This is a genomic window from Kribbella alba, from assembly GCF_039529635.1.
In the GTDB taxonomy this organism is placed as follows: Bacteria; Actinomycetota; Actinomycetes; order Propionibacteriales; family Kribbellaceae; genus Kribbella; species Kribbella alba.
The window spans coordinates 280,589-338,259 of the sequence record NZ_BAAANE010000002.1; the positions used below are offsets into that span (position 1 = coordinate 280,589).

Genomic DNA, 57,671 nt, shown 5'->3' on the forward strand with positions numbered 1-57,671 from the left:
GGAACACCCGGACCGGCCGACGCTGTTTCTCAGGGCAGCACGGCGCCTGATGCGGGCACGCCAGCGCGAGCGCGCAGCGGCGGACGCGGAGGACGCGGAGGCGTTCGCGGCCCCTACGGCTAACTGCCGTCGTATGCCGCCTTGTAATAGACGTAACCGTCCAGTCCGGTGAGGATGGCATATATGCTGTTGTAAATTACCGAGAGTCCGACCGAGTAGACAGTCTGCCAGCCGGCCGAGTCCTGGCTCCAGTTGCCCGTAGGTTGCCCAGCCGCATTGTATGTCCGGAAATTGGTACGGTAGTTGTTTTGATCCACATAACTCACCAGCATCTGCCCATTGTTGCCGGCGGCCACTGTGGGCGAGTCGTAGGTATTGCCGCCCTGCGCCGTCCAGTTGCCCCAATTATTCCCGGTGCCGCTGTATGAACGAGCCATCCAGACCTGGTTGTCTTCACCTCGCGCCACGGCCCAAAGTCCGGTGTACCTGTTATAGGTCACGCTGGGAGCCGCGGGTGTCAGTACCCCGGGTAAGGTTTGGCCAGGAACCCAATCCCATCCGTTCCAGTAGCTGCCCAATACGCGGTCGTCAGTCGAGCTGTGGTACACCATGTACAGCGCAGTTAACCCTGCGCCGACCTGTGTGACGGACACAGCCATATTAGTGCGCTGCCCCCACGAAACGGCCGTCCACGATCCAACCCAGGACCCATCGGAGTTGACTTGGGCGTAATAGATGCGACCGTCGGTGCCGGTATGGAAGACCATGAAGGAGTTTGTCCCGTAGGGAACCACCGTGGGGCTGAAATAGGTTTGTGTCGATGATCCGTCGGGATTGGTGTACTGGAACGCATTACCGTTGTTGAAGGACAGCCACACTATGTTATTGGTTTCCCCCCTCCATACCTGAAGTAGGGTTCCATTGTTTCTGGCTTCGCTCATGGTGCCGCGCGCAGCGAGAGATTGGTTGCCTACATGTTCTTCGACCCAGGTCCCCCACTCGCCCGGCTCCGCGGCGAACGCCGAGTTGGCGAAAGTCGCCGAAAGCGCGAAGGCGGTCAGCATGGCAATGAGCGCCAGCCGCCATCGCTTCCAAGAAGTATGCATAACGAACTCCTTACGTAGTGCGGCCCCTAAAGGGACACAGTGAACGTCGGCGCACGTGTTCCGCGGCACCTGACAGGGAGCCGGGAAATGGTTGCCGCTCGACAGGGCATCGTTGCCCCAGATGACCTGCGGGCTCCAAGAGTCCACCGGTTGGGGGACGTAGGGCGTCCTCTCTGTCGCCGGAGGGAACGCGGCAGGCTAACGCTTCTGCTCGTCTCGTGGTTGAAGATCACTGACACTCATCGTTCCGCCTACATGATCAAACCGGCATTGTTGCCAACGGCCATGTCGTCCCCCGGCTAGCCGGAACCATCGAATTCCGGCTAGCCGTAGCAGCCAGTTCTGGACACAGCGCTTCTGCGCCCACAGACGCGCGCTCGCGACCATCCACTGACCGGGGCGTGTCAGAACGGAACACAGTCCATCGAGATTGGGGCGGACTGGTATCTGACCAAAGGGATCGCGCGCCACGAGGATGGGACCGGCTTGAGCCGCTTTTGCCACCTTCACGGGGGCCACCTGTTTCGCCAGTTATGGGACCACCGGCGTGTCGTGCGTCGGAATGGTCGTAGCCTGCGGCTAGCCCGAATCTTTCAGCGCGCCGTTGTTGATCACGGATGCGACGGAGTTTGGCCGGTCCTCTTCTCCGGTCAGGTCACGGTGGGCCTCCGTTACCGGGTCCTCGGTCCAGGTCTTGGCGGTGGGCCCGGAGCGTGCCGTAGGCGCGGTGCAGGACCTCGCCGCGGAAGGTGAACTCCTCACCGGCATCGACCGCCTTGGCGGCGATCAGGCGTTCGGCCCTGGCCGGCAATGCAACTGGTGCATGTCCGGTTCCGAGACCACCAAGAGTTCGGCGGCATCCAGGTGATCGGGTGCGGGGTTTGGGATTGTGAAGTACCGTCGATGGTTTCCACATTTTGACCGAAGGGCCTCCGCCGCAACGGCGCACGGATGGTGTCCGGACGGTAGTTCAGAGGGGGCTCTGGATGTTCATGCGGCGAGGGCAACGCGGCGGCGACCACAGCACGCCGATCGGGGTGATTCACCAGCTCGTGCTGCGCTGGGGCGATGCGGAGTGCGCCACCACGCGGAGGTCGGTTCAACGGTGGTTGGACGGTGTCGCGTTCGTTGATGTGCAGGCACGGACTTTCGCCGACTTCTGGCAGGCGCAGAACAAGGCCGCACTCGTGGCCGAAGGTCCGCTCTGGGTGGTTCTCGGAGATTCGACGGCCCAGGGGGTCGGGGCGTCGTCACCGCTCCACGGTTATGTCGGCCAGGTGCTGGCGGGGCTGGCGCCCCGGAGTACGCGTCCCTGGCGGGTCCTCAACCTGTCCCGCTCCGGCGCACAGGCAAGAGAAGTGCTGACCCGGCAGCTACCTCTGCTCCACGAGCTCGACCAGGAGCCGGACCTGGTGACCTGTGGCGTCGGCAGCAACGACATCCTTGGGACCCTGCCGAGAAGGTTTCACTCCACGTTGCGCCAGTTGATCGAGCGGCTGCCACGCTCGTCGGTAGTCCTCGATCTGCCGTTGCCGGATGGGCTCTGGACGATCGGGGGCCTCTGCAGTCCGTACGTCGCCGGTGTGAACAGGACCATTCACACCGCGGCGGCAAGGCGAGGGCTGCCGGTGGCCGAGGTGTCCCGTCACTTCGCGCGGCCTTGGCGCGGGCAGTTCGCTGCTGACCGATTCCACCCCAACGACGTCGGCTACCGGCACCAGGCCGACGCCGTACTCGCCGCGCTTCCCCGGACGGCCCTCCAGGATCAATGACTTCACTTTGCCCCAGGGGCAGGGTGTTGACTGGCGGGCATGAACCAGGTGGGCGAGCTGACGATCAGCGAGTTCGGGAGGCGATCCGGCCTTTCGCACAAGGCATTGCGGCTGTACGAAGTGTCTGGGTTGCTGCCGCCGGCGCGCGTTGACCCTTTGAACGGGTACCGCCTGTACGGCGAGGAGCAGCTCGAGCGGGCTCGGCGGATCAGCGTGTTGCGGCAGCTCGACATGCCCCTCGGCACGGTTGCCGAAGTGTTGGCCGGGACGGACGAGGAGGCGCTGATCCGGCTCGACCGTTGGTGGGCCGCGCAGGAGGCAACCACTGCGGCGCGCAGGGCGACGCTGGAGTACCTGCGCGACCGGCTCATCCGCTCCGGCTCGCCAGGATTGGCGCCGCGCCCGGTGCTGACCCGCGAAGTACCGGAGACGAAGGTCGCCTCGATCAGGACGGACGCCGATCAGCAGACCCTGATCGGCGTGATCGTGACGTCCACCGACGAGATCCGCGCGCACCTGCTCGCCGCCGGAGCCACCCTGTCCGGTGGTTCCTGGGTCATCTACCACGGCGCCGTCACGCCCGAGAGCGAGGCGACGGTCGAGATCTGCGTGCCGTTCACCGGCCTGGTCGACCCAGCCGGGCCGATCGCGATCCGGGTCGAGCCGCCGCACACCCAGGCCTACTGCACGATCACCAAGGACGAGTGCGCCTATCCGCGCATCATGCTCGCCTACGACTTGCTCCAGGACTGGGTCCGGCGGTCCGGACGGCCGACCACCGGCTCGGTCCGCGAGATCTACTTCCACGACTTCCGCATCATCGCCGGAGACGAGCCGGCCGTCGACATCGCCCAGCCGATCGAAGGAACCACACCATGAGGACAGACCTCACCGATTACGCCAGCCAGTCCGCATTCAGCGACCCAGGCATTCACGCCGGCCTGTACGACGCGTTGCCGACCGACGTCCACGAGCTGACCGCGGTGGTCCGCAACCTGCTGGTCCACTACCGCGCCGGCGGCATCGAATTCAGCGGTGAGCGGCTGGACGAGATCAACCACCGCTGGATCGAGGCCGCCCTCACGACCGACCAGAAGCGCAACGGTACGCCGCTCGCGACGCCGCGGGAGCCCGCCGATCGCATCGTCGGCTGCTGCCGGGACTACACCTTGCTGACGGTCTCCGCCCTGCGCCACCAGGGGATACCGGCGCGCAGCCGGATCGGCTTCGCGGTGTACTTCGCCGAGGGGTTCAACTGCGACCACGTCGTCGCGGAGTACTGGAACGGGGACCGCTGGGTGATGGTCGACGCGCAACTGGATCCCGCGGACGCAAAGGTGTTCGACAGCCTCGACATGCCGACCGGCCCATTCCTCTCGGCCGCCGAGGTCTGGCAGCGGATCCGCGCGGGCGAGGTGGACGCCGACGACTTCGGCGTCGACCCCGGGCTGCCGATCCGGGGCAGCTGGTTCGTTCGCAACTATGTGTTCCTGCAACTGGCCCATCTGCAGCGCGACGAGGTCCTGCTGTGGGACGGCTGGGGTGCGATGGGCGGACCGGATGAGCCCGCCGATCTCGACCTCAGCGACGAGATCGCCACCCTGCTGATCGCCTCCGACGCCGGCGACGAGTCCGCCACCGAGGAACTGGCGACCCGCTATGCCAAGGACCCGAACCTGCGCCCCGACAACCGCGTCCAAATGCACTCCCCCACCGGCGCGGCCCCGGTCTGGATCGACCTCACCACCCGCCAGCCGATCGATGCCCAAGGCAACTAGTTACGCGGAGGGTCCAATGGCAGGTTTTTCGGCCGATAGCGGCAAATAAGGGCGCTATCGGCCTAAGAACCCGCTATCGGGCCGACATAGGGACAGCGCGGACCCCGCCTGATGAGCTGGCGGGGTCCGCGGCGGATCGGCGACTGTCAGAACTCAGAACCAGCGGGCAGGTCCGGAGTCTCCGGGTCGTCCGGGTCGGACGGTGCCGCGGCGAGACCCAGTTCGGCGGGGCTGGCCAGCATCGGGTGCTTCGGCAGCACACGGACCGTGTAGCCGAACGGGCCGGTGCGGTCGAGCTTGAGCTCACCCTCGTACCGATGCCGGTTGCCTTCGTAGGTCTCGGCCAGCGAGATCGACACCCGCACCGGATCGGTGATCTCGTCGTTCGAGTCCACCCGGCCGTGCAGCGCCTCCACGTCGATGTCCGCGGGAGTCAGCTCGCCGAGACTGACGTAGGCGCGGATGCCGACCGTAGTACCGAGCTGCGGCACGTCGCCGAGACCCTGCAGCTCGACGTGGTCGACCCGGACCTGCGGCCAGGCGGCCCTGACCCGCTTCTTCCACGCGGCCAGTTCGCGCGCGCCCTCGAACGTCGAGTTGAGCTGACGCGAGGAGTGCGCGGCCGGTACGTACAGCCGCTCGACGTAGTCGCGGACCATCCGGGTGGCCAGCACCTTCGGGCCGAGCTCCTTGATCGTGTGCCGGAGCATCTCGATCCAGCGGCCGGGCACGTCACCGTCGTAGAAGCGCGGCGCGACCTGCTTCTCGATGATGTCGTACAGCGCGTGCGCCTCGAGGTCGTCGCGCCGGTCGGTGTCCTCGATGCCCTCGGCGGACGGGATCGCCCAGCCGAACTCGTCGTCGTACCACTCGTCCCACCAGCCGTCGCGGATGGACAGGTTGAGCGCACCGTTCAGCGCCGCCTTCATGCCGGACGTGCCGCAGGCCTCGTACGGCCGGAGCGGGTTGTTCAGCCAGACGTCGCAGCCCGGGTACATCGGCTGCGCCAGCGCGATGTCGTAGTCGGGCACGAAGACGATGCGGTGCCGGACCTCGGGGTCGTCGGCGAACCGGACCATCTCCTGGATCAGCTTCTTGCCACCCTCGTCGGCCGGGTGCGCCTTACCCGCGATGACGATCTGGATCGGCCGGTACGGGTGCAGCAGCAGGGCCTTCAGCCGCTCCGGGTCACGCAGCATCAGCGTGAGTCGCTTGTACGACGGGACGCGGCGGGCGAATCCCATCGTCAGCACGTCCGGGTCGAGGATCGAGTCGACCCAGCCGAGCTCGGCCTCGCTCGCGCCCCGGTTCACCCAGGAGTCGTGCACCCGGCGGCGGGTGTCGTCGATGAAGCGCTGCCGCAGGATCCGCTTCGTCTCCCACAACTGCGCGTCGGTGGTCTTGTCCAGACCCTCGAACATGCCCTCCGAGTCGCCTTGGTCGGCGTTCGCATAGGTCAGCCCGGCGATCTCGCGCGCGACCCAGGTGGGGGCGTGCACGCCGTTGGTGATCGAGGTGATCGGCACGTCGGACGGGTCGAAGCTCGGCCAGAGACCCGCGAACATGCCCCGGCTGACCACGCCGTGCAGCTTGGAGACGCCGTTCGCGCGCTGCGCCAGCCGCAGTCCCATGATCGCCATGTTGAAGACGCTCGGGTCGCCGTTCTCGAAGTCCTCGGCGCCCAGGGCGAGGATCCGGTCGATCGGCACACCCTCGCCGAAGGTGTCCGGAGAGAAGTGCTGCTGGATCAGCTCGACCGGAAAGCGGTCGATACCGGCCGGAACCGGGGTGTGGGTGGTGAACACGGTGCCGCCGCGGGCCACCTCGAGCGCGGTGTCGAAGTCGAGGCCCTCCGCGGCCAGCTCGCGGATCCGCTCGATGCCGAGGAATCCCGCGTGGCCCTCGTTGGTGTGGAACACCTCGGGCGCGGCGTGACCGGTGATCCGGCAGTAGGTCCGTACTGCGCGCACGCCACCTACGCCGAGCAGGAGTTCCTGCAGCAGCCGGTGTTCCGTCGTACCGCCGTACAGGCGGTCGGTGACCTCACGCTCGGCGGGCTCGTTCTCCTCGATGTCGGAGTCGAGCATCAGTAAGGGGACGCGGCCGACCTGGGCGATCCAGACCTGCGCGTGCAGCTCGCGGCCGCCCGGCAGCGTCACCGTGACCAGGGCAGGCGCGTTGCTGCTGTCACGGCCGTCGCGGAGCAGGCTGATCGGCAGACCGTCCGGGTCCACCAGCGGGTAGCGCTCCTGCTGCCAGCCTTCGCTGTTCAGGGACTGGACGAAATAGCCGTGCCGGTAGAGCAGGCCGACCCCGATCAGCGGGACACCGAGATCGCTCGCCGCCTTGAGGTGGTCGCCGGCAAGGATGCCGAGGCCACCGGAGTACTGCGGCAGCACGTGGGTGATGCCGAACTCCGGGGAGAAGTAGGCCACCGAGTTCACCGGCGTACCGGCCTCGGACTGGAACCACCGGTCGTCGGTCACGTAGCCGGTCAGGTCGGCCACAGCCAGCTCTAGCCGGCGCAGGAATGCATGGTCGTTCGCCAGCTCGTCGAGCCGGGCCGCCGGTACCTCAGCGAGGAGCCGGACCGGGTCACCGCCGGTGCTGCGCCAAAGCTGGGCGTCGACAGCCTCGAAGACATCTTGCGTCTCGGGGTGCCAGGCCCAGCGAAGGTTGTTCACCAGGGTGCCGAGACCGGTCAGCGGCTCGGGCAGGACAGGGCGGACGGAGAATCGTCGTATCGCTCGCACCGAGACACCGTACCGGCCCGGGCCAGCGACAGCACCCTCGGCATGCATCGATCTTGCAACGCGAGCAAGATCTTGCAGGACCAGACCACTACACCCACAGGACCGGCCCGACCCCAAGTTCCGTAGTGTGGACCGCGGCTGGCCCGGACGATGGACCGAGCTGCGACCGCTCCCCCAGACTGGTGTCGGTGGGCCGGGGACGGTGTACAGGTGACCGGCGCGGTTGGGCGGGGACGGTGTGTGCACGGTGTGTGCATGGCGCGGCGCAGCCTTGGGAACCGATAACGTCAGTGCTGTACTCACTTGTCCCCGCTAGTCGGAAAGCGAAGGTTCGTTTACTCCATGACTGGGCGCATCCCGATCACCGAGGTCACCCCGACCGTCGACGCCGGCGCGTATCCGGCCAAGGCGTCGGTGGGCGAGACGTTCACCATCGCGGCCACGGTGTTCCGCGAGGGACACGACGCGGTGAACGCGAACGTCGTACTGACGTCGCCGAAGGGTCAGACCAGACGGATGCTGATGACCCCGGTCGGGCAGGGCACGGACCGCTGGACCGTCGACGTCACCTTGCAGGAGCAGGGCGCGTGGACCTTCGCGGTCGAGGGCTGGAGCGACCCGTACGGGACGTGGCGGCACAACGCGGAGATCAAGATCCCGGCCGGCATCGACGTCGACCTGATGTTCGCCGAGGGAGCCGCCTTCTTCGACCGCGCCGCGGCCGGAGTACCGCCGGCGGTCCGGGTGGATCGCAGTACGTTGAGCGATGCCGCCCAGGCCCTGGCGAACGGCGCGTTGCCGCCCGAGGCGCGACTGGCCGCGGGGATCTCGCCGCAGGTCCGCTCGGCGCTGGGCCGGTACCCGGTGCGCGAGCTGATCACCTCCTCCGAGACGTTCCCGGTGTGGGTGGACCGGGAGCTCGCGTTGTTCGGCAGCTGGTACGAGTTCTTCCCGCGCTCCGAGGGTGCGACGTACGACGAAAGCACGGGGCAGTGGACCTCCGGCACCTTCCGTACTGCGGCGAAGCGGCTGGATGCCGTTGCGGGCATGGGGTTCGACGTGCTTTATGTGCCGCCGGTCCACCCGATCGGCAGGTCGTTCCGCAAGGGCCCGAACAACACGCTCGACCCGAAGCCGGGTGATCCCGGGTCGCCGTGGGCGATCGGTTCGGCCGAGGGCGGCCACGACGCGATCCACCCGGAGCTGGGCACCTTCGAGGACTTCGACTACTTCGTCGGCCGCGCCCGCGAGGTCGGCCTCGAGGTGGCGATCGACCTGGCCCTGCAGGCCTCGCCGGACCACCCCTGGGTGACCGAGCACCCGAAGTGGTTCAACGTCCGCGCCGACGGCTCGATCGCGTACGCCGAGAACCCGCCGAAGAAGTACCAGGACATCTACCCGATCAACTTCGACAACGATCCCGAAGGCATCTACGCCGAGGTGCTGCGGATCGTGAAGCTGTGGATCTCCCACGGCGTCACCGTGTTCCGGGTCGACAACCCGCACACCAAGCCGGTGAACTTCTGGGAATGGTTGCTCGGCGAGGTCCGCAAGACCGACCCGGACGTGGTGTTCCTGTCCGAGGCGTTCACCCGGCGGCCGATGATGCGCGAGCTCGCGAAGGTCGGGTTCCACCAGTCGTACACGTACTTCACCTGGCGCAACGAGAAGTGGGAGCTGGAGGAATACCTGCAGGAGCTGACCAAGGAGACCGGGCACTACCTGCGGCCGAACTTCTTCGTGAACACGCCGGACATCCTGACGGCGTACCTGCAGTACGGCGGGCCGGGCGCGTTCAAGATCCGCGCCGCGATCGCCGCCACCGCCTCACCTGCCTGGGGTGTCTACGCGGGGTACGAGTTGTTCGAGCACGTCGCGCTGAGGCCGGGATCCGAGGAGTACCTGGACACGGAGAAGTTCCAGCTCCGCCCGCGCGAATGGGATGCAGCCGCCGCCGAGGGACGCACCCTCGCGCCGTACCTGACCCTGCTGAACAACATCCGTCGCCGGCACCCCGCCCTGCAGCAGTTGCGCAACCTCACCCTGCATTCGGTCGACGACGAGGCGATCAGCTGCTACTCGAAGCGGGTCACCGGACCCGACGGCCACAGCGACACCGTGATCGTGGTCGTCAACACCGACCCGCACTCGGTCCGCGAGTCCCTGGTCCACCTGGACATGGCCGCGCTCGGCATGCGACCCGAAGACACCTTCACGGTGTACGACGAGATCACCGGCGCGACCTGGCGCTGGGGCCAGCAGAACTACATCCGCCTGGACCCGAACGGCGAGCCGGCCCACATCCTCGCCGTCCGCCGCGGCCAGGCCTGACGACTCCCCCGGCGCCACGTCTTCCCGGGTGCGTCTTTCCCCGGCGCTGCGCCTTTCCCGGCGCTGCGTCTTCCCCCGGCGCTGCGCTTTCCCCGGCGCTGCGTCTTCCCCCGGCGCTGCGCTTTCCCCGGCGCTGCGTCTTTCCCCGGCGCTTGCGTCCGAACGACCGGGGGTCAGGCCCCACGGTTGTTCGGACGCAAGCGGTGATTCGGCGCAGCGGTGATTCAGAGCGGGACGGTTTCGGGGTACTTCAGGCCCGTTCCGGTGTTGAGGGCGACGACCTGGTCGTCGGCCTTGATCCAGCCGGACTCGCGTAACCGGCCTACGGCGGCGAAGTTGGCCGCGCCCTCGGGGCAGATGAAGGAGCCCTCCAGCTCTGCGACCCGGCGCTGAGCCGCGAGGATCTCGTCGTCCTCGACGGCGACCGCGCACCCGTCGGTCTCGGCGATCGCCTGCAGGACCAGGAAGTCGCCCAGCGCCTTCGGCACGGTGATGCCGAAGGCAACGGTCCGGGCGTCCACCCACGCCTCGCTCTCCGGCAGGCCCTTCTCCCAGGCCTGCACGATCGGCGCGCACCCGGTCGCCTGTACCGCGACCAGCCGCGGCATCGGCCCCTCGACCCAGCCCAGCGCGGCCAACTCCGCCAGCGCCTTCCAGATCCCGATCAGCCCGACACCACCACCGGTCGGGTAGAGGATCACGTCCGGCAGCTTCCAGCCCAGCTGCTCGGCGATCTCCAGGCCCATCGTCTTCTTGCCCTCGATCCGGTAGGGCTCCTTCAACGTCGACACGTCCTGGTATCCCTCGCGGGTCGCCAACTGCTCGCGCACCCAGGCGCCCGCGTCCCCGATCAGCCCGTCGATCAGTTTCAGCTCGGCACCGACGACCTTCACCTCGCGCCGGCAGATCTCCGGCGCCGCGATCGGCATCGCGATCAGCGCCTCCATCCCGGCCCGTGCCGCGTACGTCGCCCACGCCGACCCGGCGTTCCCGTTCGTCGGCATCGCGATCTTCCGTACGCCGACCTCGGCCGCCCGGGAGACTCCCACCGCGGCCCCGCGCGCCTTGAACGTGCCGGTCGGGATCAGCCCCTCGTCCTTCATCAGCAGGCCGTCCACGCCGAGCTCCCGCCCGTACGCCGGTAGCGCGAGCAGCGGGGTCATCCCCTCCCCCAGGCTGATCACGTTCTCCGCGGACCGGACCGGAAGGAGTTCGTGGTACCGCCAGAGGTCAGGTCGTCGCGCCGCCACCTCCTCCTTGGTGAGACCGGCCCGGACCTCGTCCAGGTCGTACCGGGCCAGCAGCGGCGAGCCGCACGTACACAGCCCGATGATCTGATCCGGGGAGTAGGTGAGGCCGCACTTGGGACAGTCGAGGTGACTCAAAGCTGAGAAGCGCACAAGGTCAAAGGCTACCTCGCTGGTGCTGCTTGCTTGCGTCCGAAGAGGTGAGGGGCCCGCCCCGCAGTCCTTCGGACGCAAGGGTGGTCAGCCGGCGCGGAGTCCCGTCATCGAGGGGCGCTGGTGGTCGGTGAGGCGGAAGCCGGTGCCGCGGACGGCGTCAATCGTGACGGTGGTACCGAGTTCGTCGAGCTTGCGCCGGAGCCGTTTCACCAGCGAGTGCACGTCGGCCGTGCCGCGCTGGTGCCGGCTCCGCCAGACCGCGTGGTGCAGCGCCTCGTAGGTCCACACCCGTTGCGACGCCGCCATCAACTGCGTGAGCAGATCGTGCTCCAAATCGGTCAACGGAACCTCCCGATCCTGCCACTGTGCGACGGACCGCGCCGAATCGATCGTCAGTACGTCGGCCCCGCGGCCACCCGACCTCGTACGCCGGTCCGGCACCTTCCTCGAGACGGGCTCAACCACGGCCTCCGGCTCAGGTGGTTCGGGCTGTCCAGGCGGAGCGGGCGGCGGTTGCTGCGCGGGTGTGATCAACTTGCGCAACTCGTCGAGGCTGGACACGAGCAACAGCGGAGCCACATCGTCGACGAGCTCGGCCAGGCGGACCCGCTCCTCCAGTGAAGCGGACACGGCGATGAGCAGGGGAAACGGCTGCTGAGCTGATCCGGTGAGATCGATCGCGCCGTCTTCGGGGGCGGGGACACGGGCGGTGACCATCCGATCACGATGTCAACCTCTGCCTTTAATCGTCAACACATTGCCAAATAGTGCCCGAACTTGCCTCGAACTAGCCAACTCGCGGTGACATCTTGCTCACCAGGTGTGCTTGTTCAGACCTTTCTCTGACACATAAGGTCCAGATCGGGCTCGTGGCGTAACACGCCGCGACCTGGGGGGCACGGTGCGTTCGCCGAACCGGTTCAGCACACCTGGACCACGCGAACCCCTTTGCACCTCTGCAAGTTGGCTCGGGGGCCGACTCGGGGTCGTACTAGTGAGGGGCTGCAGAGATGTCACATCAACGAAGAAGGGGACTCGCCAGGTCACTGGTGAGTGCTCTGGCGGCAGTCGCCGTCGTCACGACGGGACTCGCCGCCGCCGGCGGGCCCGCCCAGGCGGCACCGCCCACCAAACCGGCCGCAACGCCCACGCCGGCATCCAAAATCAAGCCGGACGTGCTGGCCAAGCTGCAGGGCAAGGAAGCCAAGGAGGCGACGGACTACTGGGTCCGCTTCACTGACAAGGCCGATCTGACCGCCGCAAGCCGGATCACGAACTGGAACGAGCGCGGCACCGCGGTAGCCGCCGCGCTGCGCAAGACCGCGGCGGAGAGCCAGAAGACGGTTCGCGCCGAGCTCGATGCGCAGCATGTGAAGTACCAGGCGTTCTGGGGCACCAACGCGATCCGCGTCTCCAGCGGCTCGCTGGCGATGGCGCAGAGCGTGGCGGGTCACACCGAGGTCGAGGGCATCTACAACCCGATGGCCGTCGAGGTGCCCAAGGTCACCCCGGCTCAGACCGCGCAGCAGATCAACTCGATCGAGTGGGGTCTGGCGAACATCAACGCCGACGACGTCTGGTCGCAGTACGGCGACAAGGGCGCCGGGATCACCGTGGCCAGCATCGACACCGGGGTCCAGTACGACCACCCGGCGCTGGTGAAGCAGTACCGCGGCAACAACGGTAATGGCACGTTCGACCACAACTACAACTGGTTCGACGCGGCCGGCACCTGTGGCTCCGCTCCCTGTGACGGCAACGGCCACGGCACCCACACGATGGGCACCATGGCCGGTGACGACGGCGCCGGCAACCAGGTCGGCGTCGCACCGCAGGTGAAGTGGATCGCAGCCAACGGCTGCTGCCCGAGTGACGCAGCACTGATCACCTCCGGTCAGTGGATGCTCGAGCCGACCAACCTCGCCGGACAGAACCCGGACGCGAGTAAGCGGCCGAACGTCATCAACAACTCGTGGGGCACCACCGCGCCGTCGAACGACCCGTTCATGGAGGACATCACCCTCGCCTGGACCGCGTCCGGCATCTTCGGTGCGTTCGCCAACGGCAACAGCGGCGACCTCGGCTGCAACAGCAGTGGCGCGCCGGGCAGCCTGCAGAGCAACTACTCCGCCGGCGCCTACGACATCAACAACAACATCGCCTCCTTCTCCGGCCGTGGCGTCGGGCAGAACGGGGAGATCAAGCCCAACATCTCGGCTCCGGGCGTCGCCGTCCGTTCGAGTGTTCCGGGCAACGGCTACGCCAGCTTCAGCGGCACGTCGATGGCAACCCCGCACCTCGCGGGCGTCGTCGCATTGCTGTGGGCAGCGTCTCCGGCTCTGAAGGGCGACGTCACGGCCACCCGTGCGCTGCTCGACAACACGGCGATCGACAGCAACTCCACCCAGTGCGGCGGCACCGCGGACGACAACAACGTCTTCGGTGAAGGTCGCCTGGACGCGCTCGCGCTGCTGAACGCCGCTCCGATCGGTGACACCGGCACCCTCGCGGGCACCGTCAGCGCCGTCACCGGCGGCGCCGCAGTACCGGGTGCGACCGTGACCGTCAAGCAGACGGGCACGCCGGACCGGGTTCTCACCACCACCAGCACCGGAACCTTCTCCACGGTTCTGCCTGCCGGTGACTACACCCTCGCGGTGGCCGCCTTCGGCTACAAGGGCCAGACCGGCACCGCGACCATCACCACGAACGCCACCACGACGAAGAACTTCGCCCTGGAGAGCGCTCCGACGGTGAACGTCGGCGGCACCGTCACGGACGGCTCCGGCCACGGCTGGCCGCTGTACGCGAAGGTGAGCGTCGAGGGTCCGGGTGGCGTGTTCGACTACACCACCCCGACCAATGGCCGGTACAGCCTCAAGGTGCCGTCCAGCGCGGCGTACTCGCTGAAGATCGAGTCGCTGATCCCGGGGTACCAGGCCGTCAGCCAGCCGATCACGGTCGGTACCGGCAACGTGACCAAGAACGTCGCGGTGCCTGTCCTGACCGGCGCCTGCACCACGGCACCGGGGTACAAATACGGCTCTGACGGTGTCTACGAGACGTTCGACGGGCAGGTCGCGCCGAGCGGCTGGACCGTCGTCGACAACAAGGGCAACGGCCAGACCTGGAAGTTCACCGACGCCGGCAACCGGGGCAACCTGACCGGCGCCAACGGCGGCTTCGCGGTCATCGACAGCGACAAGTACGGCGCGGGCAACTCGCAGGACACCTCGCTGGTCAGCCCGGTGGTCGACCTGACCTCCGTCACCGCACCGGTGATCCGCTTCAACCAGGACCTCAACTGGCTGAGCGGCGAGAAGGCTGACATCGACCTGTCGATCGACGGTGGCGCCACCTGGGCGACCGTCGCGGCCGAGGCCGCGGACCTGCGCGGTACCAAGGAGATCGCGATCCCGCAGGCGGCCGGCAAGTCGGCCGTTCAGGTCCGCTTCCACTACTACGACGCCTCGTACGAGTGGTGGTGGGAGGTCGACAACGTCCTGATCGGCAGCCAGGTCAACTGTGTGCCGGTCGGTGGCGGTCTCGTCGTCGGCAACGTGAAGGACGCCAACACCGGCGGTTTCGTCAACGGCGCCGTCGTCACCCGTGACGACAAGCCGACCGAGACCGCGACCACCGTCGCGACCCCCGAGGACACCGGGTTGAACGACGGCTTCTACTGGCTGTACTCGTCGGACTCCGACGCGCACGGCTTCACCGCGAAGGCCGGCAACTACGTCAGCTCGAGCCAGTCCGTGAACGTCGAGGCCGACTGGGTCACGGCGGCGGACTACACCCTCGCGGCCGGCCGCCTGTCGGTCGCGCCGGGTTCGCTCTCGGGCAACCTCAAGCTGCCGACCGGTGCCGTCACCAAGTCGTTCACCGTCACGAACACCGGTGGTGCACCGGTCGACGTGAAGTTCGGTGAGCGCGACGGCGGCTTCACGCTGCAGAACGCGAACGGCACCACGACAACCCAGGCGCAGGTGCTGAACGGCCCGGGTGCTCCGCTGCAGCGGCTGCAGGTCCCGACCTCTTTCGGTGACAAGCTGACCGGCAAGATGGCCGGCACGCCCGCCGCGGCCAAGCCGATGGCGGCCCCGTGGACGGACATCGCCGACTACCCGGCGACAGTGATGGACAACCGGGTGGTCAACCTCGACGGCAAGATCTACTCCATTGCCGGTGGCAACGGTAGTGCGTCGAGCGCGAACAGCTACGTGTACGACCCGGCCACCCTGGCCTGGACCGCGATCGCCCCGCTGCCGGGTGCCCGGAACGCCGTCTCCGTCGGCGTTGTCGGTGGCAAGATCATCGCCAGCTCCGGCTGGGGTGCCTCCGGTCCGGACGCGGCGACCTGGTCGTACGACCCGGCTGCCAACGCCTGGTCCGCGGTAGCGAACAACCCGGCACCGCGTGCGGCCGCCGGAACCGCTGTCCTCGACGGCAAGCTGTACGCCGTGGGCGGCTGCACCACCGCAAGTTGCCTCCCGATGTCCAACACCGTGGTCGCTTACGACGCGGCGGCGAACACCTGGGAGACCCTGGCGAACTACCCGAAGTCGGTCGCGTTCGCAGCCTGCGGCGCCATCGACGGCCTGGTGTACTGCTCCGGTGGTAACGACGGTTCGGCCGCGCAGAAGGCCGGTTACGTCTTCGACCCGAGCAGCAACTCCTGGTCCGCCATCGCCGACGCTCCGGCCGATCACTGGGCGGCGTCCTCCGCCGTTGCCGGTGGCAAGCTGCTGGTGGTCGGCGGTGTCCAGGCCGGTGCGGTCACCAACGCCGGCTTCGCCTACGACCCGGCGGCCGGTACCTGGGCCGCTCTGCCGAACGCCAACATGCCGCGTTACCGCGGTGCCGCGGCGTGTGGCTTCTACAAGGTCGGCGGCTCCTCCGGTGGCTTCACCGCGACTGTGGACAGTGAGGCTCTCCCCGGCCTCGAGGACTGTGCGGAGTCGTCGGCCGATGTCAGCTGGCTGAGCATCGACAAGACCGAGGCCACCCTGGCCCCGGGCGCGAAGGTCACCGTCAAGGTGGGCCTCACGGCGAACGTGGACCAGCCGGGCACCTACACCGGTACGGTCACGATCGGCGAGAACACGCCGTACTCCGTTGCCCCGGTCGACGTGAAGATGGTCGTCACGCCGCCGAACACCTGGAGCAAGCTGCAAGGCACCGTCACCGGTGTCGCGACCTCCGGCGCCACCGCCGCACTTCCGGGCGCGATCGTCGAGGTGGACTCCTGGGCACAGTCGTACACCTTCATCGCCGACAAGGACGGCAAGTACGCCTACTGGCTCGACCGTCGCAACAACCCCCTGACGCTGATCGCCGCCAAGGACGGCTACAAGCCTCAGACCCGCACGGCCAAACTGGTAGCAGGCTCGCCCATCACCGAGGACTTCGCCCTGAAGTCCATCAAGTAGTACTGACGACCCAGCCCTAACAGCCGGCCCCCGCACAGCTTCGCCTGTGCGGGGGCCGTTCTACTGCCACACCCACACGCCGCTCCCCCGTGGCACGAATGCAGCCAGGCCGACTCTGTGCCTGGTTCGCCTAGTTTGCACAAGGATCCCCGGTGTCGCCCGATCCACGAGCGGGCGTACCACCGACAGCGGGCGTTATCACCGACAGCAGACGTACCGACGGACAGCAGACGTACCGACGGACAGCCGGCGGTACGACCGACAGCGGGGTCACCAGCGCCAGCGGGGCGTACCGACCGACAGGAAGTGTTCAAAACCAGCCCAGGTGTTCCGACTGGAGCACCGACTCGCGATCGGCCGATCGGGCAACTACTTCCTGTCGGTCGGTACGGGCAGCTCCCTACAGCACCCGCAGCACCCGCAGCACCCGCAGCACCGACCGGCCGTAGGCGGCTGTCCGATCGGCCTTCCAGCCGACCGACGGTAGGCGGCACGCGATACCCGGATCTTCGGCCAATAGAGGCCGGCAAGGGGCCAGGCGACGAAGAACCGGCCAGCGGTCCGCCGGCCAGCCCTGGCTAAGCGGTGGGGAGGAGGTGGAAGCCGACACCTCGTACTGCATGAATGGTGACAGCGGCGCCTAGTTCGGCGAGTTTCTGGCGGAGGCGCTTGACCACTGAGTGAATGTGCGAGCCGTGGCCGAGGTGTTCGTTGCCCCAGACGGCGTGGTGCAGGCGCTGGTAGGTCCAGACGCGCCCGGGCTCCTCTACCAGGCAATGCAGGAAGTCGTGCTCCAGCCGGGTCAACGGCATCTCGCGGTCCTTCCACCGAACCACCCGCCGGTCCATGTCCAAGCTGAGCTCCTCGACCGGCAGCTCCGGCGTTCCGTACTGAGGTCGGTTGGCGGTGGCCGCGGGCGTGCCTGGGTTCCAATGCCCAGCGGCGGGCCATCCGGTCGCGGGCAGCCCACTAGCCGACATGTCTGGAGCGCCCCTTCCTGTTGCGGGCATCCCGGTCGGGCCCGGTCCCGTCGCAGGTAGTCCGGTAGCACCCGGCCCGACCCCCGGCAGACCGGCGGTGGACTGGCCGCCGGTCGACTGGCCGAAGATCGACTGGCCGACGGTGGACTGGCCGCCGGTCGACTGGCCGGCGGTGGACAGATGGGCTGTGGGCAGATGGGCTGTGGGCAGCGGCAGTGACTCGATCTGGGCAGTCACTGTGTCGCGGTTTGCTGCCGGCAGCACGGCAGGGGTCAGTACTACGGGGGTCGACTCGGCTGCGGTGGTCAGGTCGAGAAAGGCCCGGGCCTGCTCCGCGCTCGAGACGAGCAGCAACACTTCGGCACCTCCGAGCAGCCGGACGAGTTGGACCCGCTCGGCAGTCGACGTGGCCACCCCGATGACTAAGGACGAGTCCGGCAGCCTCTCCATGGAGCCCCTCCGTTCAAACGCTTGCCGGGTCCAGACGCAGGGTCAAGTACGGCTAACGGGGAGGGCTAAGTCAAGGGATTCCCTGCGCACCCGAGTGGCACAAATGCGACCTGTCCGATGCCGGACAACCTGAGGCACCGGCCCTCACCCAGCGCCACGGAAAGGGCCTTCCACGGTCGCACACAGTCGCCGCCCCGCCAGAGCCGACCCGACACCCCACGGAGGAGCGACATGCGGAGGTGGGCGCCCGGGTCTGCCTGCAGGACGGGTGCAGGGAGACCCGGACGCGGGGATCGGCTGCCGGAATCAGCCGATGGTCTTGACGGCGGTGATGAGGGCGCCCGCGGTGGTGTCGCCGGAGAGTTCCCAGAAGAAGGCGCCGCCCAGGCCCTGGTTGTTGGCGTACGTCATCTTGCTGCGGATCGTGGCGGGGGTGTCGTAGCCCCACCACTGGCCGCTGCAGAAGGCGTACGCCGTCCCTCCGACCGTTCCGGTGGACGGGCAGCGGGTCGAGATGAGCTTGTAGTCCTCGATGCCGGCCTCGTACTTGCCCGGCGCTGCGCCAGTGGCTCGGCCGCCGGGAGCGGACTGGGTGACGCCGGTCCAGCCGCGGCCGTAGAAGCCGATGCCGAGCAGGATCTTCGAGGAGGGGATGCCCTTCGTCTTGAGCTTCTGGATCGCCGCGTCGCTGTAGAAGCCGGCCTGCGGGATCCCGGAGTACGAGGTGAGCGGCGAGTGCGGAGCCGTCGGGCCCTGGGCGTTGAACGCGCCGAAGTAGTCGTAGGTCATCGGCATGATCCAGTCGAGCTTCTGCGCCGCTGTGGCGTAGTCGGTGGCGTCGATCTTGCCGCCGCTGGTGCCGTCGGCGGTGATCGCGGCGGTGACGAGGGCGGACGAGCCGAAGCGGTTGCGCAGCGCCGTGATGACGCTGTTGAAGGCGTTCGGGCCGGAGGTGTCGCAGCTCAGGCCGCAGGCGTTCGGGTACTCCCAGTCGATGTCGATGCCGTCGAACACGTCGGCCCAGCGCGGGTCCTCGACCAGGCTGTAGCAGGAGTTCGCGAACGCGGTCGGGTTCTTGGCCGCTTCGGTGAAGCCGCCGGACCAGGTCCAGCCGCCGAACGACCAGACCACCTTGATGTTCGGGAACTCGCGCTTGAGCTTGCGCAGTTGGTTGAAGTTGCCGCGCAATGCTCCGGTGTCCCAGGTATCGGCGACGCCGTCGACGGATCCGGCCGCGTCGTAGAACTTGTCGTACGCCGCGTAGGAGTCGCCCATCGTGCAGCGGCCGCCGGTGGTGTTGCCGAACGCGTAGACGATGTTGGTCAGCTTCGCGGCCGATCCGCTCGTCTTGATGTTCTTCACGTGGTAGTTGCGGTCGTAGACGCCCCACTCGGTGAAGTAGCCGACGACCTTCTTGCCGGCGGCAACGACATTGCCGGCGTCCTGCTGGGCAACCACCGACGTCACGGGCGGGGCGGCGGCCGAGCGTTCAGGCGGCGGCGCGGCGACTGCGGCGGGCACGACGCCGGCGGCGAGCAGTGCGATCGCGGCGAGGAGAGTGGGCAGAGGGCGGATTCTCATGGTGTCCTCCTGGGGGGCGGAGAGGGACTGAGCGCACCTTACCCAGCACGGAGGGTTAAGAAAAGAAGAAACCCAAATAAAAATGGCCGCGCGATCACGCGAACACCTCCGCTACGAGCCGAGGTTGTTCGCCCTGGCCGTCCAGAAGCTCCGGACGAAGGTGTTGATCGCCTGATCGACGACCGCCTCCCGCTCCGCCTGCGGCAACCGGGAGAGCGGGCCCTCCAGCATCAGCAGCGACAACCCATGCACGAGCGACCAGGCAGCGACCTCTGAGCCGACCCGGTACTCCTCCCCCACGAAGCCCAGCTTGATTAGCTCGTCGACGCCCTTGACGAGCATCTGGTGCGGACCATCGGGAGCGCTGATGTCCAGCGGCGGCTTCGCCACGTCGACCGTGAAAGCGGTCCGGAACAGCCCGGGCTGCGACAGTGCGAACTCCACATAGCCGCGCCCGATCGCCTCGATCCGCGCCATCGCCGCCCTGGCCGGATCCGGTTCGTCCGGCAGACCCGCGAGCCGCTTGCGCATCACGATGCCCATCTGGTCCAGCGAATAGGCCTTCGCCGCGGCGAGCAGCGCCTCGTGCCCACTGAAGTGCCGGTACGCCGCGGTCGGGGTGACGCCGACAACGCGAGCAGCAGCGCGGATGGTCACGGCCGGCGGCCCGCCTTGCTCGGCGAGCTCCGCAGCGGCGGCGATCAGGGCGTTCCGCAGATCCCCATGGTGGTACGCATTCCGGCCGTTCATCAGCTTGATGTTGACGGTCGCACACATCCATGGCAAGTTAACACGTGCAAAGTTTACACCCGTCAACTTTGAACCGGCACTCCCTGACTCCCCTGGAGCACCGCCATGCTGACTCGCCTTGGAGCCTTCGCGGTCCGCCGCGCCCGCCCAGTCCTGCTGATCACCGTGGTGCTGCTCGCTGGCGCGGGCGTGCTCGGTTTCGGCGCCTTCGGCAAACTCGCCGGCGGCGGGTTCGACGACCCCGGCGCGGAATCGACCAAGGCCGCGACCGCGCTCGCGGACAACTTCGACGGACAGGCCGACCTCGTCTTCGTGGTCGACGCCGGCCGCAGCGTCGACGATGCCGCCGTCGCCAGGTCCGGGGCGGATCTCACCCGCAGGATCTCCGCCGAACCAGATCTCACCGGCGTCGCGTCGTACTGGACCACCAAGGCGCCGGCGATGCGTTCCGAGGACAGCAGCAAGGCGCTCGTGGTCGCCTCGATCAGCGGCGACTTCGATGCCCGCGCTGACGTCGCCGACCGGCTGATCAAGACGTACGGCGGGACGCACGACGGGCTGCGGGTGGACATCGGCGGCGAGGTCGGGGTGAACCACGACGTGAACGCGCAGGTCGGCCGCGACCTCGCGGTGGCCGAGGCGATCGCCGTACCGATCATCCTGGTGCTGCTGGTGCTGGCCTTCGGCAGCGTGATCGCCGCTCTCATTCCACTCGCGATCGGCACGATAGCGATCTTCGGCACCTTCGCCGAACTGTCGGTGCTCGGATCGGCCGCCGACGTCTCCATCTATGCGATCAACCTGACGACAGCCCTCGGACTCGGCCTGTCCATCGATTACGCGCTGCTGATGGTCAGCCGCTACCGGGAGGAGCTCGGCAAAGGCTCCGACGTGCGGACCGCGGTGGTCCGCACGGTCGAGACCGCCGGGCGGACGATCGTGTTCAGCGCTCTGACGGTGGCCGTCGCGCTGGCCGCGCTGCTGCTCTTCCCGCTGTTCTTCCTGCGTTCTTTCGCGTACGCCGGGATCGGCGTGATCGTGATCGCCATGATCGGCGCGCTGGTGGTTCTGCCGGCCCTGCTGACGGTGCTCGGACACCGGGTCAACGCCGGGCGACTGCCCTGGGTCAAGGGCGCTCCGAAGACGGTCGCTCCGTTCTGGGGGCGGCTCGCCGGACTGGCGATGCGGCGTCCGGGTCTGACCGCTCTGCCCGTCGTCGCGGGATTGTTGCTGTTGGCAACTCCACTGCTGCACGTGAATTTCGGCACGCCCGACGACAGGGTGTTGCCTACGACAACCAGCAGCCGGGTCGTCGGCGATGCCTTGCGCAGCGACTTCGGCAGCGACGACACGAACGCGATCAACCTGGTCAGCGCCGGTCGGGTGGACCCCGCCGCGGTGGCGCCCTACGCGGCGAAGTTGTCGCAGCTGCCGGACGTCGTACAGGTCGAGTCTTCGGCCGGGACGTTCGTCAAGGGGCAGGGCAAGGCTTCCCCGGCGGATGCGCGGATGGCTGCCAAGGGGGTTCAGCGATTGTCGATCGTGACGCGGGTGGACTCCAGGTCCGAGGCTGCCCAGCAGGTGGTCACCGAGGCTCGGGCGATGGCGGCGCCGGGTGGGTTCCTGGTCGGCGGGAACACAGCGCGGTTCATGGACAGCCAGCACGCGATCGGGTCCAGGCTGCCATTGGCCGGTGGGCTGATCGCGCTGACCACCTTCGTCCTGTTGTTCCTCTTCACCGGCAGTCTCCTGCAGCCGCTGCGGGCGCTGTTGCTGAACGTGGTCGGCCTGTCCGCGACGCTGGGGGCGATGGTGCTGATCTTCCAAGACGGCCATCTGTCGGGGTGGCTCGGTTTCACGCCGCTGCCGCTCGACACGAGCATGCTGGTGCTGCTCTTCTGCATCGCGTTCGGGTTGTCGATGGACTACGAGGTGTTCGTGCTGAGCCGGATCAAGGAGCAGCATGACGAAGGCGCGACGACCTACGACGCGGTGACGAACGGGCTGGCCCGCAGCGGGCGGATCGTGTCGATGGCGGCCGTGATCCTGTCGGTGAGCTTCTTCGCCTTCGGCACGGGGGCGGTCAGCTTCATCCAGCTCTTCGGGATCGGCAGCGGCCTGGCCGTGCTGATCGACGCCACCTTGATCCGGGGCGTCCTCGTCCCGGCGGCGCTGCGGCTGATGGGCCCGTATGCCTGGTGGTCGCCGGGGCCGCTGCGACGGCTCCACTCCCGCGTCGGCCTGACCGAGTCGAGCCCCACCTGAGGCCATCGCCCGGCCTGCCGCGGCCTGGCCGGGCGAGAGGTTTGACCAATTCGCGGATTGAGGTGCGGTGTGGGTGCGGTACGGAGTAATCTCCTCGCGCACGGTCACTTCTGACCGCAGTCGACGGAGGAACAGTGCCCGGATCCTCGGACGAGAACCGGTCCGATCCCATTCCGGCAGTCGCGACGAGTACCGGACTCGTGAGTCGGCGGCCCGGTTTCGTCTGGCTGCTGGCCGCCCTCCTCGTCCCCATGCTGGTGGCAGCCGTCCTGCTCGTGGTGAAGACCGCTTCGACCGAGGACGACCTGCGCGACCGTTCGCTAGCTGCTCTCCAGGCTCGCGGCATCACCGGTGTACAGGTCCAGTTCTCAGGCCGCGACGCCACGGTCGTGGTGCCGGCCGGCGGCGACGCGAGCGAGGCTCGTGACGTCGTCGCGGCCGTCGACGGCGTCCGGGCGGCCAACGCCCGGGGCGGCGGCGCCGGTCAGCCCGCGGCAGCGGCGACGGCGACGGCAGGAACGACGCCGAAGCCGGCAGATCCGGTTGTCACCCCACCCACGGATGCAGTGATCGCGCCGTTCTCGCTGAACCGGGCAGCTGGTTCGTTCACCGTCCAGGTGGCGGTGCGCGACCAGCAGACCAAGGACGCGCTCGTCGCCGAGGTGCAGGCGCTGCTGGAATCGGGCGGCAACTTCGACGACCAGATCACCATCGATCCGGCCGGCGGCCTGCCGAACGCGTCCGCGCTGTCCGCGCTGCTGCGAGCTCTCGCGACCGGCACCGGCCCAGCGTCGGTGCGGTACGACGGCAGCACCGTCACGTTGACAGGTCGGGTCTCGGACCAGGCGACCAAGGCGACGGCCGCGCGTGCCGCTGCCAAGGCAGTGCCTGGTGCGGTCGTCGCCAACCAGCTCACAGTGCCGACCGCCCAGAAACCGCAGCTCAGCGAGGCGTGCCAGACCTTCGAGGCACGACTCGCCCAGCTGATGACGCAGAACAAGATCGTCTTCCTGTCCGGAACCGCCATCGTCAACGAGGCGTCCCGGCCGTCCGTGGGCCGTGCCGCCGCGCTGCTGAAGAGCTGCGACACTGCCCGGGTCGAGGTCGCCGGCCACACCGACAACCTCGGCAGCCCCGCCACCAGCCTGCCGCTGTCACAGCAGCGCGCCGACGCCGTCAAGGCGACCTTGGTCAAGCTCGGCGTACCCGCCGACCGCATCACCAGCCGCGGCTACGGGGAGACCCGGCCGGTGGCTTCCAACCGCACTGCCGCCGGCCGCATCGCGAACCGCCGGGTCGAGATCCGTGTTCCGTAGACTTCCGTAGGGGATTGCAATGAGTTGGCTGATCGCGCAGGTCTGGGTCTTGCTGCTGGTCGCGTTCGTACTCGGCAGCGCCGCCGCCTGGTTGCTGCACCGGGTCGCGCCGACCCGACGGAGCGAGCGCTGATGGGCTGGCTACTGCGACACAACTGGCCCTGGACGCTCGTCGTGTTCTTGCTGGGAGCGGTCATCACCTGGGTCCTGCTCGGGCGACGCCAGCAGTCGAAGGCTCCGGTGGAAGCACGCCGGGAGGCTGAGGAACCCGTCGAGGAGAAGACCCTCGTCGGCGCCGGAGTCGGCGCAACCGCCTCCGAACCAGCCGCCCGTACGACGCCCGCTCCCGCTTCCCGCCGCTTCGAACCAGACCCGCCCGAGGTACAGATCGAGCCGCCGGCGCCCGTCACCGCCGCACCCCCTGCACCCGAGCCCGACCAACCGGCCGCGCCCGAACCCGCAGTACAAGCGCCGCCCGAACCCAAGGTGCCGGTGTTCTCCCGGCGGATGGAGGCTGCCGACGACCAGGCTGTGCCGACCTTGTTCGACGCTCCGGTCGAGGCCGAGATCGTCGTCCCGGCGAAGGAGGTTCCGGCCGGGCGGTACGGCGAGGGGTCAGCCGACGCGGTGCAGCACCAGGGCCCGCCGGACGGGTTCACGATCAAGGGCAACGCCCAGTCGATGCTGTTCCACACGCCCGATTCGCCGTACTACGGCCGAACCAAACCCGAGGTCTGGTTCCGCTCCGAGGCCGACGCCGAACGCGCCGGTTTCACCAAATACGCCCGCAGGCCCCGCAAGTCCCCGGGCGCCGGGCGGTGACTTCTCGCGTCGCCACGAACGACGCGAACCAGGTCACGGATCGGCTTGCGGATAGGGCGATCGGGCCCCTATTTGCTTGTACTGGCAAACGCCCGGCACACTGGTAAGAACGCCTGCTCGGACCGCCCATCCCCGGCGTCAATTCACATCACCGGACACCTCCGGCCTGTTTGCTGTGCCCTTTTGAGAACCGGTAGACCGGGTAAGGGACAACATTGCGGGCGGGAATCGTGTCCACCCGCGCGTCGCCGGATCGACCCGGCGAGCGCACCCCGCACTAACGCTAGGTTTGGACCGAGGGAAGACACCCGATGGAGGTGAGCGTGACCGACATGCTGCCGGAGCAGCACCACGGACTGACGAAGAGTGACCCGCTGTGGTTCAAGCGGGCCGTCTTCTACGAGGTCCTGGTGCGGTCCTTCAAGGACTCGAACGCCGACGGCATCGGCGACCTGCAAGGCTTGACCGAGAAGCTCGACTATCTCGAGTGGCTCGGCGTGGACTGTCTCTGGTTGCCGCCGTTCTACCCCTCACCCCTGCGTGACGGCGGCTACGACATCTCCGACTACACCAACGTGATGCCCGAGGTCGGCACCATCTCCGACTTCGCCGCGTTCATGGAGGCCGCGCACGCGCGCGGCATCCGGATCATCGTCGACTTCGTGATGAACCACACCTCGGACCAGCACCCCTGGTTCCAGGAGTCGCGCACCAACCCTGACGGCCCGTACGGCGACTTCTACGTCTGGTCGGACACCGACACGGCCTACTCCGACGCCCGGATCATCTTCGTCGACAGCGAGACGTCGAACTGGACCTGGGACCCGGTCCGCCAGCAGTACTTCTGGCACCGGTTCTACTCCAACCAGCCGGACCTGAACTTCGAGAACCCCGCGGTCGGCGACGCGATGATCGAGGCGCTGAAGTTCTGGCTCGACCTCGGCGTCGACGGCTTCCGGCTGGACGCGGTCCCCTACCTGTTCGAGGAGGAGGGCACGAACTGCGAGAACCTGCCCAGGACGCACGAGTTCCTGAAGCGGGTCCGCAAGGAGGTCGACGCGAACTACACCGACCGGGTGCTGCTCTGCGAGGCGAACCAGTGGCCGGCCGACGTGGTCGAGTACTTCGGCGACCGCGATTCCGGTGGCGACGAGTGCCAGATGGCGTTCCACTTCCCGGTGATGCCGCGGATCTTCATGGGGGTGCGGCGCGAGTCGCGGTTCCCGATCTCGGAGATCCTGGCCCAGACCCCGCAGATCCCCGACACCTGCCAGTGGGGGATCTTCCTGCGCAACCACGACGAACTGACCCTGGAGATGGTCAGCGACGAGGAGCGCGACTACATGTGGGGCGAGTACGCCCAGGACCCGCGGATGAAGGCCAACATCGGCATCCGCCGCCGGCTCGCGCCGTTGCTCGACAACGACGTGAACCGGATGGAACTGTTCACCGCGATGCTGCTGTCACTGCCCGGCTCGCCGATCCTGTACTACGGCGACGAGATCGGGATGGGCGACAACATCTGGCTCGGCGACCGAGACGGCGTCCGTACTCCGATGCAGTGGTCCCCGGACCGGAACGCCTCCTTCTCCACCGCCACCCCCGGCAAGCTCAGCCTGCCGGTGATCATGGACCCGGTCTACGGGTTCCAGGCGGTCAACGTCGAGGCGGAGATGGAGAACGCGTCGAGCCTGCTGCACTGGACCCGGCGGATGATCCAGACCCGCAAGCAGCACCCCTGTTTCGGCATGGGTACTTTCACAGACCTAGGCGGTTCCAACCCAAGCGTGCTGTCCTACGTGCGGGAGTTCGGTGACGATGTCGTGCTGTGCGTGAACAACCTGTCGCGCTTCCCGCAGCCGATCGAGCTGGACCTTCGTCAGTGGCAGGGCGTGGAGCCGGTCGAGCTGCTCGGCGGGGTGCATTTCCCGACCATCGGCGAGCTGCCGTACCTGCTCACGCTCGGTGCGCACGGCTTCTACTGGTTCCGCCTGCCGGTCAACAAGCCGGTTGAACGTGAGGAGAGCTCTTCGTGACTTCCAATCTGGACCAGGTCCAGTCCTTCTGCGCCAACCAGCGGTGGTTCGGCGAGAAGGGACACGACGTCCATGTCGACGCGATGGCCACCTCGGTGTGGCTGTCCGACGAGGGCGCCTGGCCTGCGGTCCGGATCGGATTCGTCTACTGCGCCGGCCCGCCCGGTGCGGAGAACGCAATCCGGGTCTACCAGTTGCCGCTCAGTTACCACCCCACGCCGGTCGAGAACCTCGCCCACGCACTGATCGGCGACTGGGAGGAGCAGGACCTCGGCGACACGAGGGTCTGGGTGTACGACGCGCTGCACGACAAGGAAGCGACGCCGTACTGGCTGGACGCGATCACGCACGGGCGCCGGCTGGACGGGCTGGAGTTCCACCCGGTGCATGCGCCGGAGCGCGCGACCGTCGTGCCGGACGACGCGCAGTCGCTCGTCCTGACGGTCGAGCAGAGCAACACGTCGCTCGTCTTCGGCGACACCGCGCTGCTGAAGGTGTTCCGCCGGCTCGAGCCCGGGAGCAATCCCGGGGTCGAGATCGAGTCGGCGCTCACCGAGGCGGGCTCCGAACTGGTTCCCGAGGTGCTCGGATCGGCGCGTGGCTCCTGGCCGCGCGCCGGTGGCGGCACGGACACCGGTGACCTCGCGATGATGACGGTCTTCGAGAAGAACGCGACCGACGGCTGGTCGTACGCGACCACCTCGGTGCGCGACCTGTACGCCGAGGCGGACCTGCACGCCGAGGAGGTCGGCGGGGATTTCGCGGCCGAGTCGCAACGGCTCGGCGCGAGCACCGCACAGGTGCACGCCGAGCTGGCCAAGGCGCTCGGCGCGGACGTGTGGGAACCGTCCCAGATGGTCGAGCACGCGGCCGCGATGAAGCGCCGGCTGGAGAAGGCCGCCGCGGCGGTGCCCGAGCTGGCCGAGTACGCCGACGGACTCGCCCGCGCCTTCGACGCGCTCGCGGCGTACGACGTACCGGTGCCGGTGCAACGGATCCACGGCGACTTCCACCTTGGTCAGGTGCTGCGCACGATCGAGGGCTGGAAGCTGATCGACTTCGAGGGCGAGCCGGCCAAGTCGCTGGTCGAGCGGCGGGCGCTGGACACCCCGATCAAGGACATCGCCGGGATGCTGCGCTCCTTCGACTATGCGGCCCGCTCGCTGCTGGCCGACCACCAGGGCGACCAGCAGATCGCCTATCGCGCAGCCGAATGGGCGAACCGGAACCGCCGCGCTTTCTGCGACGGGTACGCCGAGGTGGCGGGTGCGGATCCGCGCGATCAGGGCGTCCTGCTCAGCGCGTTCCTGGCCGACAAGGTCATCTACGAGACCCTGTACGAGGCCCGGAACCGGCCGACCTGGCTGCCGATCCCGCTGGCCGCGGCCGCGCAACTGAGCACCACCGAGTAGGCGGCCCGAGCGGACCGTCCACTCCGCCGAGCAAGTTCCGGCTGCAGACCCGCTTGCCGGTGGCCTCTGTGTAGGTGTCAGGGAGTCGGGTACGGGGTGCAGAAGATGAGGTGCTGATCGGGCAGGATGGGGTGTATGGAATCGAACGAGCGTGGGACCGAAGTGGGCACGCCGTTGTCCGAACCGATGACCGAGCCGCCGAAGAAGGCCGAGCCCGCGGTGGTGGAGTCAGGGCCCAAGCCGGTGGCGGTGGATCGCGGGGTGCTGGAGCGGCTGGTGAGCGGCACCTACCACGATCCGCATCAGGTGCTCGGGCCCCATCTCGGCGAAGGCTCCGTGACGCTGCGAGTGCTGCGCCCGTTCGCGAGTTCGGTGACCGCGGTGTACGACGACCAGCGGGTCGAGTTGCGGCACGAGTTCGAGGGGATCTGGGTCGGCGTCCTCGATGTCGACAAGGTGCCCGACTACAGGCTCGAGGTGGCTTACACCGACGGCCCGGCGCTGGAGGTCGACGACCCGTACCGGTACCTGCCGTCGCTCGGTGAGATGGACCTGCACCTCATCGGCGAAGGTCGGCACGAGCAACTGTGGGCGGTGCTCGGTGCGCATGTCCGCCGGTACGACGGCCCGACCGGTTCCGTGACCGGGACCTCCTTCGCCGTCTGGGCGCCCAACGCGCAGGGCATCCGGCTGACGGCCGACTTCAACTTCTGGGACGGCCGGGCCCATCCGATGCGCACGATGGGTGCTTCCGGGGTCTGGGAACTGTTCGTGCCGGGCGTCGGCCCGGGCACGCGGTACAAGTTCGACATCTGTGGGCGCGACGGCGTCTGGCGGCAGAAGGCCGACCCGATGGCGAACCTGGCCGAGACTCCCCCGGCGAACGCGTCGGTCGTGACCGAGTCGACGTACGAGTGGAAGGACGACGCGTGGGTCGACCGCCGCGCGGCCTCCCAGGCGTACGCCGAGCCGATGAGCATCTACGAGGTCCACCTCGGCTCGTGGCGCAAGGGCCGGTCGTACCGTGAACTGGCGGACGAGCTCGTTGCCTACGTCAACGAGATGGGCTTCACCCACGTCGAGTTCATGCCGGTGATGGAGCACCCGTTCGGCGGGTCCTGGGGCTACCAGGTCACCTCGTACTTCGCTCCGACGTCGCGCTTCGGTGATCCCGACGACTTCCGGTTCCTGGTGGACGCCCTGCACGGGGCGAACATCGGCGTGATCGTCGACTGGGTGCCGGCGCATTTCCCCAAGGACGCCTGGGCGCTGGCCCGGTTCGACGGGACGCCCCTCTACGAGCACCCGGACCCGCGGCGCGGCGAGCAGCCGGACTGGGGCACGCTCGTGTTCGACTTCGGCCGGCCGCAGGTGCGCAACTTCCTGGTCGCGAACGCGCTCTACTGGGCCGAGGAGTTTCACATCGACGGCCTGCGGGTCGACGCGGTCGCCTCGATGCTCTACCTGGACTACTCCCGCCAGGAAGGCCAGTGGGTCCCGAACCAGTACGGCGGCCGCGAGAACCTCGAGGCGGTGTCCTTCCTCCAGGAGATGAACGCGACCCTCTACAAGCGGGTGCCCGGTGTCGTCACCGTGGCCGAGGAGTCCACCTCCTGGCCGGGGGTCACCCGACCGACGCATCTCGGCGGACTCGGCTTCGGCTTCAAGTGGAACATGGGCTGGATGAACGACTCGCTCAGCTACATGGAGCACGAGCCTGTTCACCGGCAGTACCACCACCACGAGATGACCTTCTCGATGATGTACGCGTACTCCGAGAACTTCGTGTTGCCGCTGTCCCACGACGAGGTGGTGCACGGCAAGGGTTCGCTGCTGCGCAAGATGCCGGGCGATCGCTGGCAGCAGTTGGCGAACCTGCGCGCCTACCTGGCGATGATGTGGGCCCACCCGGGCAAGCAGTTGCTCTTCATGGGCTGCGAGTTCGGCCAGGAGTCCGAGTGGTCCGAGAAGGGCGAACTCGACTGGTGGTTGCTGGACCACGCCGACCACGTCGGGCTGCAGCAGCTGGTCAAGGACCTGAACGGTAGGTACCGCGACACCAAGGCGCTGTGGGGCAACGACCACCTCCCCGAGCGGTTCTCCTGGATCGACGCCAACGACGCCGGCAACAACATCTTCTCGTTCGTCCGGTACGGCGGCGAGGGGGAACCCACGCTCGCCTGTGTCGCGAACTTCTCGGCGGTGCCGCACTACGGCTACCGGCTGGGCCTCCCGTACGCCGGACACTGGGAGGAGGCGGTCAACACCGACGCTCACGTGTACGGCGGGTCGGGCGTCGGCAACTTCGGCGGGTTCGAGGCGGACGGCCCGAGCTGGCACGGGATGGCCACCAGCGCGGAGCTCTCCGTACCCCCGCTCGGCACGATCTGGCTGCGCCACAACGGCTGACCTCCGACGTGCGCTGGTCGGACCCGCTGATGGGAGTGCGGTGCATCTCCCGGAGAGATGCACCGCACTCTTCGTTTCAGCTGACGGTTGTCAGCGTGAACGTGTTCGTGTAGCTGGCGTCGACCGGCGGGCCGGTGCCGGTGGTCGAACCGGAGACCCACCAGCGGAACGAGTACACGCCGCGCCGGTTGAAGTTGAACTCCCCGCTGTACCCCTTGCCGCCGGACAGAGTCGTGGACGTGATCCCCTGCCAGTCACCGTTGGCCGTCTGGTACTGCAGGGCCGCCGTCTGCGAGAGCGCGGGGTTCACCCACAGGTATGCGTTCGGCTTCTGCCCCAGGGTGATCACCGGCGCGACGAACTTCGCCGACATCGCCCTGGTGGTCGCCCGGACCACCTTCGAGGCGGTGATGCTCTGGTACTGGACGTCACCGTTGAGCGACCCGTTCAGCGCCGTGCGGTATTCGCGGGCTCCCGGGTTCGGCACCGAGAACGAGTACTTGCCCTGGGCATCCGTGTTGGCGACGCCCACGGCGTACCACGGGCTGGTGGCGGAGTTCCGGGCCTGCAGCACGATCTGGATCCGGGCCTTGGCCGGGTCGTCGGCGTTGACGCAGGTCGAGCCGCTCTCCTTGATCTGGCGCAGCGAGATGCCGCCTGTGAAGGAGATCGTCGAACCGAAGGCGGTGCTCGAGGGCGCCGACATCGTGAGCGTCGACGTCCGGACCGGCTTGACCCCGAGGTGAGACTCGCCCCAATTGCTGGCGGTGTAGACCTTCAGGTTCAACGGTTGGCCCTGGTTCCCGATCGTGCCGTTAGATGCGGTCCTGACCGGCAGCTGCACGACCTTGCACTGGTCCTGGACCAACTGCGGGAGGTAGCGCAGCTGGTCCAGGTCGAGCGGATCGTTCGGCGTTGTGTCGGCGGAGTAGTCGAATGCGGACCAGTTCACGACCTGTCCAGCCGCGAGATCCGCGGCGATCGCCGACTCGCCCCGGACGTACCGGTCGAAGGCCGCCGACAGGGCGTCGGCACCTCCGCCAGTGACGCGGATCTTGGCGGTCGCCGCCGGGTCGTGGGTCGGCTCGAGCACCGCCGGGTCGACCAGCAGCTGGTTCGCACCGGCGGCCGTGGTGGTTCCGAGCTGCTTGTCCGCGGTTCCGGGCCGTACCAGCGAGATCGTGTTGGCCGCCGCCGTGTCCTCGGTCCAGGTGACCTGGACCTTGCCGCCGGACCAGGCCAGCTTGACGCCGGCGGCCTCCGCCGAGGCCGGAGTCGCGTGGGCGGCGACAGCCGTGGCCGCCAGGCTGCCGAACAGCGCCATGGCAGTGAGTGACTTCGTGAACATGAACTTCCCCCTAGATCAACGGTCATTGGTGAAACCGCCGCCGAGGCCGTCCCTCCCAGCCCCCAGCGGTGGACATCTACTGGTTAGGACGCCCCGGATCACCAAAAGATTGAGTCGCGGTGGAAGTTTTCTGCTGCGGCCGTCTCACGACCGCTCCTTACTCACCTAACTGCAGCAGTCACCTGACGGTCAGCGTGAACGCTGCCGTATAGACCGGGTCGACCTTCAGCCCGCCGCTCGTAGTACTGCCCGGGACCCACCAGCGGAACTGCGTCGCGCCCCGGCGGTTCCAGGCGAAGGTCGCGATCCCGCGCCCCGACGACAACGTCTTGTGCATGACCCCTTGCCAGGCCCCGCTCGCGTTCTTGAACTGGAGCGCCGCCCGCTGCGACCCGGCGGGGTCCACCCACAGGTAGGCCTGCGGCTTCGTCCCGTAGTTGATCACCGGCGCGATGAACTTCGCCGACCTCACCCTTGTCGAGGTCCTGACGACCTTGCTCGCGCTCGATCCGCCGTAAGCCGCGGTGTCGCCGCCGAAGGGGGACGTGTGGCGGCTGGCGATGGTCGCACGCACTACGCGGTACTCGCGGGCGCCCTGGTTCTTCACAGCGAGCTTGTAGTTGCCGTTCACATCGGTCTGGACGGAGCCGACGACCGACCAGGCCGTCGCGCCGATCGGACGGGCCTGCAACGTCAGCGTCTGGCCAGCTCGTGGCTCGAGCTGCTGGTCGCAGAACGGCGGCATACCGCGGATGAACATGAAGCCGGCCGTCAGCTTGCCGGTGAACGTCGTACTCGTCCCGTACTGCGTGGCTGTGGGCGCCGCGATCGTCAGTGCGGCGGTAGTCTCGACGAAACCGGCGTCCGTCGCGGACGTGCCCCATTCGTTCGAGATGTCCAGGACCAGTGCAGAAGCCGTGCCGAGTCTCGGGACGACTCCGGTCCGCGAGCTGGTGGGTGCTGAAGCTGGAACGTCCTTGCAGTCGTACATGCCGGCAGGGTCGTTGTCCACGCGCTGCCTGAGCGCGTACCGATAGGCCTTGGGCAGATCAAGTGGATCGCCCGGCGTGCCGTCCGGCACCGTATCCGGCGCGGCCGTCCAGTGCAACGTGCCGTCCGGAGCGAACGACAGTTGGACGTCCGCCTGGTAGTAGACGAATGTGTCGAAGTCCACCGACCGCGCCTCGTCGCCGGCGGGATCCGAGACGACGATCCAGTTCTTCGCGGCGGCCTCGACCGAGGGGCCGAACGACCCCGTGCCGACCACCAACTCGTTCGGACCACCCGCTGTCGTGCTGCCGATCGCCGTGACCATCTGGCTGTCGGTCATCCAGGTCAACGAATTCGCGACCGGTGTGGTTTCGGACCAGCTGATGCGGATCTTGGTGTGGGTGGCGTCGGACCAGGCGATCTTCACCGCGCTGATGTCGCCCGGGGCCGCCTGCGCGGCTTGAATACCCCACCCACTCAGCAGCGCGACGGCCCCGGCCAGTGCGAGCAACCTCTTCATCCTCGGCTCCCTCCACTCACCTGGATCGATGCGGCCAGAAGCCAAAAGGTTGCGGACCCGCCAGGTCTTCCGATCCGGTCCGCGAACGGCTGTCACTTCGGGGCCGCAGGTTGACTGGGGCAGCCTTCAGGGGTGGTAGCGGGCCGCGGGTTGAGTGAGGAGGTTCAACGGGTAGCGTTCACCGGGTGACTGGTGTGCCGCCGCAGCCGACGTTGACCGATGGTGAGCTGACGTTGCGTCCGTGGCGCGAGGAGGACATCGACCTCGCGCACGGGCTGGCCGACGAGGAGATCTCGCGCTGGTTCGACTTCGACGGCGTCCCGCCGCGGGCCGGACTCGCCGAGGCGGTCGAGCGCTGGCACCGCGAGTACGCCGAGGACCGGGCCGCGGTGAACTTCGTGGTCGAACTGGCCGGGGAGTCCGGACCGGTCGGGAACGTCGAGGTGCGACGGATCTCCCCCGGCGTCGGGAACATCTCCTGGACGACGTACAAGCCGTACCGCGGGCGGCGAGTGGCTCAGCGGGCGGTGCGACTCCTGGTGGTCTACGCCTTCGGTGAGCTCGGGCTGGACCGCCTCCAGGTCGAAGTGGATCCGGAGAACCGCGCGTCAGGCCGCGTCGCCCTGCGGTCCGGCTTCCGGCGCGAGGGAATCCTGCGCGGCGGCGCCACCCTGCAGGGCGAACGTCGGGACGTCGCCGTCTACGGCCTCCGCCGGGACGACCCCCGACCTGACACGGTGACCGGGTGGACCGCTCTGATGGACTCGGTGCTGCCGAAGAAGAGGGTGATCGCGCACGTGGTCATCCGCGACACCGAGGGTCGCGTCTTGCTGTGCAAAGTCAGCTACAAGAGTGATCTGGAACTGCCGGGCGGTGTGGTCGAGCCGGACGAGGATCCCTTGACCGGCGCGGTGCGAGAGATGGAAGAGGAGCTAGGTGTCGCGCTGCCGCTCAACGGGGTGGTCGCGATCGACTGGCTGCCGCGCTGGGAAGGCTGGGGCGACGCGATCGAGATCCTGTATGACGGCGGCGTCCACGACCCTTCGCTGATCGAGCGGCTGCACCCCGATGGGTCCGAGATCCTCGGCCTCGGCTGGTACTCCCCCGACGAGCTGGCCGGCCTGGTCTCCCCACTCAACGAACGCCGCCTCCCCGCGATCCTCGCCGCCCCCGACACCCTCCACAACCTCCGCGACGGCGAGCCGATCAGCTGAGCCGTCCGACCCGGGCCGGGAGGCGACGCAGGACTTGATCGGTGGAGCCCGATCTTCGCCTTCTTCGACGCCTGCGAGGGGGCGTGCTGGCCGTCGAGTTCGGCAACTCGCTCGAGGTTCGTCAGGGTGTCCAGCGCGACCGGGTTCCGTCGTCTCGCGTCCGGCGTCAAAGTCGGCCCCTCAGAGGCTGGCGCGGACGTCTGGTCGGTTCAGACTGGCGACGCACCACCTGTAGTGCCCGTCCGAGGCATCCGGGCTATAGATCGTGGCGGTGACGATCGCGTACGCCGCCCGGTAGAGGAGCATCCGCTCGCGGGAATGCCCTTCGGACTCGAACCGATCCAGTAGCAGGTCGTCGATCGCGCGAGCCTGCGGACCATACATGTCGTAGAACCCCGCGGCAGTCCCCGCATCGAAGGTGTTGTCGCCCGCGGTGGTGAGGAATCCCCAGTCCAGCAACGCCGCGGTCTGCCCTTCCTCATTCACCAGGAGATTCGGCGTACAGATGTCGCCGTGCACGATCCGCGGTGTATCCACCTGTACGTCGCCAAGCCTGCTGACGACCTGGGGCAGGACCTTGTCGAAGTTGTCCACGTCGGCTTGAAGATGCGACCTCGACTCGGTGGCTCGTCGCAGTACGAGGGCTGCCAACGCCTCGCCCCACGATGCCCGGTCGGTCCAGAACGGCCGTTGGAGGAGTGGAAGTGCCTTGCTTGCTGGTCCGGCGACGGTCGCGCCGAGGGCCGAGACGATCTCGGCGAAGATGTCGAAGCCCCGATCCTGGCTGATGAGTCCCGTCTCAACGGCTGCCTGGAGCGGGGTGCCCGACAGCTTGGCCTCGACGCTGACAGCTCGGCCGTCGACCTCATCGATGGCCTGGATGGCTGGAGTCCGGAACGACAGCTTCTGGGCTGCGAGCTCTTCCAGGAAGCTGTGGAGCGGCTGGATCTCAGCGGCCGAGCGGTTGAACCAGACCTTGCCCACCAGGTCCCCGCCAAGGTCGTAGACGGCCCCTTCCATCCCCTGCCCGATCAGTTCGACCGGCCCCTCGGCGTACTGCTCGAAGAACTTCATGGCTCCGACTCTGCCGATTGCCCGCCGACGCAGCCAACACATTATCGGCGGAGCCAACCTGTTTCAGCGGACCAGGCGGATGGTGAGCGGGTAGCGGTACTCCTGGCCGCTGGCGGCCGCGAGGGTTGCGAGGATGATGACGACCAGCGCGGCGATGCCGCCGATGATGATGAGCGGGATCACGATCAGGACGCCCAGTCCGAAGGTGACGAGCACCAGCGCGATCGCGACCGCCGTGTAGATCAGCAGGGAGATCTGGAAGTTCAAGGATTCCAGGGCATGCCGGCGAACGAACTCTGACCGGTTCCGGAAGATCAGCCAGATCGCCAGCGGACAGAGGAATCCCATCGCCAGCCAGGCGGCCACGAGGGTGCCGATGTGGGCCACGATCGCCCAGGCTCGTTCCTCGGAAGGTGTCAGCGGCGGACCCGTTCCCGGCGTACTCATGACTCAGTCAAGCACGCCCACCGGCTCCTCCGCACTAGCCCAGAGCCGTCCGGCGCCGGCGCAGGAATCGCTCCTCGGTCTGGTTCACGGTGAGCCCGATTGCCTCGTCGTACGCCTGGACGGCCTCGTCCTTCCGCCCCAACCTCGCCAGTACGTCGGCCCGCGCTGCCGGCAGGTAAGCATACGACTTCAGCGCCGACTCCTTGCCCAGGGCATCAAGCTCGGCGAGCACCGCCGACAGGTCAGCGCCGGGCACGAGGCTGTGCGCGGCGGCTCGGTTCAGCGCCACGATCGGTGACGGCCAGCCGAGCAGCATCGCGTCGTACATCCGGACCACCTGGTTCCAGTCCGTCTCCTCCCACGACGGCGCGGTCACATGCAGCCCCGCGATGGCAGCCTGCAACGCAAACCTCCCATGTCCCTGTCCCTGTCCCTGCCGCAGCGCGGCGGTCGCCCGGGAAACCCCCTCGGCCAGGAGCCGCACGTCCCAGCGCTTGCGGTCCTGGTCCGCCAGCAACACCAAGTCGCCATCCTCGCTGACCCGAGCATCGCCACGCGCCTGGGTCATGAGCAATAGCCCCAGTAAGGCTTGCGGTTCCGGCTCGGTCGGCATCAACCGCACCAGCAGCTCCGCCAGCTCGATCGCCCGCCCGGTCAGGTCAGCCCGAGTGAGTTCCGGCCCCGCCGCCACATGCCCAGCCGTGTAAACCAGCTGCACCACCGTCAGTACCACGTCCAGCCGCGCAGCCAGCTCCGCGTCGGCAGGGATCCGGTACGGAATACTCGCCGCCGCGATCTTCTTCTTGGCCCGGGTGATCCGAGCAGCCGCCGTCGCCTCGCTGATCAACAGCCCGGCGGCCACCTCGCGGGTGGTCAGGCCGCAGATCAGCCGCAGCGTCAGCGCTACCTGCGAGTCCCGCGCCAACGCCGGGTGGCAGCAGGTGAACACGAGCCGGAGCGGGTCAGTCGGCTGCTCGACCTCGCCCGGCCCGATCGGATCCTCGATCAGCAGCGGGAGCTTCCGCCGCAGCGTGGTCTCTCGCCGGAGCCCGTCCAGCGCCAGCCGCCGGGCAACCGTGGTCAGCCAGCCGACCTGGTTCGCCGGGATCCCGTCCGGCCAGGTCCGCAGCGCCTGCACGAACGCGTCCTGCGTGCAGTCCTCGGCCAGGTCGAGATCCCGGGTCAACCGGACGGTCGAGGCCAGCACCGTGGACCAGTGCCCACGGTGCGCCTCGTCCACCACCCGCACGATCTCTCGCGCGGTGGTCGGGTTCTGGTTCACGCCGACTTGTTCACGCCGACTTGTTCACGCCGGCGGCGTCGACTCCGCCGAGGTGTCCATCACCGGACGGACCTCGATGTTGTTCGACGGGCAGAGCTTGGCCAGCGCGAGGGCCTGGTCGAGGTCCTTGCAGTCGATCAGGTAGAAGCCGCCGAGCGCCTCCTTAGTCTCGATGAACGGCCCGTCGGTGACCAGTGGCTCACCGTCGCCCTGCTTCACCGTGCTGGCGGTGGACGACTTCTCCAGTGCGGCTCCGCCGAGGATGCTGGCACCGGCTGCCTCGACCGCCTCCGCGAACGCGTTGTGCAGCTTCATCGCCGCCTGCCACTCCTCCGCCGTGAGGTTGTCGTAGAACTCTTCGGTGTCGAACAGCAGGAACATGTACTGCGCCATCTCTGGCTCCCTTGTCTCGGGCTGATACTGACATCTTGCTGACGAACGGCCGGCGAAGGAATCGACAGCGCCGGACGAGAACGTTTCGTGCCTGGGACGAGATCACCTCATCGTGACTTTGCGGACACCGACAGCACTATCGTCACTGGGTCGCCTACTGTTGACCATGTACTCAACAGGCACTCAATAGGAACTCATCAGGAACCCAGGAGGAACTCGTGGAGCACCTGGACGTACTGATCGTCGGCGCCGGCCTGTCCGGGATCGGGGCCGCCTACCGGCTGCAGACCCAGTGCCCGGACCGTTCCTACGCCGTGCTCGAAGGCCGCGACGACCTTGGCGGCACCTGGGACCTGTTCCGCTACCCCGGCATCAGGTCCGACTCGGACATGTTCACGCTCGGATTTCCCTTCCATCCGTGGAAGGCCGCGAAGGCGATAGCGGACGGTCCCTCGATCCTCGAGTACCTGCACGAGACCGCCGCTACCTACGGCATCGACGAGCACATCCGCTTCGGGCGCCACGTCGTACGGGCTTCCTGGTCGTCGACCGACGCGCTCTGGACGGTGGAGACAAGCCAGGAGACGTACACGTGTTCCTTCCTCTACGTGTGCAGCGGCTACTACAACTACGACTCCGGCTACGTAGTGGACTTCCCGGCCATTGGCGACTTCCGCGGGCAGGTGGTGCATCCGCAGCACTGGCCGGAGGACCTCGACTACAGCGGTCAGCGGGTCGTGGTGATCGGCAGCGGCGCAACTGCGGTGACGCTGGTGCCGGCGATGGCTCCGGAGGCCGCACACGTGACGATGTTGCAGCGGTCCCCGAGCTACGTCGCGTCGCGGCCGGCGCGGGACGCGTTTTCGGACCGGCTCCGGGCCCTGCTGCCGGACAAGCTCGCGCATCGGCTGATCCGAACCAAGAACGTCGCCTTCAGCTCAGCTGTCTATGCGGCGTTCCGGCGCTGGCCGGCTCATGCGGCGTGGTTGCTCAACAGCACCGTCGCCCGGCAACTGCCCGAGTCGGTGCCCATGGACCCGCACTTCACGCCGCGGTACAAGCCGTGGGACCAACGGTTGTGCCTGGTGCCGGATGCGGACCTGTTCGAGGCGCTGCGCGACGGATCGGCGTCAGTCGTCACCGATGAGATCGACACCTTCACCGCTGACGGGATCCGGCTGCGGTCCGGCGCGGAACTGCCGGCCGATCTGGTGGTGACGGCGACCGGGCTGCAAATGGTTGCCCTGGGCAAGATCGAGCTGACGGTCGACGGTCGGCGGGTGGATCCGCACGACACGTTCGTCTACAAGGGCATGATGCTGAGCGGGGTGCCCAACCTCGCCTGGTGCATCGGCTACACGAACAACTCGTGGACCCTGCGCTCCGACCTGACCTCGCAGTACGTCTGCAGGCTGCTGAACCACCTGGCTCGCTCCGGCCTCGACATCTGCGTCCCGGAGATCGACCCGACCGAGTACGACGCGCCGGCGCGGCCGGTGGTCGACCTCTCCTCCGGCTACATCCGCCGCGCCGCCTCGATCCTTCCCCGCCAGGGCTCCTACGGCCCCTGGCGACTCCGGCAGAACTACCCCCGCGATCTGGTGACACTCCGCTACCGGTCGCTGGAAGACGGCGCGATGAAGTTCAAGCCCGCCGCCTAAACCGCCTGCCACCCCCTACCCGCCTTCTCCCCGACTACCCGGCCCGACCCACCGGGCGGCGCGCCACTACCCGGCCCGACCCACCGGGACAGGCCTCACTACCCGGCCCGACTCACCGCCCCATCGCCACTCCCCGGCTCGACGCGCCGATTCGGTGTCACGATTTCGGCGCGTCGACCCGGTAAGTCGAGCCAACTCGGCGGGTCGACCCCGGAAGTGCCAACGACCTCGGCGGGTCGATCCGGGAAGTGGCAACGTCGATCCGGGAACTGCGACCCGGCGAGTCGAAACGCCAGGTGGGATTCCGGCCCGACCCACCGGCCCATCGCCACTGCCGGCCCGACCCACCGGGCGGCGCGCCACTACCCCGCCCGACCCACCGGGACAGGCCTCACTACCCGGCCCGACCCGCCGGGCCATCGCCACTACCCGGCTCGACGCGCCGATTCGGTGTCACGATTTCGGCGCGTCGCCCCGGTAAGTCGAGCCAACTCGGCGGGTCGACCCGGGAAGTGGCAACGACCTCGGCGGGTCGACCCGGGAAGTGGGCTCGACCTCGGCGGGTCGATCCGGGAAGTGCGATCACCCGGCGACCCCACCGGCGCCGCCCCATTACCCCGCCCGACCCACCGGGACAGGCCCCACTACCCGGCCCGACTCACCGCCCCATCGCCACTACCCGGCTCGAGGCGCCGATTCGGTGCCCCGATTTCGGCGCGTCGACCCGGTAAGTCGAGCCAACTCGGCGCGTCGACCCGGGAAGTGGCAACGACCTCGGCGGGTCGATCCGGGAAGTGGCAACGTCGACTCGGGAAGTGCCAACGACCCCGGCGGGTCGACCCGGGAAGGCGGGCCGACCTCGGCGGGTCGATCCGGGAAGTGCCAACGACCTCGGCGGGTCGATCCGGGAAGTGGCAACGTCGGTCCGGGTGGCGGACGCCGCGGCGGATTAGCGACGAACTGCGGCAGAGGACGACGGCGAGCAGCGGCCCGGGCAGGTGCTCTCTCTCCGTGGGCGATCGACGAGAACTGCTGCTCGTTGAACCAACAGCAGCGGACGGCCGCCACTCGACCGGAAGGGGTGCGTCAGGTGGGGACCGGAGCAGGTGGCGGTTCGCCGATGTAGCGGGCGGCGGGACGGATGATTTTGGACTCGGCCGCCTGTTCGAGGATGTTGGCGGTCCAGCCGATCACGCGGCTGACCGCGAACGTCGGCGTGAACATGAGGCGCGGCAGGCCGCACAATTCCATCACCACGCCGGCGTAGAACTCGACGTTCGCGTAGAGGTTGCGGCCCGGCTTGAGCTCGGCCAGGACTTCGACGATGCGCCCTTCGACGGTCGTCGCGAAGTCCACCAGGTCACCCCCGAGATCGACCGCGATGTCGCGCAGCATCAGCGACCGCGGGTCCTCGGTCCGGTAGACCGCGTGCCCGAAGCCCATGATCCGGTCCCCGGCGGTGACCTTCGCCCGGACCCACTCGTCGATGCGGTCCGGCGTGCCGATCTCGTCCAGGCTCGCTAAGGCCCGGTCCGGCGCGCCGCCGTGCAGTGGCCCGGAGAACGCCCCGATCGCCCCGGCAACAGCGGACACCACGTCTGCACCGGTCGAGGCGATCACCCGCGCGGTGAAGGTGGAAGCGTTGAAGCCGTGATCGATCGTCGCGATCAGGTAGTGCTCGATCGCCCGCGCTTGTACTGCGTCAGGCTCGCGACCCGTCACCAGGTAGAGCCAATTGGCCGCGGCCGTGAGATCCGCCCTCGGCTCGAGCGGCTCCTCCCCCTGTCGGAGTCGGTACAGCGCAGCGAGGATGGTCGGAGTCACCGCACACACGAGCATGGCGTCGGCCGTCCGGCGTACGGGGTCTGCGTCCCATAGCGGCGGCAGTCCGCGCGCGGCAGCGAGTAGCGACAGGGCGGTTCGCAGTCCGGCCAGCGGGTTGAAGGTCGCGCCGGCCGCGGCGACGGCCGGCAGCACCTCGCGCACCTCGGACGGCAGCACCCGCAGCGGCGCCAGCTCGGCGACGAACTGCTCTCGCTCGTCATCCGACGGGAGGCGGCCCTCGAACATCAGGAACCACACGTCCTCCACGGTCTTCTTCCGCGCCAGGTCGATCGCGGAGTACTGCCGGTAGTGGTAGAACCCCTCGTCACCTCGGACATCACCGAGCCCGGTCTCGGTCACGACCACGTTGCGCAATCCGGGCGGTACGTCGATTGCTCCAGTGATTGACATGAGTTCAGACTTGAGCGGCAATCAACTATTGTCAATGTTGATCTAGTCAACATAAGGGCTTGATGGAGCGGCGGATGACGCAGCAGAGTGACGAGAATTACCTGACCACGGCCGAGGTCGCCCGCCGGCTCAACGTGAAGCCGGAGACGATCTACGCATATGTGAGCCGGGGTCAGCTCACCAGCGTGCGTGCGCGAGGGCGTCGCGGCAGCCTGTTCGCAGCCGCCGATATCGAACGCCTCGCAAGCCGGACCGTGGAGCACCCGGGTGTGGTCGAGCGGATCGAAAGCGAGCTGAGCCTGCTGGCGGACGACGAGCTGTACTACCGCGGCCACTCGGTCCGCGAGCTGGCCACCACGGAAACCGTCGAGTCGGTCGCGCAGCTCCTCTGGACGGGCGACCTCGCCCAGGTGGAGCCCGTGAAGCTTCCGCGCGAGCAGGTCGAGCTGGCCCGGTCGGCGATCGGGGTGGCGCCGAGGGCCGCGCGAATGACGGACCTGCTGCGCATCGCCGTCGCAGTACTGGGTGCTGGTGATCCGTTGCGGTTCGACCTCGCGCCGGAGGCCGTGGTTCCTGCCGCGCACCGGCTGCTCGGCGTGCTGAATGCGGCGTTGCCGGGGAGAAACGGCAAGGGCAGTTTCGGCGCGCGACTGTGGCCGAAGCTCTCGACACGACCGCCGCGGCCGGAGGTGCTGGACGCGGCATTGATCCTGCTCGCCGACCACGGGCTTGCCGCGTCCACCGTCGCCGCACGCGTTGCAGCCAGCGCCAGAGCCAACCTGTACGCCGTGGTGTCGGCCGGGCTGGGCGCACTCGACGGGCACTACCACGGCGTGGTGCCTACGCTCGCCTACGAGTTCCTCGGCCGGGCCCAGCGGGATCCTGTCGCGGCGCTGTCGGACCAGTTGCGTTCAGGCGAGCCGGTGCCGGGGTTCGGGCATCGGATCTATCGACGGCACGATCCCCGCGCCGTCGTGTTGTTCGAACTGCTCGAGGGTGAGCCGATCCTGGCGCTGGTCGAGCAGCTCACGGATCAGCTGAGCGGGTTCCCGAACAGCGATCTGGCCGTTGCCGCGATGATGCACGCCTACGGGTTCCGGCCGGATGCGGGCGAGGCGCTCTTCGCGATCGCCCGCATCATCGGCTGGACCGCCCATGCCTTGGAGGAATACGCCGAACCCGGCCTGCGATTCCGTGCCCTCGGCATCTACACCGGCGCGACTCCCGGCCTCTAACGCACGCGCAACCTCAGCAGCGTCGCAGCTCCGGCTGCGAGATTCACCGGTACGCCGTTGCCCCGCAGCCCGGCGTACTGCTTGGAGATCCCGACGGGTTGTCCGAGATGGAGAACCAGCGGGACATGCTGCGGATCTGGACGTCGTCCGAGATCAGCATCTTCAGCCCCGCGGTCCGGGCCAGGCCGAGCTGGTACTGGAAGATGATGCCGTCGCCCGCATAGTTGCCCGAGATGACGAAGTCGAACCCGGCCTCGGCGATCTCGGTGAACCGCTCCGGCGTACTGGCGAAGGGATGCGGCGGCCAGAACAGCCCGATCGGGAAGTCCGGGCCGCCGGTGAGCGGCAGCAGGTCGGGCGACGGGGTCGCGTCGACATTGACGTTGCTCTCGGCAACATATCGACCTGTTGCCTTGTCCACTCCGGCAGCGGCGGGGCCGGCCGCGAGGGCTGAGGCGGCGGCCGTTGCGCCGACGCCGAACAATAGCGACCTCCGGCTGGGGCCGAGGGATCGATGAGGGCTTTGCATGGTTGTCCTCCAAGGGCGGTTGAGAGGTTCAGCGTTGCCGGGTGCGGTGACCGGAGACGGCCTCCGCGGTGACGTCGCAGGGGTGCCCGGCCAGGGCGTAGTCTCGCTGGGCGACGCCGATGTAGAGGGCGTCGAGCACGATCATCTGGGCGTGCCTGCCGGCCAGCCCCCCGGTGCGGAAGGTGACGTCGCGGGCCGCGGTGACCAGCACGATGTCGGCGGCCCGCGCGATCGGGGATCGCGGATAGTTGGTGATGGCAACAGTCCGGGCGCCTTGACTGCGGGCTCGCCGCAAGGGTTCCAGTACTTCGAGCGTCTCGCCGCTGTGCGACAGGCCGACTGCGACATCACCCGCACCGAGCAGTGCGGCGCTGGTCAGCGCATTGTGAACGTCACTCCAGCTGTTCGCCCCCCGCCCGATCCGGTGCAACCTCAACCGCAGGTCTTCCGCGACCGTGGCGGACCCGCTCACGGCGTACAGGTCGATTCTCCGCGCGTCGGAGATCGCGCGGACAGCTTCGCCGAGGGCCCGCAGGTCCAGCTCGGCAACGGTGTCCTCGAGCGCGCGGGCGTCTGCCCTGAGGAGCGTGCGGAGTACCTCGCCGAGGCTGTCGTTCGGGCCGACCTCGGCGCCGGTCCCCCGCTCCCAGCTGGTGCTGCTCCGCCCGCTCCGGGGTCGCGCAGTACCTCGTATGTTGCGTCCGAATGATCGTGGGTTCTGACCTCAGGTTCTTCGGACACAACAGGCTGGATCCGCCGGGCTTCTCACCGCCGCGATACCTGGCGGATGGGTCAGAACAGAGCTGTCATCAGGCGACGGCGTGCCTTGACGACACGGTCGTCGTCGGCGCCGACCACGTCGAAGAGCTCGAGCAGGTGCCGGCGGACGGCGTCGCGCTCGTCGCCGGAGGTCGCCTGCACGGTGCGGATCAGCCGGTCGAACGCGTCGTCGACGTGACCGCCCATCAGGTCCACGTCGGCGACCAGCATCTGCGCCTCGACATCGGTCGGGTCCTCCGCGGCCCGGGTGCGCACCTCGGCCGGGACATCCCTGGTCCGCTTCACCAGCTGGACCCGAGCCAGGCCGGCCTTGGCCTCGGCGTCGTTGGGCGCCTCCTTCAGCAGCGCCTCGTACGCCGCGATCGCGCCGTCCAGGTCACCGGCGCCGACCGCGTCCTCCGCGGCCTCGTAGCGCGGGTCCGGTTCGGGCTCGGCAGGCGCTTCGGCACCGGGCGGGCCCACCGGGTCGGTCCGCCCGGTGATGCCGTTGGCGACCGCCACCGTCAGCAGCTGGTCGATGTACTGCCGGGCCTCGGGCTCACCGACGGGACCCTGGAAGAGCGGGACGACCTGACCGCGCAGTACGGCGATCACCAGCGGGACCGTCTGGACGCCGACCGCCTGGGCCAGCTGCGGGTTCGCGTCGATGTCGATCCGGGTCAGCAGGAACTTGCCGGCGTACTCGTCGGACAGCTTGACCAGCACCGGACTGAGCGCGAGGGACGCCTCCGAGCGCGGCGACCAGAACTCGACGATCACCGGCACCTGGATCGACCGCTCGATCACATCCGCCTGGAAGGTCTGCTCGGACACGTTCAGCACGTACGGGCCGCCTGCGGCAGAGCCGCCTGCGGCTGGGGCCCCCGGAGCACCACCGGATCGTGATGCGGGGGGCTTGCGCAGGGACGAAAGGTCGATCGCCCCGGGACGGGTGAAGTTCGGCTGGCTCACCGGGGACCTCGCAATCCGGTCTGCACTCGGTCGGTACGTACGTTCATGGGTCCATCCTCCCCGACGGCTCCGAACGGTGTGGCGCGCGGGTCGCCAGCAGCAGTCTGGCCAGGCCGCTGCGGGTACCGGCCACCGCGATCCGCGCCCCTGGCTGCAGCGCTTCAGCGAACACCGGGGTCCAGTCCCAATCGGTACCCTCCTGCCGGGCCAACACTCGCAGGCCGCCGGCCTCGTCCAGTTCGCCGAGCCTCTTGCCGACCGCAACGGAGTCCCGCTCGACCGTCACCTCGGTGAGCAGCAGAACCCGCCGGCCGGCAGGCACTGTCGCCTGGCTGCGGCGGTTGGCGACCGCCGCGGCGATGGCCGGCGCGACCAGCATCGAGACGGACCGGCTGTGCCCGAGACCCAGTTGCCGCTCGACCCGTTGGGCCAGGTCGTGGTCGAACATCCGCATCGTGATCCGGGCGTCCGGGTTGAGATCGCGGACGACCATCGCGGACTCGAGATTGGTGATGTCGCCGTCGGTGATCGCCAGCACCGACTCACAGCGCTGCACGCCCGCCGATCGCAGCGTCTCCTCGTTGCTGCTGTCGCCGATGATCACCGGGATCCGCAGTCGATGGGCCGTCTGTACGCCGGGCGCGTCATCGTCCTGCTCGACCCCGACCACGGCCATCCCGCGCTCGGCCAGGATCTCCAGCACGCGGGCGCCGACGGTCCCGAGGCCGCAGACGACCACGTGGTTCCTCGGCCGGCCGCGGACTCCGCCGATCACGCGGGACAGCCGCGCCCCGATCAGCGAGTCGACGATCACCGCGGTCAGCAACGCCATCAGCACGATCCCGGTCAGCTGGACCAGGACCGCCGCCACCTTGGCCCACGGCGTCGCGTTCGAGAAGATGTTGTCCTCGATCCCGGCCGACGTCACCGCGCCCGCTGCCAGGTAGAGGGCTCGCAGCCACTCGACATGGGCGATCCAGTGCGTCAGCGCGGTCCCGGCCAGGACCAGACCCGCCATCACCGCCACGATGACCCGAACCCGCCGGTCCAGGACGTCGCGCATCGCCATCACCCAGCCGGCCCGGCGAACGTCCTTGGTCCGCCAGACACTGCGGAGCCCGGTGCCGAGGACGATGTCGCCGGCGGGGTCGGAGCGATCGGTCGGCAGCAGCACGGGTGTCGCGGACGAGGTGGTGTCCGCGAGGACCGTGAGGTGCGGCGGCCGGATCAACTCGGCCGGGCCGGCCACCAGCCGACGGCCACCGAGGTCGAGCCAGGTCAGCTCGTCGTCCTCGAGCGCGTCCGCGACGAACGCGGGTGCCGCCAGCGACGGCCCGGAGATCACCACGCAGTCGCCGAGCAGGTTGTGCAACTGACCACCCAGCCGCGGGTTGACCATCTGGACGACGATCTTCAGGTCCGGGTCCATGTCCCGCGCGGTGAGGGCGGTATGCACGTTGTGCACGTCGTCGGCGTCCAGCAGGACCAGTGCTCGCGCGGTCGAAGGCTTGTCCTCGTCGCGGTCGATGCCGGACCGCCGCAGTACGGACTCGCTGACCACCCGGACGCCTATCACCTGCGCGCCGAGCTCGCCGATCCGCTCGAAGTGCCGGGAGGCTGGGTTGACCACCGCCGTGACCTGCTCACCCGAGGTCACCAGTTCGGTGACCACCCGGAGCATCGTCCGGTCGGATCCGCACACCACAACGCTGCGGCTGTCGGGTGGTTGCGCGGTCCGCTGTTGCTGCGTGCGGCCGCGACGCCTCGTCGCCGCGGGTTGATCCGCCGCCGTCTCCTCGGGCTCAGAAGCGGGCGGGCTCTCGGTATTCGCCCCACTCGTCCCGAAGAACGTGACAGATCTCCCCCATCGTGGCCTCCGCACGCGCCGCCTCCAGCATGGGTTCGATCAGGCTGCCGGTCCCTCTGGACGCCTCGACCAGCGCCGACAGCGTACGACGCACCCGGTCCTCGTCGCGTTCTGTCTTGCGCGCCGCCAGCACCCGGCACTGCTCGATCTCCACCTCGTGGCTGACCCGGAGGATCTCCAGCTCGCCCGACACGGTGTCGGTCAGGGTGTTCACCCCGACGATCTTCTTCTCGCCCTTCTCCAGCTTCTGCTGGTACTCGAAGGCGGCGTCGGCGATCTCGGCCATGAACCAGCCGTCCTCGATCCCGCGCAGGATGCCCGCGGTCATGCTGCCGTCGGGACTCAGCTCCTTGATCCGGGCGAAGATCTCCTCGGCCTGCTGCTCGATCTTGTCGGTCAGCGCCTCGACGTACCAGGAGCCGCCGAGCGGATCCGCCACGTTGGTGACACCGATCTCCTCCATCAGCACCGACTGGGTCCGCAGCGCGATCTCGGCCGACTCCTCGGTCGGCAGCGCCAGCGTTTCGTCGAGTGCGTTGGTGTGCAACGAGTTCGTGCCGCCGAGGATGGCCGCGAGCGCCTCCACCGCGGTCCGTACGACGTTGTTGTACGGCTGTTGCGCGGTCAGCGAGACTCCCGCGGTCTGGGTGTGGAACCGGAGCCACTGCGCCTTGTCGGTCTTCGCGCCGTACACGTCCCGCAGCCAGCGCGCCCAGATCCGCCGGCCGGCCCGGAACTTGGCGATCTCCTCGAAGAAGTCCAGATGGCTGTCGAAGAAGAAGGACAACCCGGGCGCGAACTTGTCGATGTCGAGCCCTCTCGACAAGCCGAGCTCGACGTACCCGAAGCCGTCGGCCAGCGTGTAGGCCAACTCCTGCGCGGCCGTCGATCCTGCCTCCCGGATGTGGTAGCCGGAGACGCTCAGGGGCTTGTAGTCACTGATGTTGGCGGCGCAGTACTCCATCAGGTCGCCGATCAACCGCAGATGCGGCTCCGGCGGGAACAGCCACTCCTTCTGCGCGATGTACTCCTTGAAGATGTCCGTCTGCAGGGTCCCGTTGAGCTTGGTGATGTCGGCGCCCTGCCGTTCGGCGGCGACCAGATACATCACGAAGGCCGGTACTGCGGGGCCGGAGATCGTCATCGAGGTGGTGACGTCCTGCAGCGGGATGCCCTTGAACAGCCGGTCCATGTCGGCGGCCGAGTCGATCGCGACGCCACAGTGGCCGACCTCGCCGAGCGACTTCGGGTCGTCGGAGTCGCGCCCCATCAACGTCGGCATGTCGAACGCGACGGACAACCCGCCACCGCCGGAGTTGAGGATCATCTTGTACCGCTCGTTCGTGTCCTCGGCATTGCCGAAGCCCGCGAACTGCCGGATCGTCCAGGTCCGGCCGCGATACCCGGTCGCGTACAGGCCCCGCGTGAACGGGAACTCCCCCGGCCAGCCGATCCGCTCCATCCGGGGATCGTCGTAGCCCTCGGGCGGCCCGTAGACCGGCTCCACCTCGGTGCCGGACAAGGTGGTGAAGTCCGCCTCCCGCCGCCTCGACGCGTCGTAGCGCTGCTGCCACCTGTCGCGTCCGCCGGCGATCTCCTGCGCGTCCATCACGACCTCCTCGGGTTGTCCACTCCCCCAAACTACTAGGACGTCCTACTAAATACCACTTGCCGGGAGGTGTGACGTGACGCGCGAGGTTGCCAGGGTGCGGGTGCCGGGTCGGATCAAGTGAAGTCGCCGGCGGTGTGGCGGAGGGGCTCCAGGACGGACCAGAGCATCTTGAGCTGCTCTTCGGTGAGCCCGCGGAGGGCGAAGTCGGCGGCGACCAGGTCGGCGGTGGCGCGTTCGACCAGGTCGCGGCCCTCGGCGGTGATCTCGCACAGGACTGCGCGGCCGTCGTCGGGGTGCGGGGTGCGGGTGACCAGCCCGGCCGCCTCCAGCCGGCGCACGATCGAGGTGACCGAGGTCGGGTGCACCTGCAGCCGCTCGCCCATCTTCCCCAGCGGCAACGAGCCCCGCCGGGAGAACGTGAGCAGCACCAGTGCCTCGAACCGCGCGAACGTCAGGCCGTGCTTCTTGAGGATGTCGTCGAGCTCGCCGATGACGATCTGCTGGGCGCGCATCAGCGATGTGACGGCCCGCATCTGCTCCACCGCGCCCCACCGCCGCCCCCATTGCCGCGATGCCTCATCGATCGGATCGAACGGCAACGGTCTCTTCCTCGCCATGCCCGAGAGATTAACCGTCCGAAGCGGCGCCGGCCCGCACCGAGCCGCGGAGTACGGGCTAATCTGCGTCAACCAACAGGCCGCGGGAGGTCGGAAGATGAGCAAAGAGCACGAGGACTTCCCAGCCCTCGCCGGCGATTCGCCGGCCGAGCAGCTGATCACCATCCGGTTCCGCTGGTACAGCGCCCAGGCGCGCAAGGCCCGGCTCGCCTACCGGTTCATCGGTGTCCTGCAGCTCATCGCCGCCCTCGTCATCGCCGTGTCGGTCGCCATCAGCGCGCCCACGTGGCTGGCCCCTGCGCTCGGCGCCCTGATCGCGCTGGCCGAGGGTGTCCGCACCCTGCTCGGGCTTCAGGACAGCTACCCGACCTACCGCCGTACGGCCGAAGAACTCCGCAACGAGGCCTGGCTCTTCGCCCAGCAGGCCGGCCGGTACGCCGATTCGCCGGACCGCCCGCAACTGCTCGTCGAACGCGTCGTCGACATCAGCAATACCGAGACCGACGAATGGGTCGGCGCCTTCCGCCAACGCAAGGGCTGAAACTGTCGGGGCCTGAAACTGTCGGCACGTGGTGCCATGCTCTTCGGCATGTCGATGCCACTCGAACGTGCCACCTTCTACCTCGACTGCCTGCGGTCGGATTCCGCCCGTCTCGCCGAGGTCGCCAGGCTCGGCCTGCCCGCTGACGTCCCGAGCTGCGAAGGCTGGACCGTCGAGGACGTCGTCCGCCACACGGCGACGGTCTACCTCCACAAGGTCGAGGTCCTCCGCCTCGGCGCGCTCCCCCAACCCTGGCCGCCGGACCTGACCGAACGCGACCCCCTCGCCCTGTACGACGAGGCGCGCGCGAAGGTGGTCGCCGCGCTCGAGCAGGCCGGCACCGACCTGAAGACCTGGACCTTCTCCCCGTACGACGACACCTCGGCGTTCTGGTATCGCCGGATGGCGCTCGAGTCCGCCGTCCACCGCGTGGACGCGGAGCAGGCCCACGACGTGGTCACCCCGATCGACCGCGAACTCGCGCTCGACGGCATCGACGAACTCCTCGTCCTGATGCTCGGTGGCCCCTGGTGGGAAGAAGGCGATACGAAACACCCCGTCGACGCGACCATCCGCGTCACCGTGGAAGGCCGCTCCTGGACCATCCGCCTGGACGCGACCAGCGCGACAGTCACCCGGGGCCAGGACGGCGAGGTAGACGCCGAAGTCTTCGGTGACGCCGACGCCGCCTTCCTCTGGCTCTGGGGCCGCCTCCCCCTCGATGCCGTCCAGACCGCCGGCGACGACTCCGTAGTACAGGCCTTCCGCGCCCGCGTCGCCGAGTGCACGACCTAGCTCCGTAGGCCGACGCGGCACCGTCGCGGGAGCGGCGGGCGGGAGGTCAGTCGTGGTCGGGGTCGTCCGTCCAATTGCCGCGTTCGCTGTTGAAGATCGACTTGCTACCGCCACCGGGGACCCGGGTGGCGGTGTGGTGCGCCGCCGGTGCGGTGGTCCTGGTGGTTGTGGTGATCTCGGCCGCGGAGTCCATGCCGATCGGGCCGGTGCCGTCGTCGTCGGTGTCGTCGTCTCCCTGCACGACGTCGACACTGGCCGAGGCGCGGAGACCGGTGCGCTGGATGACGCGCTGGATGGTCAGGTCGCGGTCGTCGGGACGGCTGACGAACTTGATCTCGCGGAAGCCCTGGTCCTGCGCGGCGGACTCGAAGATGAAGTGGCCGTAGCCGAAGATCCGGCCGGTGATCGGTTTCACCAGCGTGATGTCGAGGATCCGGGCGATCGGGGTGGTCGCGACGGTCTGGGAGAAGACGCCGCGGATCCGCATGACTCGCATGTTGGTGACCACGAACCGGTCCCGGTGCTGGGTGAGGAACTGCCAGAACGCGTGCGAGAGCAGGACCAGCACGATGACCAGGAGCACGCCGGCGCCCTTCAGCGGCAGCCAGAGCATCGCGACCAGCAGGGCAGTCGCGAGCGCCACCTCGAGCATCGGCACCGAGAACACCACCCAGTGGTGCCGCACCTCGTCGATGACGACCTCGCCCTCGTCCGAGATCAGATGGCGCCTGACCTTCGGATCGAAGATCCTGAAGAGGCCTATCCCGGCCATCCGCTCACTCCCTTGTCCACCCCGCTGTCGGCCATCCGGCCATCAACCCGCTGTCGGAGGTCCTTCACAGCCAAGTGTCCCGCACGAGGGTTCGCGACGGGACACTTGGGCGAAGGATCACTTGAACAGCGCGGACAGGAAGGTGATCACGCTCCCGAATGCACGACCCACGGCCGAGAACGCACCTCCCACAGCATTCGCGGCGTTTTCGGGCTGGGTGAACAGATAGAACGCCGCAAAGGCGATGACCAGCCAGATCAGCAGCTTCTTCGGCATGTCACCACTCCTCGTTCGCAACCAACTCGGTCGACTGTGTTGTATCACGGATAGTCACCAATTGTCACTGACTGAACACAGCCCACCGCACAATGCTCACCAGCTACAAGATCCATTCTGTAACGGATCAGGGGGCATGGCAGCGACCGGCGCGCCGCCAGGAGGCGAACATCGCCCCAGGCGCCGGAAATCCTTTGCTACTTGCCCGTTTTCGGACTGCAGCCCCGCCTGCGACACATCGCCACCACCCGTCTCAGCGTCGAAGTCGGACCACCTGCCACCCGGCCGCGCTCACTACAAAGCGGCGATCAGGTCGTCGGCAGCGGCGTACGGGTCGGTGTCACCGTCTGCAACCTTGGCGGCCAGTACGTCGAGCCGCGCGTCCCCGTGCAGGTGCGAGAACCGGGCCCGCAGCGCGGTCATCGCGATCGCCTCGATCTCGTCCCGGGCCCGGCTGCGGCGGCGCTCCACCAGCACTCCGTTGCCGCGCATCCAGGTCAGCCGGTCCTCGATCGCGGTGACCACCTCGTCGACCCCTTCGTTGCGCGAGGCAACAGTTTTCAGAATGGGCGGCGACCAGGCGTCTGGAGGCCGCTCGGCCAGTGCGAGCATCGCGCGCAGATCGCGCGTCACGTTCTGCACGCCGTCCCGATCGGCCTTGTTCACAACGTAAATGTCGCCGACCTCGAGGATGCCGGCCTTCGCCGCCTGGATCCCGTCACCCATCCCCGGCGCCAGCAGAACCAGCGTCGTGTCGGCCATCCCGGCGACCTCGACCTCCGATTGTCCGACCCCGACGGTCTCGACCAGCACCACGTCGAAACCGGCCGCGTCGAGCACTCGCAAGGCCTGTGGTGTCGACCAGGCAAGACCACCCAGATGACCACGCGACGCCATCGAGCGGATGAACACCCCGGCATCCGTCGCGTGGTCCTGCATCCGCACCCGGTCGCCCAGCAAGGCCCCGCCGGAGAACGGCGACGACGGGTCGACTGCCAGCACTCCGACCCGCTTCCCGGTCGCCCGGTAGGCCGAGACGAGCGCCGAGGTCGAGGTGGACTTCCCGACGCCCGGGGAGCCGGTGATCCCGACGATGTGCGCCCGACCCGCGTGTGGCGCGAGCGCGGCCATCACCTCACGCAGCAGTGGCGACTCGTCCTCGACCAGCGAGATCAGCCGGGCGACGGCCCGGGCATCCCCGTCCCGGGCACGTTCGACGAGGTCGGCGACCGGGGCAGTCCGTCGTGGCATCGGCTCTCTCAGCTTCGCGGAACGCGGACGATCAGCGCGTCACCCTGACCGCCGCCGCCACACAGCGCGGCCGCACCCGTCCCGCCACCGCGACGCTGCAGTTCCAACGCCAGGTGCAGCACGAGCCGGGCGCCCGACATCCCGATCGGGTGGCCGAGTGCGATCGCGCCGCCGTTCACGTTGACCTTGTCCAGGTCGATGTTCAACTCGCGCGAGCTGGCGATCCCGACCGCCGCGAACGCCTCGTTGATCTCGATCAGGTCCAGCGCGCCGGGCTCGATGCCCTCCTTCGAGCAGGCCTTGGCGATCGCGTTCGCCGGCTGGCTCTGCAGCGACGAGTCCGGCCCGGCCACCGAGCCGTGCGCGCCGATCTCGGCGAGCCAGGTTAGGCCCAGCTCCTCGGCCTTGGCCTTGCTCATCACGACGACAGCGCAACCGCCGTCGGAGATCTGCGAGGCCGAACCGGCCGTGATCGTGCCGTCCTTGCCGAAGGCGGGCCGCAGCTTGGCCAGCGTCTCCACGGAGGTGTCACCGCGGACGCCTTCGTCGGCGTCGATGACGATCGGGTCGCCCTTGCGCTGCGGCACCTCGACCGGCATCACCTCGTCGGTGAAGACGCCGTTCTTCCAGCTCTCCGCGGCCAGCTGGTGCGACCGCGCGCTGAACTGATCCTGCTCCTCGCGGCTCAGCTTCAGGCCCTCGTTGTTCGCCTGGTCGGTGAGGGCGCCCATCGCCTGGTCCGTGAACGCGTCCCACAGTCCGTCGAACGCCATCGAGTCGACCAGCGTCGTGTCGCCGTACTTGAATCCCTCGCGCGACTTCGGCAGCAGGTGCGGCGCGTTCGTCATCGACTCCATCCCGCCGGCCACGACCACGTCGTACTCGCCGGCGCGGATCAGCTGGTCGGCGAGCGCGATCGCGTTCAGGCCGGACAGGCAGACCTTGTTGATGGTGATCGCGGGCACGGTCATCGGGATGCCGCCCTTGGCGGCGGCCTGCCGGGCGGCGATCTGGCCCGCGCCGGCCTGCAGCACCTGGCCCATGATCACGTACTCGACCTGGTCCGGTGTCACCCCGGCCTTGTCCAGCGCGCCCTTGATCGCGAACCCGCCGAGCTCGGCGCCGGTGAAGCCCTTGAGGCCACCCAGCAGCCGCCCGATCGGGGTCCGCGCACCGGCGACTATGACGGTTTGGTTCTGCGAGCTACGAGTGGCGTCAGACATGCCGCCACGATACCTGCGGGGGCACTGGTACGCGCCTGTCGATCGGGTCACACACCGACCCCGAAGGCGGCTGGTCAGTGTCGGATCCACCACTTTCGTTGGCTTCGGACCGCGGGCTGGTCCAATCTGGGCGCATGGACCGCATGGACCGCATGGACACCGCCGTCAAGACCCTGTTCGAGGCGATCGACCACGTCGGCATCGCCGTGGCCGATTTCGACGAGGCCGTGCGGTACTACGCGGACGTCTTCGGCATGACCGTCGCGCACGAGGAGATCAACGCCGAGCAGGGCGTTCGCGAGGCGATGCTGTCGGTCGGCGACTCCGGTTCGTCGATCCAACTGCTCGCTCCGCTGTCCGACGAGTCGCCCATCGCCAAGTTCCTGAAGCAGCGTGGCCCTGGCATCCAGCAGCTCGCCTACCGGGTGCGCGACCTCGACGCGGTCTGCGCGACCCTGCGCGAGCGCGGCGTCGAACTCCTGTACGACGAGCCGAGGCGCGGAACCTCCGACTCCCGCGTCAACTTCATCCACCCCAGATCGGCCGGCGGGGTACTCGTCGAGCTGGTCGAGCCCGCCTGACTGTCACCGCACTCCGACGCTTCGTAGTGCCTGGTGTCGCCGACGATCCGACTGACCGGTACGGGACTAGTCTGTTGAGGTGCTGACCGACAGCGCGACCGAACCCGGCCACGGTGTGCCCACCGGCTTCGACCACGATGCCTTCGTCTACATCGATGGCAAGGAGTTCGTCCACCACACGGCACCGTTGGTCCGCGACGCTCTGAACGCGGGCGACTACGTGCTGGTGGCCGTGCCGCCGAGCGGGATCGACTGGTTGCGCGACGAGCTCGGCAGCTGCGCGGACCAAGTGGACTTCCTCGACATGACCCACGCCGGGAGCAACCCGGCCCGGATCATCCCGCTCTGGCAGCGGGTGCTGGTCCAGCACCCGGGCCGCGCGATCACCGGCATCGGGGAACCGGCGTACGTCGGGCGGACACCTGTAGAACTCGAGGAAGCCAAGCTCCACGAAGCCCTGCTCAACCTCGCCTTCGAACACTCCGGCCCCTTCCGGCTGCGCTGCCCTTACGACGCATCCGTCGTCTCGGCCGGACTCGATCCGGCCGAGAACCACCCGACGATGGTCGATGCCGCCGCCGACGACTACTCGCCCGCTGTCTCCGAGCGGATGTTCCGTACGCCGTTGCCCGGCGTACCGGCGAACGCGGAGCGGACCGAGTTCGAGCTGAGGGACCTGACGCACCTGCGGCTGTGGGTGAACGCAAAGGCCCGGTCGCACGGGATGTCCCCCGACCGCGTGAACGATCTGGCCCTTGCCCTGCACGAGATCTGCACGAACAGCATCAGGTTCGGCGGCGGGCGCGGCACGTTGTCGCTGTGGATCACCGGCGGCAACCTGATCTGCGACGTGGCCGACCACGGGCTGATCGACGACCTCCTGGTCGGGCGGGTGCTGCCCCCGGTGGAGGGGCTCGGCGGCCGCGGCGTCTGGCTCGCCAACCAGCTCTGCGACCTGGTCCAGCTCCGCTCCGGCCAGACCGGCACCCAGGTCCGGTTGCACACCCGGCTGCGTTGACATCGAAGGCACCCGTGGCGATAAGACCACTCGACTCAGTGGACTCAAAAAGTGACGGTCGTCTCAACGGCTGCGAACTAGGTCACAGACCGCTGCGACGGGGGCATACTCATCGGTAGATTCCGCTGACGCGCCCATCCCTCGGAGGTACGACGTGAAGCAGATCCTCGAAGCCATCCTCGCCGGCGACAATGCCGCCCTCGGCGGGCTCGAAGTACCCGACCACTACCGCGGGATCACCGTGCACGCCGACGAGGCCACGATGTTCGAGGGCCTGGACAACCGCGAGAAGGACCCGCGCAAGAGCCTGCACCTGGAGGACGTGCCGACGCCTGAGCTCGGTCCGGGTGAGGCGCTGGTCGCGGTGATGGCGAGCGCGATCAACTACAACACGGTCTGGACCTCGATCTTCGAACCGGTCTCCACCTTCAGCTTCCTCAAGCGGTACGGGAAGCTGTCGCCGCTGACCGCCCGCCACGACCTGCCGTACCACGTGGTCGGCTCGGACCTGGCCGGCGTCGTACTGCGGACCGGGCCGGGGGTGAACGCCTGGAAGCCCGGTGACGAGGTGGTCGCGCACTGCCTGTCCGTCGAGCTGGAATCGCCCGACGGGCACAACGACACGATGCTCGACTCCGAACAACGGATCTGGGGATTCGAGACGAACTTCGGCGGGCTCGCCGAGATCGCGCTGGTGAAGTCGAACCAGCTGATGCCGAAGCCGGAGCACCTCACCTGGGAAGAAGCCGCTAGCCCCGGACTGGTGAACTCCACGGCGTACCGGCAACTCGTGTCGTCGAACGGCGCGAACATGAAGCAAGGCGACGTCGTCCTGGTCTGGGGGGCGTCGGGTGGTCTCGGTTCCTACGCGACACAGTTCGCGCTGAACGGCGGCGCGATCCCGGTCTGCGTGGTCTCGTCGCCGGAGAAGGCGGAGATCTGCCGGGCGATGGGCGCCGAGCTGATCATCGACCGGTCGGCCGAGGGCTACAAGTTCTGGTCCGACGAGCACACCCAGGACCAGCGCGAGTGGAAACGGCTCGGGGCCCGGATCCGCGAGCTGACCGGTGGGGACGACCCGGACATCGTGTTCGAGCACCCGGGCCGCGAGACCTTCGGAGCCTCCGTCTTCGTCGCCCGTCGCGGCGGCACGATCGTCACCTGCGCGTCGACGTCGGGCTACATGCACGAGTACGACAACCGCTACCTGTGGATGAACCTGAAGCGGATCATCGGCTCCCACTTCGCAAACTACCGTGAGGCCTGGGAGGCGAACCGCCTGATCGCCAAGGGCATGGTGCACCCGACCGTCAGCAAGGTCTACCCGCTCGAGGACACCGCCCAGGCCGCCTACGACGTCCACCGCAACCTCCACCAGGGCAAGGTCGCCGTCCTCACCCTCGCCCCGACCGAGGGCCTGGGCGTCCGCAACGAGTCGCTCCGCGCCCAGCACCTCGAGCAGATCAACCGCTTCCGCGATCGCTGACCCGTCAGGGAGCGTGCCTCCGGCAACCGCCCCGGTTAGGCGTGTAAGCCCGGGTTCTGACAGGCTCTACGCTGGGGGATTCAGCCGAGCCGCCAGAAGGGAACTTTCGGGATGCCTGACGAGTCGAGCCTGCCGTTCTTCGACCGTACGGCGACTGCTGCCGGGGGATTCCCCGTCGGCCGTCGCGGATACGACAAACAAGCGGTGGACGACTACGTCCGCGCACTGGAAGCGCAGCTTGCCGAAGCGCGCAACCGGGCGGACGAGCTGCAACACAACGCCGCACCGCTGCAGAACCAGCTCGAGGAGGCCAAGCGCCAGCTCGAGGCCAGCGCCAACCCCTCGTACGCGGGGCTCGGCGACCGCGCCGCGCAGAT

General features: G+C 68.2%; 44 protein-coding genes and 1 pseudogene (1 of these 45 cut by a window edge). 21 read left to right on the forward strand and 24 right to left on the reverse strand.

Annotated features, from left to right (window positions below):
* Positions 1–119: 119 nt before the first annotated feature.
* The gene (locus ABD210_RS03305; protein ID WP_344108517.1) at positions 120–1,106 is read right to left on the reverse strand and encodes a PLL family lectin; all 987 of its coding nucleotides are present in this window, start codon (positions 1,104–1,106) and stop codon (positions 120–122) included.
* Between the two features lie 700 nt (positions 1,107–1,806).
* On the opposite strand from ABD210_RS03305, the gene ABD210_RS03310 reads away from it, so the two are divergent.
* From ABD210_RS03310 to ABD210_RS03325, 4 genes are all read left to right on the forward strand, one after another.
* Positions 1,807–1,974, forward strand: a complete 168-nt coding sequence (locus ABD210_RS03310) for a hypothetical protein (protein ID WP_344108519.1) — start codon at positions 1,807–1,809, stop codon at positions 1,972–1,974.
* A gap of 118 nt (positions 1,975–2,092) precedes the next feature.
* Positions 2,093–2,878: an SGNH/GDSL hydrolase family protein gene (locus tag ABD210_RS03315; protein WP_344108522.1), complete on the forward strand. Its 786-nt coding sequence runs from the start codon at positions 2,093–2,095 to the stop codon at positions 2,876–2,878.
* Between the two features lie 39 nt (positions 2,879–2,917).
* Entirely contained in the window at positions 2,918–3,757 is an 840-nt protein-coding gene (locus ABD210_RS03320; protein ID WP_344108525.1) for a MerR family transcriptional regulator, read from the forward strand.
* The gene (locus ABD210_RS03325) at positions 3,754–4,656 is read left to right on the forward strand and encodes a transglutaminase-like domain-containing protein (protein WP_344108527.1); all 903 of its coding nucleotides are present in this window, start codon (positions 3,754–3,756) and stop codon (positions 4,654–4,656) included. Before ABD210_RS03320 ends, ABD210_RS03325 begins: the two co-directional genes overlap by 4 nt.
* A 146-nt stretch (positions 4,657–4,802) precedes the next feature.
* Here ABD210_RS03325 and glgP read toward each other — a convergent pair whose 3' ends face one another.
* Positions 4,803–7,409, reverse strand: a complete 2,607-nt coding sequence (gene glgP, locus ABD210_RS03330; protein ID WP_344108529.1) for an alpha-glucan family phosphorylase — start codon at positions 7,407–7,409, stop codon at positions 4,803–4,805.
* Positions 7,410–7,751: 342 nt separating this feature from the next.
* Here glgP and ABD210_RS03335 point away from each other — a divergent pair, with 342 nt between their 5' ends.
* The gene (locus ABD210_RS03335; protein ID WP_344108532.1) at positions 7,752–9,740 is read left to right on the forward strand and encodes an alpha-1,4-glucan--maltose-1-phosphate maltosyltransferase; all 1,989 of its coding nucleotides are present in this window, start codon (positions 7,752–7,754) and stop codon (positions 9,738–9,740) included.
* A 224-nt stretch (positions 9,741–9,964) separates the two neighbouring features.
* Here the strand turns inward: ABD210_RS03335 and ABD210_RS03340 are convergent, their stop codons facing one another.
* Positions 9,965–11,140 (reverse strand): threonine synthase, encoded by a 1,176-nt coding sequence (locus ABD210_RS03340; RefSeq protein ID WP_344108534.1) that lies wholly within the window; start codon positions 11,138–11,140, stop codon positions 9,965–9,967.
* Between the two features lie 87 nt (positions 11,141–11,227).
* A complete protein-coding gene (locus tag ABD210_RS03345) occupies positions 11,228–11,860 on the reverse strand; it encodes a winged helix-turn-helix domain-containing protein (RefSeq protein ID WP_344108536.1) in 633 nt (210 codons plus the stop codon).
* 332 nt (positions 11,861–12,192) lie between these two features.
* Here ABD210_RS03345 and ABD210_RS03350 point away from each other — a divergent pair, with 332 nt between their 5' ends.
* Entirely contained in the window at positions 12,193–16,575 is a 4,383-nt protein-coding gene (locus tag ABD210_RS03350) for a S8 family serine peptidase (protein WP_344108538.1), read from the forward strand.
* Positions 16,576–17,153: 578 nt separating this feature from the next.
* Here the strand turns inward: ABD210_RS03350 and ABD210_RS03355 are convergent.
* From ABD210_RS03355 to ABD210_RS03365, 3 genes are all read right to left on the reverse strand, one after another.
* Entirely contained in the window at positions 17,154–18,005 is an 852-nt protein-coding gene (locus tag ABD210_RS03355; RefSeq protein ID WP_344108540.1) for a winged helix-turn-helix domain-containing protein, read from the reverse strand.
* Between the two features lie 306 nt (positions 18,006–18,311).
* On the reverse strand, positions 18,312–19,586 hold the full coding sequence (locus tag ABD210_RS03360; RefSeq protein ID WP_344108542.1) for a glycoside hydrolase family 18 protein: 1,275 nt from the start codon (positions 19,584–19,586) through the stop codon (positions 18,312–18,314).
* Positions 19,587–19,697: 111 nt separating this feature from the next.
* Complete coding sequence (locus ABD210_RS03365) at positions 19,698–20,363, reverse strand: TetR/AcrR family transcriptional regulator (RefSeq protein WP_344108544.1); 666 nt, start codon at positions 20,361–20,363, stop codon at positions 19,698–19,700.
* Between the two features lie 78 nt (positions 20,364–20,441).
* On the opposite strand from ABD210_RS03365, the gene ABD210_RS03370 reads away from it, so the two are divergent.
* The 6 genes and pseudogenes from ABD210_RS03370 (at position 20,442) to glgB (ending at position 30,596) form a co-directional block, all read left to right on the forward strand.
* The gene (locus ABD210_RS03370) at positions 20,442–22,601 is read left to right on the forward strand and encodes an MMPL family transporter (RefSeq protein ID WP_344108546.1); all 2,160 of its coding nucleotides are present in this window, start codon (positions 20,442–20,444) and stop codon (positions 22,599–22,601) included.
* 200 nt (positions 22,602–22,801) lie between these two features.
* Positions 22,802–23,917: a channel-forming protein ArfA/OmpATb gene (arfA, locus tag ABD210_RS03375; protein WP_344108548.1), complete on the forward strand. Its 1,116-nt coding sequence runs from the start codon at positions 22,802–22,804 to the stop codon at positions 23,915–23,917.
* 603 nt (positions 23,918–24,520) lie between these two features.
* Positions 24,521–24,739 (forward strand): annotated as a pseudogene (locus ABD210_RS03380) (sunset domain-containing protein); the annotation flags it as partial.
* 311 nt (positions 24,740–25,050) lie between these two features.
* Positions 25,051–26,775 carry a maltose alpha-D-glucosyltransferase gene (treS, locus tag ABD210_RS03385; protein WP_425552616.1) on the forward strand — a complete coding sequence of 575 codons (1,725 nt, stop codon included), beginning with the start codon at positions 25,051–25,053 and terminating at the stop codon, positions 26,773–26,775.
* A complete protein-coding gene (locus ABD210_RS03390) occupies positions 26,772–28,187 on the forward strand; it encodes a maltokinase N-terminal cap-like domain-containing protein (RefSeq protein ID WP_344108551.1) in 1,416 nt (471 codons plus the stop codon). The genes treS and ABD210_RS03390 overlap by 4 nt, the downstream gene beginning before the upstream one ends.
* 135 nt (positions 28,188–28,322) lie before the next feature.
* The gene (gene glgB, locus ABD210_RS03395; RefSeq protein WP_344108553.1) at positions 28,323–30,596 is read left to right on the forward strand and encodes a 1,4-alpha-glucan branching protein GlgB; all 2,274 of its coding nucleotides are present in this window, start codon (positions 28,323–28,325) and stop codon (positions 30,594–30,596) included.
* A gap of 76 nt (positions 30,597–30,672) precedes the next feature.
* Here glgB and ABD210_RS03400 read toward each other — a convergent pair whose 3' ends face one another.
* Both ABD210_RS03400 and ABD210_RS03405 read right to left on the reverse strand, forming a co-directional pair.
* Entirely contained in the window at positions 30,673–31,944 is a 1,272-nt protein-coding gene (locus ABD210_RS03400) for a hypothetical protein (protein WP_344108555.1), read from the reverse strand.
* A gap of 178 nt (positions 31,945–32,122) precedes the next feature.
* Entirely contained in the window at positions 32,123–33,454 is a 1,332-nt protein-coding gene (locus ABD210_RS03405; RefSeq protein ID WP_344108557.1) for a hypothetical protein, read from the reverse strand.
* A gap of 185 nt (positions 33,455–33,639) precedes the next feature.
* On the opposite strand from ABD210_RS03405, the gene ABD210_RS03410 reads away from it, so the two are divergent.
* Positions 33,640–34,668, forward strand: coding sequence for an NUDIX hydrolase (locus ABD210_RS03410; RefSeq protein ID WP_344108559.1), 1,029 nt, complete (start codon positions 33,640–33,642; stop codon positions 34,666–34,668).
* A gap of 180 nt (positions 34,669–34,848) precedes the next feature.
* Here the strand turns inward: ABD210_RS03410 and ABD210_RS03415 are convergent, their stop codons facing one another.
* The 4 genes from ABD210_RS03415 to ABD210_RS03430 form a co-directional block, all read right to left on the reverse strand.
* Positions 34,849–35,742, reverse strand: a complete 894-nt coding sequence (locus ABD210_RS03415) for a phosphotransferase family protein (RefSeq protein ID WP_344108561.1) — start codon at positions 35,740–35,742, stop codon at positions 34,849–34,851.
* Between the two features lie 63 nt (positions 35,743–35,805).
* Positions 35,806–36,189: a DUF4870 domain-containing protein gene (locus ABD210_RS03420; RefSeq protein WP_344108564.1), complete on the reverse strand. Its 384-nt coding sequence runs from the start codon at positions 36,187–36,189 to the stop codon at positions 35,806–35,808.
* A gap of 34 nt (positions 36,190–36,223) precedes the next feature.
* Positions 36,224–37,471, reverse strand: a complete 1,248-nt coding sequence (locus tag ABD210_RS03425; protein WP_344108566.1) for an RNA polymerase sigma factor — start codon at positions 37,469–37,471, stop codon at positions 36,224–36,226.
* 24 nt (positions 37,472–37,495) lie between these two features.
* Positions 37,496–37,864, reverse strand: a complete 369-nt coding sequence (locus ABD210_RS03430) for a YciI family protein (protein ID WP_344108568.1) — start codon at positions 37,862–37,864, stop codon at positions 37,496–37,498.
* A 218-nt stretch (positions 37,865–38,082) separates the two neighbouring features.
* On the opposite strand from ABD210_RS03430, the gene ABD210_RS03435 reads away from it, so the two are divergent.
* Positions 38,083–39,525 (forward strand): flavin-containing monooxygenase, encoded by a 1,443-nt coding sequence (locus tag ABD210_RS03435; protein ID WP_344108570.1) that lies wholly within the window; start codon positions 38,083–38,085, stop codon positions 39,523–39,525.
* A 1,086-nt stretch (positions 39,526–40,611) separates the two neighbouring features.
* Here the strand turns inward: ABD210_RS03435 and ABD210_RS03440 are convergent.
* Positions 40,612–41,760, reverse strand: a complete 1,149-nt coding sequence (locus ABD210_RS03440) for a citrate/2-methylcitrate synthase (RefSeq protein WP_344108573.1) — start codon at positions 41,758–41,760, stop codon at positions 40,612–40,614.
* A 74-nt stretch (positions 41,761–41,834) separates the two neighbouring features.
* On the opposite strand from ABD210_RS03440, the gene ABD210_RS03445 reads away from it, so the two are divergent.
* A complete protein-coding gene (locus ABD210_RS03445; protein WP_344108575.1) occupies positions 41,835–42,995 on the forward strand; it encodes a citrate/2-methylcitrate synthase in 1,161 nt (386 codons plus the stop codon).
* Between the two features lie 43 nt (positions 42,996–43,038).
* Here ABD210_RS03445 and ABD210_RS03450 read toward each other — a convergent pair whose 3' ends face one another.
* The 6 genes from ABD210_RS03450 to ABD210_RS03475 form a co-directional block, all read right to left on the reverse strand.
* Complete coding sequence (locus ABD210_RS03450; protein WP_344108577.1) at positions 43,039–43,524, reverse strand: hypothetical protein; 486 nt, start codon at positions 43,522–43,524, stop codon at positions 43,039–43,041.
* A 28-nt stretch (positions 43,525–43,552) separates the two neighbouring features.
* Positions 43,553–44,218 carry a MurR/RpiR family transcriptional regulator gene (locus ABD210_RS03455; protein WP_344108959.1) on the reverse strand — a complete coding sequence of 222 codons (666 nt, stop codon included), beginning with the start codon at positions 44,216–44,218 and terminating at the stop codon, positions 43,553–43,555.
* A 98-nt stretch (positions 44,219–44,316) separates the two neighbouring features.
* Positions 44,317–45,255 (reverse strand): tetratricopeptide repeat protein, encoded by a 939-nt coding sequence (locus ABD210_RS03460; protein ID WP_344108580.1) that lies wholly within the window; start codon positions 45,253–45,255, stop codon positions 44,317–44,319.
* A 43-nt stretch (positions 45,256–45,298) separates the two neighbouring features.
* Positions 45,299–47,137, reverse strand: a complete 1,839-nt coding sequence (locus tag ABD210_RS03465) for an NAD-binding protein (protein WP_344108582.1) — start codon at positions 47,135–47,137, stop codon at positions 45,299–45,301.
* Positions 47,058–48,731, reverse strand: a complete 1,674-nt coding sequence (gene icmA / locus ABD210_RS03470) for a coenzyme B12-dependent isobutyryl-CoA mutase large subunit (RefSeq protein ID WP_344108584.1) — start codon at positions 48,729–48,731, stop codon at positions 47,058–47,060. The genes ABD210_RS03465 and icmA overlap by 80 nt, the downstream gene beginning before the upstream one ends.
* Positions 48,732–48,847: 116 nt before the next feature.
* Complete coding sequence (locus tag ABD210_RS03475) at positions 48,848–49,351, reverse strand: MarR family winged helix-turn-helix transcriptional regulator (protein ID WP_344108587.1); 504 nt, start codon at positions 49,349–49,351, stop codon at positions 48,848–48,850.
* A gap of 97 nt (positions 49,352–49,448) precedes the next feature.
* Between ABD210_RS03475 and ABD210_RS03480 the strand changes: the two genes are divergently transcribed.
* Positions 49,449–49,892 carry a DUF4231 domain-containing protein gene (locus ABD210_RS03480; RefSeq protein ID WP_344108590.1) on the forward strand — a complete coding sequence of 148 codons (444 nt, stop codon included), beginning with the start codon at positions 49,449–49,451 and terminating at the stop codon, positions 49,890–49,892.
* A gap of 48 nt (positions 49,893–49,940) precedes the next feature.
* Positions 49,941–50,687: a maleylpyruvate isomerase family mycothiol-dependent enzyme gene (locus tag ABD210_RS03485; RefSeq protein ID WP_344108593.1), complete on the forward strand. Its 747-nt coding sequence runs from the start codon at positions 49,941–49,943 to the stop codon at positions 50,685–50,687.
* A 46-nt stretch (positions 50,688–50,733) separates the two neighbouring features.
* Here the strand turns inward: ABD210_RS03485 and ABD210_RS03490 are convergent, their stop codons facing one another.
* The 4 genes from ABD210_RS03490 to ABD210_RS03505 all read right to left on the reverse strand — a co-directional run bounded on the left by ABD210_RS03490 (position 50,734) and on the right by ABD210_RS03505 (position 54,209).
* Positions 50,734–51,459, reverse strand: a complete 726-nt coding sequence (locus ABD210_RS03490) for a PH domain-containing protein (protein WP_344108596.1) — start codon at positions 51,457–51,459, stop codon at positions 50,734–50,736.
* Between the two features lie 117 nt (positions 51,460–51,576).
* A complete protein-coding gene (locus tag ABD210_RS03495) occupies positions 51,577–51,735 on the reverse strand; it encodes a hypothetical protein (protein WP_344108598.1) in 159 nt (52 codons plus the stop codon).
* 294 nt (positions 51,736–52,029) lie between these two features.
* The gene (gene meaB, locus ABD210_RS03500) at positions 52,030–52,986 is read right to left on the reverse strand and encodes a methylmalonyl Co-A mutase-associated GTPase MeaB (protein WP_344108600.1); all 957 of its coding nucleotides are present in this window, start codon (positions 52,984–52,986) and stop codon (positions 52,030–52,032) included.
* A gap of 8 nt (positions 52,987–52,994) precedes the next feature.
* On the reverse strand, positions 52,995–54,209 hold the full coding sequence (locus ABD210_RS03505) for an acetyl-CoA C-acetyltransferase (protein WP_344108602.1): 1,215 nt from the start codon (positions 54,207–54,209) through the stop codon (positions 52,995–52,997).
* A gap of 134 nt (positions 54,210–54,343) precedes the next feature.
* Between ABD210_RS03505 and mce the strand changes: the two genes are divergently transcribed.
* The 4 genes from mce to ABD210_RS03525 all read left to right on the forward strand — a co-directional run.
* A complete protein-coding gene (gene mce, locus ABD210_RS03510; RefSeq protein ID WP_425552617.1) occupies positions 54,344–54,790 on the forward strand; it encodes a methylmalonyl-CoA epimerase in 447 nt (148 codons plus the stop codon).
* A 79-nt stretch (positions 54,791–54,869) separates the two neighbouring features.
* A complete protein-coding gene (locus tag ABD210_RS03515) occupies positions 54,870–55,808 on the forward strand; it encodes an anti-sigma factor RsbA family regulatory protein (protein ID WP_344108604.1) in 939 nt (312 codons plus the stop codon).
* Positions 55,809–55,962: 154 nt separating this feature from the next.
* The gene (ccrA, locus tag ABD210_RS03520; RefSeq protein ID WP_344108606.1) at positions 55,963–57,294 is read left to right on the forward strand and encodes a crotonyl-CoA carboxylase/reductase; all 1,332 of its coding nucleotides are present in this window, start codon (positions 55,963–55,965) and stop codon (positions 57,292–57,294) included.
* A gap of 111 nt (positions 57,295–57,405) precedes the next feature.
* Positions 57,406–57,671, forward strand: partial view of a coiled-coil domain-containing protein gene (locus ABD210_RS03525; RefSeq protein ID WP_344108608.1) — the 5' end (the start) only. The gene runs 1,384 nt beyond the window's last position; only the first 266 of its 1,650 coding nucleotides appear in the window; the start codon lies at positions 57,406–57,408; the stop codon falls past the right edge of the window.

Bases quoted from the DNA above. Each gene is read 5' to 3' on its own strand.
- ABD210_RS03365 (WP_344108544.1), bottom strand. From the start codon at position 20,363: ATGTGTGCGACCGTCAACATCAAGCTGATGAACGGCCGGAATGCGTAC.
- ABD210_RS03355 (WP_344108540.1), bottom strand. From the start codon at position 18,005: ATGGAGAGGCTGCCGGACTCGTCCTTAGTCATCGGGGTGGCCACGTCG.
- ABD210_RS03370 (WP_344108546.1), top strand. From the start codon at position 20,442: ATGCTGACTCGCCTTGGAGCCTTCGCGGTCCGCCGCGCCCGCCCAGTC.
- ABD210_RS03335 (WP_344108532.1), top strand. From the start codon at position 7,752: ATGACTGGGCGCATCCCGATCACCGAGGTCACCCCGACCGTCGACGCC.
- ABD210_RS03480 (WP_344108590.1), top strand. From the start codon at position 49,449: ATGAGCAAAGAGCACGAGGACTTCCCAGCCCTCGCCGGCGATTCGCCG.
- icmA (WP_344108584.1), bottom strand. From the start codon at position 48,731: ATGGACGCGCAGGAGATCGCCGGCGGACGCGACAGGTGGCAGCAGCGC.
- ABD210_RS03405 (WP_344108557.1), bottom strand. From the start codon at position 33,454: ATGAAGAGGTTGCTCGCACTGGCCGGGGCCGTCGCGCTGCTGAGTGGG.
- ABD210_RS03360 (WP_344108542.1), bottom strand. From the start codon at position 19,586: ATGAGAATCCGCCCTCTGCCCACTCTCCTCGCCGCGATCGCACTGCTC.
- ABD210_RS03495 (WP_344108598.1), bottom strand. From the start codon at position 51,735: ATGCCGAAGAAGCTGCTGATCTGGCTGGTCATCGCCTTTGCGGCGTTC.
- ABD210_RS03445 (WP_344108575.1), top strand. From the start codon at position 41,835: ATGACGCAGCAGAGTGACGAGAATTACCTGACCACGGCCGAGGTCGCC.
- mce (WP_425552617.1), top strand. From the start codon at position 54,344: ATGGACCGCATGGACCGCATGGACACCGCCGTCAAGACCCTGTTCGAG.
- ABD210_RS03440 (WP_344108573.1), bottom strand. From the start codon at position 41,760: ATGTCAATCACTGGAGCAATCGACGTACCGCCCGGATTGCGCAACGTG.
- ABD210_RS03305 (WP_344108517.1), bottom strand. From the start codon at position 1,106: ATGCATACTTCTTGGAAGCGATGGCGGCTGGCGCTCATTGCCATGCTG.
- meaB (WP_344108600.1), bottom strand. From the start codon at position 52,986: ATGCCACGACGGACTGCCCCGGTCGCCGACCTCGTCGAACGTGCCCGG.
- ABD210_RS03490 (WP_344108596.1), bottom strand. From the start codon at position 51,459: ATGGCCGGGATAGGCCTCTTCAGGATCTTCGATCCGAAGGTCAGGCGC.
- ABD210_RS03485 (WP_344108593.1), top strand. From the start codon at position 49,941: ATGTCGATGCCACTCGAACGTGCCACCTTCTACCTCGACTGCCTGCGG.
- ABD210_RS03325 (WP_344108527.1), top strand. From the start codon at position 3,754: ATGAGGACAGACCTCACCGATTACGCCAGCCAGTCCGCATTCAGCGAC.
- ABD210_RS03320 (WP_344108525.1), top strand. From the start codon at position 2,918: ATGAACCAGGTGGGCGAGCTGACGATCAGCGAGTTCGGGAGGCGATCC.
- glgB (WP_344108553.1), top strand. From the start codon at position 28,323: ATGGAATCGAACGAGCGTGGGACCGAAGTGGGCACGCCGTTGTCCGAA.
- ABD210_RS03450 (WP_344108577.1), bottom strand. From the start codon at position 43,524: ATGCAAAGCCCTCATCGATCCCTCGGCCCCAGCCGGAGGTCGCTATTG.
- ABD210_RS03315 (WP_344108522.1), top strand. From the start codon at position 2,093: ATGTTCATGCGGCGAGGGCAACGCGGCGGCGACCACAGCACGCCGATC.
- ABD210_RS03475 (WP_344108587.1), bottom strand. From the start codon at position 49,351: ATGGCGAGGAAGAGACCGTTGCCGTTCGATCCGATCGATGAGGCATCG.
- ABD210_RS03420 (WP_344108564.1), bottom strand. From the start codon at position 36,189: ATGAGTACGCCGGGAACGGGTCCGCCGCTGACACCTTCCGAGGAACGA.
- ABD210_RS03400 (WP_344108555.1), bottom strand. From the start codon at position 31,944: ATGTTCACGAAGTCACTCACTGCCATGGCGCTGTTCGGCAGCCTGGCG.
- ABD210_RS03415 (WP_344108561.1), bottom strand. From the start codon at position 35,742: ATGAAGTTCTTCGAGCAGTACGCCGAGGGGCCGGTCGAACTGATCGGG.
- treS (WP_425552616.1), top strand. From the start codon at position 25,051: ATGGAGGTGAGCGTGACCGACATGCTGCCGGAGCAGCACCACGGACTG.
- ABD210_RS03430 (WP_344108568.1), bottom strand. From the start codon at position 37,864: ATGGCGCAGTACATGTTCCTGCTGTTCGACACCGAAGAGTTCTACGAC.
- ABD210_RS03345 (WP_344108536.1), bottom strand. From the start codon at position 11,860: ATGGTCACCGCCCGTGTCCCCGCCCCCGAAGACGGCGCGATCGATCTC.
- ABD210_RS03505 (WP_344108602.1), bottom strand. From the start codon at position 54,209: ATGTCTGACGCCACTCGTAGCTCGCAGAACCAAACCGTCATAGTCGCC.